Source organism: Actinomadura sp. RB99, assembly GCF_014706005.1.
GTDB lineage: Bacteria > Actinomycetota > Actinomycetes > Streptosporangiales > Streptosporangiaceae > Spirillospora.
The window spans coordinates 57,273-113,292 of record NZ_JABMCA010000003.1; the positions used below are offsets into that span (position 1 = coordinate 57,273).

Sequence of the window (56,020 nt, forward strand, 5' to 3'; positions counted from 1 at the left end):
GGGCGTCGGAGGAGCCGTACGCGCCGCCCGTGCAGGACGCGTGCCCCCACCCCGGCCAGCGGGACGCGGCCGACGCGATGCGCACCCTGCTCGCCTTCGACCGGCCCGCCCCCATGCGCATCCAGGACCCGTACGGCTACCGGGCGTTCCCGCAGGTCCACGGCCCGGCGCTGGAGGCCGCCGGGTACGCCGAGCAGGTCGTCACCCGGGAGATCAACGCCGCGGCGGAGAACCCGCTGGTGGACGTCGCCGGCCGGACGGTCTGGCACAACGGCAACTTCCACACCGCCTACGTGGGGCTCGCGCTCGACACGGCCCGCGCCGCGCTGTTCCAGACGATGGCCCTGGCCGCCGCGCGGCTCGGCACGCTCGCCGAGCCGTCGTTCACCGGCCTCTACCCGTTCCAGGGCGCCACCGAGGCGTCCTCGGGGATCATGATCCTGGAGTACGTCGCGCACTCCTGCCTCGCCGACGTGCGCCGGCTCGCCACCCCCGCCGCGCTCGGCAGCGCCGTGCTGTCGCGCGGCGTCGAGGAGCACGCGGGCTTCTCCACCCAGTCGGCCCGCGCGACCACCGACGCCGTCGCCGCCTACCGGCTCGGCCTCGGCTGCGAGCTGGTCGCGGCCGTCCGGGCGCTGCGGATGCAGGGGCGCGCCCCGTCCGGCGGGCCGCTGCGGTCGGCGTTCGACCTGGCCGAGGCCGTCCTCGACCCGCGCGTGGAGGACCGCCCGCTCGACACCGACATCGCCGTGGCCGCCGACCTCCTCCCCCGCCTCGCCCGCCTGCACCCTTGATTTCCACAACCCCGGCTGTGTTCCCACAATCCCGGCCCAAGGGGCTCGCCTGGCGGCTCGCCCCTTGGCCGTGCTTGGGCGAGCGCGAACTCGCTTCGCGAGCTTCCCGGTGGGGCTCGCCTCCGGCGTCGCCCCACCGGTCAGATAACGCGCTCGCGCGATGGTTCGGGCGTCGGGGCGGGGCTCAGGGGTGGGGGCCGCCGGTGGAGGTGCGGACGCGGAGCGACGGCTCGCGCACCACGCGGCGCTTGCGGGGCTTGCCGTCGATGACGTCGACGATCAGCCGGACGGCCGCGTGCACGATGCCGTCGATGTCCCAGTCGACGGACGTCAGCGGCGGCGTGAGCAGCGCCGACATCGGATGGTCGTCGTAGCCGCACACCGCGATGTCGCCGGGGACGGCGAGGCCCAGCTCGCGGGTCGCGGCGTACACCCCGTAGGCGATGGAGTCGGCGAAGCAGAACACCGCCGTCGGCCGGTCGGAGCCGCCGAGCACGCGCAGCGCGACCTCTGTGGCCTCGGCGAGCGACTGCGGTGCCACCACCACGTCGACGCGCAGCCCGAGCCGCTCGGCCTCGGCGTTGACGTGCACGTCCGCGGGACGGTCGGGGGTGCTCGCGCGGGTCGGGGTGAACACGGTGACGCGCTCGTGGCCGAGGTCGCGCAGGTGCTCCAGGGCGAGCGTGACGCCGCGCCGGTTGTCGAACACGACCTCGCCCTGCGACCGCCCGCCGTGCAGGGCGTCGCCGATCGACACCACCGGGACCGTCTCCGACAGCTCCGCCCAGAACGGCGCGGCCGGGTCGAGCGGCTGCACGATCAGCCCGTCCACCCGCTGGTCGCGCAGCCGGCGGGCGAGCGCCAGCTCACGCTCGGGGTCGCCGCCGGCGTCGACGATCAGCGCGTAGCGGTCGCGGGCGAGCAGCGCCCGGCCGATGCCGGTGGCGAGGGACTGCTGCCAGTAGTCCTCCAGCGACCCGCACAGCAGCCCCACCTGGTCGGTGCGGCCGCTGGCCAGCGCGCGGGCGATGGGGTGCGCCTCGTACCCGAGCTCCTCGGCCGCCGCCCGGACCCGCTCCTGCGTCTCCTCCGAGGTCTGGATGCCGCGCAGCGCGTACGAGACGGCGGCGGGCGACAGCCCCGTCGCCTGGGCCACTTCACGGATGGTCGCGCGTTTGCGCCTCTCCGACATCCCTCCAACCCTAGACGCCCCCGCTGACAGAACGGGGGACCCCACTTGACGGGACGGTTGCTGAACCGTTTCACTGAAACGGTTAACTGATGCGGTTCAGAATCCGTCTCCCCTGTTCGCACCGCGTCGTCCGTCCCGCATGGAAAGGAGCGCACCGTGTCCCACGATGTCCTGCCCCGCACCCCCGGCTTCGCGGACCTGCCCGCCCGCGCCCTCGGCAAGCGCGAGCTGCGCGCCCTGGTGGACGACCTCGCCGAGCGGCCGGAGCTGTGGCGGCGGCACGTCGAGTTCCCGGGCGGCGGCCGCCGGCACTACGCCTCGCTCTACCGGGACGAGCACGTGGACGTGTGGCTGCTGTGCTGGACGCCGGACGATGACACGGGCTGGCACGACCACGACGTATCCTCGGGCGCGGTGCGCGTCGTCAGCGGCGCCATCGAGGAGAGCAACCCGCGGATCGGCGGCGCGCACGCCAGCACGGTCGTCGCCGAGGGCGCCTCGTTCTGCTTCGGCCCGGACCACATCCACCGGCTCACCGGGGTGGCCGACGCCAGCGTCTCCATCCACGCATACTCGCCGCCGCTGTGGCGGATGGGTCAGTACTCCATCGACGAGTCCGGCCTGATGCGCCGCCTGCCGGTCGGCTACGCCGACGAACTACGCCCCCAGGACGCCCCCGCCTGACACCGAGCAGCCACCCGAGGTATCACGCGAGCGCGCTATCTGACCGGTGGGGCGAAGCCGAAGGCGAGCCCCACCGGGAAGCTCGCGAAGCGAGTTCGCGCTCGCCCAAGCACGGTCAAGGGGCGAGCCGCCAGGCGAGCGCCCTGGGCCTGGCTTGCATAAGTACTGCCTCCGGCGGATCCGACCGGGGGAGACGGATCCGCCGGAGGAGGGTGGCCGTCCGATGCCCGCTCACATCGGGCGGCCACCCACACTTCCCTCAGCGCACCCCGGTCCGAAAACGTCACACCTCCGGCGCGGCGGTTTTCGGAGGGGCCGCGAACCGCCGGTGAATCAACCGGTCCGTGAGCGCGCAGACCGCGACGGCCACGGCGAAGCAGAGCGCGGCGGCGCGGAGCACACCGGCCTCGTAATAGGTGTCGGTCACCAGCAGGACGGCCGCGGCGCCGGCCGCTCCCCCGGTGAGCAGCGCGGCGGCGATCTGGGCGGCCCAGAGGATCGTCCGGCGCGGTCCGGCGCCGGCGAGTCCTTCCCGGAGGGCGTGCACGGCGCCCGCGGCGCAGATGAGGAGGCCCGCGATGCCCGCGATGAGCGGCGTCCCGAAGTTCACGCCGTAGCGGACGGCCAGTGCCGGGATGAAGAAGAGGGCGAGCGCCCAGCGCAGCCCGGTGCCGATGGAGGCCGACGCGAGCCCCGGTTCACCGCCTTGGGGTGTGCGGGCGGCCCACCAACGGGCGGCCACGAGGATCACCGCCGTGACGATCGCGCCTGGTAGGCGTCCACCGAGATGCCCGAGGTTGTAGAGGAGCGCCGTGTCGTAGACGGTCAGGACCAGTTGGCCCAGTGCCCATACCGAGACGGCGAACAGGAGCATCTGGGGGAACGACGAGACCGTGGGCGCGTCGGTGTCCTGCCGGGCGAGCCACCGGATGAGCAAGGGCGTCACCAGGCCCGTGCACGCGCGGATGATGATGTCGTCCACGGTGTAAGGCGTGTGCAGGACCCACTCCACGACGCAGAAGGCGAACGTGTAGGAGAGGGACGCGGCCCACACCATCCATGACGTGGCGACGCGCCTGTAGAGCCCGCGATCCAACCATCGCAGCACCGTCACGTAGGAGAGCAGCCCGAACGGCAGCTCAAGGAATCCCGGTACGCGCAGCAGGCATGGCGCCAGGAGCTCTGGTGCAGGGAAGTGCGCGGCGAACGAGCGCATGGACGGCCCGTCCGCCAGTGCGAACCAGCCCTCCGGCACGTACCGCGCTATGAACGACGTGTCCCCGCCGTGGACGCGCAGGATGTACACGGTGAAGAGCACCTGGTTGACGTAGACGAGGGCCACGACCAGAGCGAGGAACACTTCCGGACGGGCCCAGACGCGTCCGCCTCCCCCGCCGCCATTACCGCTCCGCACAAGGCGCGGTACGAGGGCAAGGCTCACCGCCGTCGAAACCACCGCTGCGGCGTCCACCCCTATGGCCATGACCGACAAACATAGGCCGCCGGGGGCGGGGCGGTCAGCGGGCGGCGAGTTCCGGCGCCGCTTCGGGGGCGCGCGGGGCGGGCACGTCGCCGACGGCGTCTCCTGCGGACACACCGCCGGCGGGGGCGTCCCCGGCAGGACGGGGCTTCGCGGACCGCATCGGCTCAAGCGACGCCAGCAGCCGTGCCCGCATCCACTTCGCGCCGGGCTTCTCCACCAGGCGATGCACCGCGTAGGTGAGCGCCAGGGACGCCGCGATGACGGCGGCGAGCGCGGCCCAGCGGTTCAGCCCCGGGTACAGCGCGTCCAGCAGCGGCAGCGCGAGCTGCGAATGGACGAGGTAGAGCGGGTATGTCAGCGCCCCGAGGACGGTCAGGCCGCGCCACCGCACCCAACTCAGCCGGCCCGTCGCGACGAGGATCATCACCAGGAAGATGCCGGTGACGGCGGCCGCGACGGGCAGGTGGGCGGAGCCCTTGAACGCGCCGTCCGCCCGCCAGCCGCCCCAGTGCAGTGCCAGCAGGTAGGACACGGCGACGTATCCCCACAGCAGCAGCGTCGGCCCGAACCGGTGGATCATGTACAGCGCCATGCCGGCGATGAAGTACGGGCTCCAGGTCGGCACCAGCATGATCTGGAGGAACTTGTTGCCGGCCTCGTCGGCGAAGACGCCGCCGAACATCCACGCCGCCATGAAGACCAGGCACGACCGGTAGGTGATGCCGATCCCGGCGAGCACGGCCGCCAGCACGTAGAAGTGCATCTCGACCCAGAGCGTCCAGTAGACGGCGTCGACGTTCTCGACGCCGAGCCCGCCCTGGAGCATCGTCAGGTTCGGCACGACGAGCCCGGGGACGCCGTGCCCCTCCCGGAAGACGGCGTACACGACCGCGCCGAGCAGCACGCTCGCCCAGTACGCGGGCATCAGCCGCACCAGCCGGGAGACGCCGAACTCGCCCGGAGAGCGCCCCCACGCGCTCATCAGGATCACGAAGCCGCTGATGACGAAGAACAGGTCGACGCCGAGGTAGCCGTACCGGGTGACCGCGCCCAGCGCGGGGAACACCTCGCGGGCGTGCTCCGGCCACGGCCCCGCGCCGCCGAACCCGGTGAAGTGGTACAGCACGACGGCGATGGCCGCCAGGAAGCGGAGCAGGTCGAGTTCGCGGAGCCGCGGGCGTCGGGGGGTCACCGCGGAACCCTCTCGGGGACGGGTTGCGCGGCGCGGGACGCGGCGTGAGAACCCGGTGAACGGCGGGTGTAGCCGGGGATGGCCCGCGCCGGGCTCCAGGGGGCTCCAGGGCCGTCCGGGACGGGCCCCGGGTTTCGCGCGACGGGCGCGTGGGGCGGGAGGGGGTCAGTAAGATACCGGTGCATTCGCACCCGACTTTTGGTGGTCCTCCATGACATCTCGCCGCGCCCGACGCGGCGCGGCGACCCTCCTGCTGTGCCTGGGCCTGCTCGGCCTGCCCCTGCTGGCCGGGTGCGGCGGCACCGGAGGGCCCGGCCCCCGGACGGCCCGGGCGGACGGCCCGGCCCAGAAGAAGGCGGCCCCGCGGTCGTCGGTGGTGTTCTTCCTCGGCGACAGCTACACGGTCGGGGACCGCGGCGTACTGCCGGAGACGACGTACGCGTCGGCGACCGGGCGGCTGATGGGCTGGCAGGTCATCGTGGCGGGCCGCGCCGGCACCGGCTTCGTGAAGACGGTCGCCGGGCAGTCGTTCCTGCAGCTGTTCGAGAGCCAGCTCGGCTGGCGGCCCGCGCCCGACCTGCTGATCGTCTCGGGCGGGCACAACGACTGGCGGGTCCAGCCGCCGCGCGTCGCGGCGGCCGCGCGGACGCTGCTCGAACGGGCCAGGCAGCGCTGGCCCGGCACGCACGTCGTGCTGATGGGGCCGCTGTGGGGCAACGACACGCCGCCGCCCAACGAGCTGGCCGTCCGCAACGCGCTCCGGACCCTCGCGACGCAGATGGCGGTCCCGTTCGTCGACCCGCTGGCGGAGCGGTGGATCACCGGGAACCGGCTGACCCACCGGGGCAACGCGCCCCAGTACATCAAGCGGGACGGCACCCACCCGGACGAGGCGGGCCACCGCTACGTGGCGACCCGCCTCACCGCCGACATCAAGCGCCTGGGCCTCGCCCACCCGCTCCGCCGCCCCGCCTGACCCGCACCGCCGGGTCGCGGCGTGCCGTCGTCACGGGCACTCCATGACGACGGCGCGCCGCGGCGCGCGCGAGGGGTCAGTGACGCGCGGGGCGGGCGAGGCTGAGGGAGAAGTCGCCCGCCTCGTCGGTCCAGAACTCGGCGAGCTCCATCCCGGCGGACTCCAGTTCGGACGCAAGGCGCTCGCGGCGGAACTTCGCCGAGATCTCGGTGCGCATCTCCTCGCCCGCCGCGAAGCGGACGTCCAGGTCGAGGCCGCCGACGCGGACGTCCTGGTCGCGGGTGGAGCGCAGCCGCATCTCGATCCACTCCTCGGCGCCGTCCCAGACGGCGACGTGCTCGAACGCGTCCGGGTCGAAGTCGGCGTCCAGCTCGCGGTCGATGACGGAGAGCACGTTCTTGTTGAACTCGGCGGTGACGCCGGCGGCGTCGTCGTAGGCGCGGACGAGGCGTCCGGGGTCCTTGACGAGGTCGGCGCCGAGCAGCAGGAAGTCGCCGTCGTCCATGGTGGCGCGCAGCCCGCCGAGGAACCCGACGCGGTCGGCGGGCGGCATGTTGCCGATCGTCCCGCCGAGGAAGGCGATCAGCCGGCGCTCCCCGGCGGGCAGCAGGTGCAGGTGCTGCTCGTAGTCGGCGACGACGGTCCGGACGGTGAGGCCCGGATGGTCGGCGGCGATCCCGGCGGCGGCCTCCTCCAGGAAGTCGCCGCTGACGTCCACCGGGACGTAGGCGCGCAGCGTCCGGTCGAGGGCGCCGAGCAGCAGCCGGGTCTTCTCCCCCGACCCGGCGCCCAGCTCCAGCAGGGTGCGGGCGCCGGTGATCGCGGCGATCTCGGGGGCGCGGGCGGTGAGGATCTCGCGCTCGCGGCGGGTCGGGTAGTACTCCTCCAGCTTGGTGATCTCCTCGAAGAGCGCGCTGCCGCGCTCGTCGTAGAACCACTTGGGCGGCAGGGTCTTCGGCGTGCCGGTGAGCCCCTCCCGGACGTCCTGTCGGAGCGTCTTGGCGAGGTCGTCGGCGGTCAGGAACCGGTCCACGTGGTCCTCCTAGCAGCGGGTCTGTCTACAGCGGGTCGATGCGGACGCCGGAGCCGGGTCCGGCGGTGACGAGCGAGCGGTCCGGGACGGGCCGCCAGCCGGGCCGGTCGTCCAGCGGTTCGGAGGCGATCCGGATCGCGTCCGCGTCCTCGCGGACGAACAGCGAGTCGCCCCAGGTGGTGGCGGCCAGGGCCGTCCCGTCGGAGGCGAGCAGGTTGTAGCGGCCGCCGGTGAGGCCGGTGACGGTCCCGACGACGGCGGCGAGGCCCTCGCCGAGGGACGCGCCGCCGCGCCAGTTCCGGACGGCGAGCGCGAACAGCGGCGCCGAGTCGAGCGGGGCGCGGGCGTCCGGGACGCCGGCGAGGTCGCCCGCGAGCTCGCGGAGCTTGGCCTCGACGCCGGCGAACCCCTCGACCTTGCCGTTGTGGCTGAACAGCCAGGGCCCCTCGCGGAACGGCTGGGCGCACGACTCGTCCACGGGGAACCCGACGGTCGCCGAGCGGATCGCCGCGACGGCGCAGGACGCGCGGACGGCGCCCGCGATCTCGCGGAACGACTGGTCGGTCCAGAGCGGCTGGGACCGCCGGAACCGGACGGCGGCGCCGTCCTGGTACCAGCCGGCGCCGTACCCGTCGGCGTTCAGCAGGTTCCCCTGCGTCATGCGCGGCGCGTACGCCTGGTGCTCAAGGGAGTGCTCCCCCTCGTAGATGAGCGAGTGCAGCGTCCGCTCGGGGCCGAGGTAACCGAGGTGGCGGCACATTCAGCGCCCCTCCCCGGCCTGCGCCTCATGGTGGAACGACCCCCCACGCTCCCCGGCGACCGCAGAGCGCGCGCAGCGGAAGCCGGAGAAGATCTGCCGCCGGATCGGGTAGTCCCAGTTGCGGAACGAGCCGCGCACGGCGAGCGGGTGCGTCGCCCACGAGCCGCCGCGCAGGACCTTGTAGTCGGGGCCGAAGAACACCTCGGAGTACTCCTTGTAGGGGAACGAGCGGAACCCCGGGTAGCCGTGGAAATCCGACGACGTCCACTCCCACACGTCGCCGAGGAGCTGCCGGACCCCGTACGCCGACGCACCGGACGCGTAGGAGCCGGCCTCGGACGGGCGCAGCAGCCGCTGCCCGAGGTTGGCGCGGCCCTCCTCGTAGACCTCGCCCCAGGGGTACTTCCGTGACCGCTGTACGGCCGGGTCCCAGCGCGCGGCCTTCTCCCACTCGGCCTCCGTTGGGAGGCGCTTGCCGGCCCACCGCGCGTAGGCGTCCGCCTCGTACCAGCACACGTGCTGGACGGGTTCGCGCGGCGGGACGGGCTCGGTGCGCCCGAACCGGCGCCGCAGCCACTGCCCTCCTTCCCTCGTCCAGAACGCGGGGGCGCGCTTGCCGCTGCCGTTGCGCCACTCCCAGCCGGCCGGGGTCCACCAGCGCGGGTCGTCGTAGCCGCCCGCCTCGATGAAGGCGAGGTAGGCGGCGTTGGTGACCGGCTCCACGTCGATGTAGTACGCGGGCAGGTCGACCATGTGGCCCGGCCGCTCGTTGTCGTACGCCCACGGGTCGTCCGAGGTGCCCATCTCGAACGGGCCGGCCGGGATGAGGACCTCGTCTCCCCCGGCCGCGGCGGCGGGCGTCTGCAGGGGCTCCGCGAGCGGGTCGAGCAGGGCGGGGGCGCCCTTGCGGAGCTGGTGCGTCGCCAGCATGGTCTCGTCGTGCATGTGCTCGTGCTGGACGACCATCCCGTACACGAACCCGCCGGACGTCAGCGGGTTCGCCGTGTCGAACCGCACGGACCCCAGCGCGTCCAGCACCTTGGCGCGCACCGTGCCGATGTAGGCGCGCGCCTCGTCCGGCGGCAGCAGCGGCAGCGAGGGCCGCTCGGCGCGCGGGTGCTCGAACGCGTCGTAGAGGCCGTCGATCTCCGGGCGCATGGGCTCGGCGCCCGCGGCGGCCCGCAGCAGCCACAGCTCCTCGTAGTTGCCGACGTGCGCCAGGTCCCAGACCAGCGGCGACATCAGCGGCGACACCTGCGAGGTGAGGTCGTCCTCGGCGAGGACGTCGGTGGTCAGGCCGAAGCTGCGGGCGCGCACCCCGCCGAGCTCCTCGGCGATCAGTTCCTTCAGCGCGTCCTCGTCGTGCTCGGCGGTGGAGCCCGGGGAGCTCAGCGGGGCCATGTCGGGTCCTCCTCGGACGTCGTGGTGGGAGCGTCGTGGTGGTCGTGGGCGCCGTCGCCGGAGGCCGCGGAGGCGGGGGCGAAGGCGGGGTCGTCGTCGGCGGGGGTGCGGCCGCGCTCGACGTAGCGGTGCGCGTACTCCTCCACCAGCGGGACGAGCCCGGCGGCGCCCATCCTCGGCAGCGCGTCGAGCGCCGCCGTGAAGCAGGTGCGCGCGGCGGCGGCCAGCGACGCGTCGGCGAGCCCCAGGCGGGCCGCCTCCGCCCACAGCCCCGCCACCGGCTCGGCGGCCTCCTCGGCGGCGCGGGACGCGGCCGGGTCGTCCAGCAGGGCGGCCGCGACGGCGACGGGCACCGGCCAGTACCGGGCGGGCAGCGCGTCGATCATCCGCAGTTCCAGCCAGCCGCGCGGCCGGACCGGCGGGAACAGCGTGGACAGGTGGTAGTCGAGGTCCTGCTGCCCCGGCTCGCCCTTGTCCAGCCATTCCTTGAACGACATGCCGGGGTCGGACACCCACTCCCCGGACGCCGTCTTGACCAGCATGACCCGCGCGTCCAGCGCGTACCGCGTCCACGCCTCGGCGGGGTCGCCGTCCGCGCCGTCGCGCAGCACCGGCAGGGTGCGGCAGGGGTCCAGCTCGGTCCAGATGGCCTGCCGGGACGAGCGCAGCCCGGTGCGGCGGCCCGCCTTCAGCGGCGAGTTGGCGAACGCGGCGATCAGCAGGGGGCCGAGCGCGTGCGTGAGCCGCCAGCGGCGGGCGGCGTCCGCGCGGTCGGCGCCGATGTCCAGGCAGACCTGGACGGACGCGGTCGAGCACATCATCGCGAGCCCCGCGTCGGCGAACCCGCCCGCGCTGAAGTAGTCGCGCATGCACCCGTAGCGGGGGTGCTCGGCCTGGAAGCGGGGCAGCCGGACGGGGTCGACGCCGTGGCCGACGAGGTCCAGCCCCGCCGGCGCGAGCGCGTCCCGCACGTGCGCGATGTCCCCGGCGAGCGCGGAATGCAGTTCGGAAACGCCGCGGAACGGCGCGGAGCTCAGTTCCAGCTGCCCGCCGGGCTCGTAGGTGACCGCGCTTCCGCCGGGCGGCGGACCGGCCTCGTCGACGAGCATCCGCACCCGCCGCGCGGGCACGTGGGCCGCCCGGTCGGCGGCGTCGACGACGAACCACTCCGTCTCCGCGCCGACCGTCCCGGGCGGGCCGGTCTTGAAGCAGACGCCGTATATGTGCTGGTAGACGCCGTCCTCGGTGAGCCGTGGCACGCGACCTCCGGAAAAAGTTCGATAACGAGTTCGAATCCTTCCCTGCTGAACCGGATCAGGAATCAGCGAATTTTCGGGAACTTCCTTAAATCTGGGTGAACATGACCGTCTGTCGTTAAAACGATTACTTTCCGTGGCTATTCGACATGATGTTCACTCCCCGGCTTCTCACCGGTTGACCCGAGGCGCTAGAGTCCCGCTACCGACCGGTTTGCACACATTTGTGTAGCCCGGTACCAGCAGCGGAGACGACCGGGAGGTCACATGCGCGGCGACCTGGGCTCGCTCTACGACGCGCACGCCGCCCGCCTGTACGCGTACTGCTGGTCGCTCGTCGGCGACCAGCTCGCGGCGGCGGCGGTCGGCGACACCTTCGCCGCGGCGGTGCACCAGCCGCCGCGGGGCGACAGCGTGCTCTGGCTCTACTCCCTGTCCCGCACCGCGTGCGCCGAGCGCGGCGCCTTCGGCACGGCGCCCGGCGGGCTGCCGTTCGCCGACCCCGACCCGCTGCTGCGCGCCGCGGGCTCCCTGCGCGCCGACCACCGCGAGGTCCTGCTGCTGTGGGCCGGCGAGTGGCTGGAGATCCGCGACATCGCCCGCGTCCTCGGCCTCGCGCCCGACACCGCCGGCCAGCTGCTGAACGCGGCCCGGTCCCGGCTGGAGCGCGCCGTCCTCGACACGCTGATGCGGGGCACGGCCGGGCCGCGGCTCGAGCTGATCTCCGCGTTCGAGAAGGGGAGGCTGCCGCAGCTGCTCGCCAAGCGCGCGCCGGCGCAGGCGCCCGGCTGGCTGCGCGACCAGGTCCTCGCCGCGTGCGAGGCGGAGGCCGACCGGCCGCTGCCGAGCGTCGCCGCCCCGAGCCCGCTCGTCGTCATCGGCGACGCCGACCGCAGGCCGCGGCAGAAGCGCGGCGTGTGGTCCAAGGGCCTCGGCGCGGCCGCGGGCGTCGCCGCGTCCGCGGCCGCCGTCATCGGCCTGCTGGTCTCCTGGCCCACCGCCAAGGGCGGCGGCGCCGCCTCGCTCGTCCCGACGGCCGGCAGCGGGCGCACCGATCCCGCGTCGGCGAAGACGACCAAGGTCACCGACAGCCCGCCGCCCGGCCTCACCGGATCCGAGCGCTCGACCGGCGGCGCCGGCCCGTCCGGGAACCCGGTGACCAGCGCGTTCGACGGGCAGCCGCAGCCCGCCGGCACGCCCGGCCAGGGCGCCGCGCCCGGCACCCCGGGCGCGCCGTCGACCACGGGCGCTCCCGCCAAGACGCCCGTGGGCTCCTCGCCCTCGGACAGCGACAATCCCGGGAGCGGCACCCCGAGCAAGCCCGGCGGCACGTCGCCTACGACGCCGCCCGACTCGGGCACGCCGACCACTCCGCCGGACACCGGCGGCTCCGACCCCGCGACCCCGCCGGACGGCGGCTCGACCGACCCGACGACGCCGCCGGACACCCCGTCCGACCCGCCCGCGAGCGGCACGCCGGGCCCCAGCCCCACGTCCAACCCCACGCCCGAGCCCGGCCAAGGCTGACCCGGACCGCTCGGGGCCGCTGAGGCCCCGGCATCGGGCTTCGGACGGGCGCGTCAGGCTTCGGAGGGAGCGGGGCCTGGCTTGAGGGAGTCCTGGACCTCCTGCACGGCGTGCGCGGCCCTGGCCTCGGCCGCCTCGATGGCGTCGGCCACGGGCGTCGCGCCGGTCGCCCGGCCCCGTTCGCGGAGCAGCAGCACGCCGCCGACCAGCGCGCCGCTGATCATGGCGACGAGGTGCCCGACGGCGGCGACCTCCAGCGAGAACAGGCCCTCGAACAGGAAGGGCAGGAGCGAGACCCAGGCGGCGAAGGCGAGCAGCCGGCGGATCCGGCCGTGCCCGTACAGGATCGCGGCGACGAGCGCCGCGCACAGCACGTAGGACGGGCCGACGTCGGAGATCGTCCGGATGGAGTCCGACAGCAGGCCGGCCTCCAGCCGCACGAACGCGATGCCCTGGCTGATCAGCGTGCCGGTGACGTGCGAGACCGCGACCAGCACGATCGCGCGCGCGTTGCCGAACCGCCGCACGACGGGGAACAGCCCGAGCACCGCGACGACCAGCAGCGCGGCCTGCGACCCCTCGGCGACGAACGCCGAGGCGACCATCGTGCCGACCGGGTCGACCGCGAGGTTCGCCAGGTTGGTGCTGGCCCACGCCACGACGGCGCGCTGGGCCGCCGGCGGCAGCAGGACGACCTGCACCAGCCAGATCGCCGCGAACAGGCCCACGAACGTCAGCGGCATCGGGTACCGCTTGATGAAACCGCCCATCATCCCGGCAAGCCTAGGTGCTCCAGATGTGTCGGGGCCCCGATACCCCCGATACTCACAGGAAAACGACGGCTTCTCCAAGGTGCCTCCCTGCCCACGGGTACGGACGCGCCTGCCCACGGGTACGGACGCGCCGGACTCCGGGTTCGATGCCGGGTCCGGCGGTGGGGTTCGCCGTCGAGACCTCACGGCGGCGTCGGCGGGGGTCGGCGGCGGGGGTCGGTGCGGCGGCGCGGTGCGCCGTCCCTGGGCGGCGGGTGGGACGGCGCACCGCGGGTCATGGGCGGGCGTCAGACGGCGGCGGCGCCGTCCACGGGGCTGGTGCCGCGGCGGACGAGCAGCGCCGCGAGCACCGCGACGACGGCGACCGCGCCGGCGACCGTCAGCGAGGTCTGGAAGCCGTCCATGAACGCCAGGTGGCTGCCGGTGGTGATGGCCTTCGCCGCGGGCTCCGGCGTGCCGGGCGGGACGGGCGCGACGCCCTGGGCGACCAGCCCGCCGGTACCCGACAGCTTCTGCGCGGCGGCGCCGGGAACGCCGGACTCGGTGAGCCGCCCGACGAGCACGTCCCCGACCTTCGTGGACAGCAGCACGCCGAGCACGGAGGTGCCGAGGACGCCGCCGAGCTGCGACGCGGTCTGCTGGAGGCCGCCGGCGACGCCGGCGAGGTGCGCCGGGGCGTTGCCGACGATGGCCTCGGTGCCGGCGACGATGACCATCCCGAACGCCAGGCCGACCAGCACGAACCACGGCCACAGCTGCACGTACGGGGCGTCCGCGCCGACGCGGGACAGGCCGAACAGCGCGGTCGCGGTGAACGCCATGCCGAGGGCGAGGGGCAGCCGCGGCCCGAACCGGCTGGTGAGCGCGCCCGCGATCGGCGAGGCGACGATGAAGATCCCGGTCATCGGCAGCATCCGCACGCCCGCCTCGACCGGGCTCATCCCGTGCACCTGCTGCAGGTAGAGGGTGATGAAGAAGATCGTCCCGAACATCCCGAAGAAGCCGAGGACGATCAGTCCGGTCGCCGCCGAGAGCGACACCGAGCGGAACAGCGACAGCGGCAGCAGCGGGCGCTCGACGCGCAGCTCGTTCCACACGAACGCGGCGAACAGCACGGCGGACGCGGCGAACGACACCAGCGGAGTGGCGTGCCCGAACCCGTGCTCGCCTGCCTTGATGAGGCCCCAGACCAGCGCGAACAGCGCACCGGTGAGCAGCGCGACGCCGGGCAGGTCGAACGAGCCGGCGGCCTCCTCGTCCCTGGACTCGCGGATTACCCAGAGGCCGACGAGCAGCGCGACCAGGCCGAGCGGCGCGTTGAGGAAGAACACCGACTCCCAGTTGACGTTCTCGACCAGCAGGCCGGCGACGATCGGGCCGCCCGCGATGGAGATGCCGACGGTGGAGCCCCAGATGCCGATGGCGGCGTTGAGCCGCTCGGCGGGGAAGGTGTTGCGCAGGATGGCGAGGCTGGCGGGCTGCAGGAGCGCCCCCGCGAAGCCCTGCACGACCCGCCAGAAGATCACCATGCCGAGCCCGCCGGACAGCCCGATGGCGAGCGAGGCGACCGCGAACCCGATGACGCCGGCGAGGAACGTCCGCTTGCGGCCGAACCGGTCGGCGATCTTGCCGGCCGGGATCAGCGTGACGGCGAGGGCCAGCAGGTAGGCGTTGGTCACCCACTGGAGGCCGGACAGGGACGCGCCGAGGTCCTTGGCGATCGCCGGGTTGGCGATGGAGACGACGGTGGCGTCCAGGCCGACCATCATCACGCCGAGGGCGACGGCGACGAGGGTGAGCCAGGGATGCCCGTGGCCGCGGCGGGCGGGTCGCCCGCGCGCCTGGTCGCGCGGCCGGGACGGGCGGGACGCGCCGGGGTCGAGCACCTCGGCGCCTCGGAACTGGGACATGGGCGGAGCCTCCGTAGCGACGTTGAGGATCCTAAACTGTCATGAGCTGACACTTGTCGTCAAATGACTCGCGTCATTAAAGGACATGATTCAGATCACGACAATCTTCGTTCACCGTCACTTGGCGTCGGGTCCGCGCGTCGTTACACTTCGCACATGACCGCGACCGCCCCCGAGACCCGCCAGGGCAGCACGCCCGCGGGCCCCGGTTCCCAGCCCCCGGGCCGGCGCGAACGCAAGAAGCAGCGCACCCGTGAGGCGCTCGTCGACGCCGCGTTCACCCTCTTCGCCGAGAAGGGGTTCGACGCGACCACCGTCGAGGAGATCGCCGACGCCGTGGACGTCTCGTCCCGCACGTTCTTCCGCTACTTCGCCTCGAAAGAGGACGTCGCGCTCACCTTCCAGGAGGAGCAGACCCGCGCCGTGATGGCGGCGCTGGCCGAGCGCCCCCCGGACGAGCCGATCATGACCGCGCTCCGCCGCACCGTGGTGGAGATCGCCCGCGCCTGCGAGCGCGGCGAGCTGGGCTTCGACCCCGACCGCTTCCAGTGCCTGCTCGGCATGATGAGCGACAGCCCGACCCTGATGGCGGGCAGTCTGGAGCACGCGCAGAAGAAGCAGCAGCTGCTCACCGAGATCATCGCCGAGCGGATGGGCACCGATCCCGCCACCGACCTGCGCCCGCACGTGATCGCGGCCTCCGCCACCTGCGGGTTCCAGGCCGCCTCCGACGTCGCCCGCCGGCACGAGGGCGCCTTCGGCTCGCTGTCGGAGACCGTCGACCAGGCGTTCGCCATCCTCGAGCAGGGCCTCAACTCCTAGGCGCGGGGCCTCCGCTCCCAGCCCGCGCCCGCTCCGCCCGCGTCCCGCCCCGGTGTGGTCCCGGGGCGGGCGGGGTACCGCCTCTCCGAGGACGGCCGGCGACGGCCTGAGGACGGCCCGGCGACGGCCCGGAGAGGACGCGACCATGGCGCTGAAGCATCCCCGGCACGACGGCCGCGGCGCGCGGGACCTGCAGGTCAACCCGATCTTCAGCCGGGAGCCCGTGGAGGTGCCCCGGTACGCGCTGCCGCGCGGCGAGATGGAGCCCGGCACCGCCTACCAGATCGTCCACGACGAGCTGATGCTGGACGGCAACGCCCGGCTGAACCTCGCCACGTTCGTCTCCACATGGGCCGAGCCGGAGGCCCTGCGGCTGATGGCCGAGTGCGCCGAGAAGAACATGATCGACAAGGACGAGTACCCGCGGACCGCGGAGCTCGAGATGCGCTGCGTGCACATGCTCGCCCGGCTCTGGAACGCTCCCGACCCGCGGCACGCCGTCGGCTGCTCCACGACCGGGTCCAGCGAGGCGGCGATGCTCGGCGGCCTCGCCCTGAAGCGCCGCTGGCAGCGCAAGGGCCTGCCGGGCCGGCCCAACATCGTGATGGGCGTCAACGTCCAGATCTGCTGGGAGAAGTTCGCCGACTACTTCGAGGTCGAGCCCCGCTACGTGCCGATGGAGGGCGACCGCTACCACCTCGGCGCCCCGGAGGCCGTCGCGCTGTGCGACGAGAACACCATCGGCGTCGTCGCCGTCCTCGGCTCCACCTTCGACGGCAGCTACGAGCCCGTCGCCGACATCTGCGCCGCGCTCGACGACCTCCAGGAGCGCACCGGCCTCGACGTCCCCGTCCACGTGGACGGCGCGTCCGGAGGGATGATCGCCCCGTTCCTCGACCCGGACCTGCCGTGGGACTTCCGGCTCCCCCGCGTCGCATCGATCAACACGTCCGGGCACAAGTACGGCCTGGTCATGCCGGGCGTCGGCTGGGCGCTGTGGCGCGACGGCGGCGCCCTGCCGGACGACCTCGTCTTCCACGTCAACTACCTGGGCGGCGACATGCCGACCTTCGCGCTGAACTTCTCCCGCCCCGGCGCCCAGGTCGTCGCGCAGTACTACAACTTCCTGCGGCTCGGGTTCGAGGGCTACCGCCGCGTCCAGCAGACCTGCCGCGACGTCGCGACGAGGCTCGCCGCCGAGATCGCCAAGATCGGCCCGTTCGAGCTGATCACCGACGGCTCCGCCATCCCGGTGTTCGCGTTCCGCGCCCGCGACGGCGCGGGCTTCAACGTCTTCGACGTCTCCGCGGCGCTGCGCGAGCACGGCTGGCTCGTCCCCGCCTACACGTTCCCGAAGAACCGCGAGGACCTCGCCGTGCTGCGCGTCGTCGTCCGCAACGGCTTCAGCCACGACCTCGCCGACCTGCTGCTGGACGACCTGCGCCGCGTCCTGCCCCGGCTGTCGGCCCAGCCGTCCCCGGTCCGCACCGCGGACGACGCCGGCGGCTTCGCCCACGGCGCCGAGACCAAGCACCCCACCACCCCGGGCCGCCACTGACCCTCACCAGGCGACGAGCAGCTCCTTCGGCCGCCGCACGAACCGGTCGGCGTGCCACGGCACCTCGCCGGCCGGCACCGCGAGGCGCAGCCCGGGAAGGCGCGTGACGAGCGCGGACAGCGCGACCTGGAGCTCCATCCGGGCGAGCGACGCGCCCAGGCACCCGTGCAGGCCGTGCCCGAAGGCGCCCGCCGCCGAAGCCGCAGGCCGCGCGCCCGGCACCGGCTGCCCATGGGGTTGGATGATCCGATGACCGACGCGGCCACTTCCGGCTCCCCCGATCAGGCGATCACCGACGAGCGGCTCGGCGTTTTCACGAGCGACGCGCAGCCCCTTTCCGACGGCAGCGTCCTCCACCACTCGTTCTGCGGGAGCATGCGCGATCCGGACGGACGCGAAATCGTGCTGATGCTCGACACGACCGATCCGCAGGAGGCGCGGAGCCTGCTGCCCCGCCTGTACGGAATGGCCGAGAACCTGGCCGTCCTGGAACGGCGTGCCATCGAGGCGATCGCCCGCGCCTTCACCAAGGGCACGCCGACCGCGGACGACCTCGCCGACGCCCGCGACGACCTCTCCCTGAACACGATCGCCGTCGAGGACGGAGGCGAGATCGTGCTGCACTTCACCGACTCCTGCGGCAGGCACTTCCTGGACGGCTACTGGCCCGCCGTCCGCCTCGACCGCGACGACACGGTGCTCGACGTGACCGTGGAAGCCTGAAGGCGGGGCGGGCGGCGCGTTCTGCGGTGGGCGGAACGTGTGGTTCGCGGCGGCGCGGCCGGGTTATTTTGGGCGCATGGCCGAGATCACCCGACCGCTGATGCCCGCCGACGAGACGCCGGACGGGCCGGCCGCGACGCGCGGGCCGGCCGAGCCGCTGTGGCGCGACGCGCTCGGCCGGTGCCTGCGGAGCCTGCGCCTCGAGCGCGGCGAGATCCTCACGGAGACCGCGCGCCGCGCCGGAGTGTCCCCGCAGTACCTCTCCGAGATGGAGCGCGGCGTCAAGGAGCCGTCGAGCGAGATGATCGCCGCGGTCGCCGGCGCCCTGGACGTGACGCTCGCCGACCTCACGCTGGCGGTCGCGACGAGCCTGCTGACCGCGCCGCCCGCGAGCGCGCCGACCGGGCCGACCTGCCAGGCCGCCTACGCCCTGGCCGCCTGACCCGGACGGCGCAGCCTCGGACGGCACGGCCCCGGGACCGTGTGGCCCCGGGGCCGCACGGCCCTACAGGGGGTTCGGCTGGCGCTCCTCGATCACGTGGTCGATGAGGCCGTACTCCCGCGCCGCCTGAGCGGTGAACACGCGGTCCCGGTCGGTGTCGGCGCGCAGCGTCGCGGTCTTCTGCCCGGTGTGCCGGGAGAGGATCTGCTCGATGTCCGCGCGGACGCGGACGACCTCGTCCGCCTGGAGGATGAGGTCCGGGATCGCGCCGCGCCCCTGCCCCATCGGCTGGTGCAGGACGACGCGGGTGTGCGGCAGCGCGGCGCGCTTGCCGGGAGCGCCCGCCGCGAGGAGCACCGCGCCGACCGCGACGGCCTGCCCCACGCACGTCGTCGCGACCTGCGCGCGGATGTAGCGGAGCGTGTCGTACACCGCGAGCATCGCGCTCGGGTCGCCTCCTTCGCAGTTGATGTAGAGCTGGATGTCGGCTTCCGGGTCGTCCGCCTCCAGGTGAAGGAGCTGCGCCACGAGCGCGTTCGCGACCCCGGCGTCGATGGCGGTGCCGAGGTAGATGATCCGCTCGGTGAGCAGGTGCGAGTAGACGTCCATGATCCGTTCACCGCGCGAGTCCCGCGCGATGACGTTCGGGATCGTGTAGGTGCTCATCGGCCCGCCTTCCCGGACGGGGCGCCGAGCCCGACGGGACGGCGCCGGGGCGGCACGAGCTCGTCGTAGTCGCCGACGATCGCGTCGATGAACCCGTACTCCAGCGCCTCCTGCGCCGTGTACCAGCGGTCGTGCAGCGAGTCCTCGAAGACCCGCTCGATGGGCTGGCCGGTGTCCTCGGCGATGAGCCCGAGCACGGTGTCGCGGGTGTGGCGCAGGTCGTTGGCCTGCAGCTCGATGTCGACGGCGGCGCCGCCGATGCCGGCGGACCCCTGGTGCATCAGCACCCGGGCGTGCGGCAGCGCGCGGCGCTTTCCGGGCGTCCCGGCCGACAGCAGGAACTGCCCGGCGCTGTAGGCGATGCCGAGCACCACCGTGGCGACGTCGCACGGGATGAGCCGCATGACGTCGCGGATCGCGAGCATCGACGGCACCGAGCCGCCGGGGGAATGGATCCACAGCGCGATGTCGGCCGAAGGGTCCTCCCCCGCCAGGGTGATCAGTTGCGTCGCCAGCAGCGTGCCGTTGTCGTCGTCGAGCCCGCCGTCCAGCACGAGGACGCGCTGCGCGTACAGCTCGCGCCGCACGCGTTCGTTGAACAAAGGGGCTGTGTGTTCCTCGCTCATGCCTTCACCCTGCGGCAACGCGGGCACCGGTCACAGCCCGCGCTGCCCACGGCGGATCTGCTCACAGCAGCGCGCCCCCGGCGTCGGGCTACCAGGGGACGGGGCCGTCGTCGTCGCGGAAGGTGCCGGTGGGGCCGCCGTCGGGGAGCGTCGCGAGGTGGATCGCGATGGCCGCGCCCTGCTCCGGGGTGCGGACGCCGCGGAACCCGTTGAGGTCGGTCGCGCAGAAGCCCGGGCAGCCGGCGTTGATGAGGATGTTCGTGTCGGCCAGCTCCTTGGCGTACTGGATGGTGACGGCGTTGAGGAACGTCTTCGACGTCGCGTAGGCGGCGGAGATCGGGCCCGTCTGGGCGCCGGGGGCGGTCTGCCGGGCGAGGGACCCGACGGTGCTGGACATGTTCACGATCCGGGGGGACGGCGAGCGGCGCAGCAGCGGCAGCATCGCGTTGGTGACACGGATGACGCCGAGCACGTTGGTCTCCACGACCGTCCGCACGGTCGCGGGGTCCACCTTCGTGGGCTCCTGCGGCATCCCGCCGGTGATCGCGGCGTTGTTGACGAGCACGTCGAGGCCGCCGTCGCGCTCCCCGAGCAGTTCGGCGGCGGCGGTGACGCTCGCGTCGTCGGTCACGTCGATCGGCACGCCGAACGCGTCGACGCCCGCGGCGCGCAGCTTCGCGACGGCGGCCTCCCCGCGCTCCGCGTCCCGGGAGCCGACGCCGACGCTCCAGCCGAGCGCGCCCAGGCCGGCCGCGATCTCGTACCCGATCCCCTTGTTCGCGCCGGTGACCAGCGCGGTCTTCGTTTCGCTCATGCCACGATCCTGACCGCTGGACGGGCGCGGCTTCCAACACCGTCTGGGTGGGGTGCGATACCCCCGCGGTATCGCACCGAGGTCAGGGCGCGGCCGGGGCCGTCCCGGCGGGTACCGTGGCGGCATGGAGACGCGGGAGCTGCGGTACTTCGTCGCCGTCGCGGAGGAGCTTCACTTCGGGCGGGCCGCCGAGCGGCTCGGGATCGCGCAGCCGCCGCTGTCGCGGGCGATCCAGCGGCTCGAACGGCGGCTCGGGGCGACGCTGCTGGACCGCACCAACCGCACCATCGCGCTGACCGGGGCCGGGGCGGTGCTGCTGCGCGAGGGCCGGGCGGCCCTCGACGCGATCGAGGCCGCCGACCGCCGCACCCGCCGCGCCGCCGCCGCGGCCGGGCCGCCCCCGCTGGTCCTCGTCACCAAGGCCGGGGCGTCCGGCGAGCTGCTGGCGAAGCTGCTCGACGCGTACGCCGCCGAACCCGGCGCCGCCGAGGTGGACGTCGTCCTGTGCAGGCCCGGCGAGCAGGAGCAGATGCTGCGCGACGGGCGCGCCGACGTGGCGCTGCTGCACACGCCGTTCGACTCGACGACCGGGCTCGACACCGAGGAACTGCTCACCGAGGGGCAGGTCGCGATCCTGCCGGCCGGGCACCCCCTCACGACCCGGCCCCACCTGCGGATCGCGGACGTCGCCGCGCTGCCCGGCCTGCCGCTGCCGCGCTGGCCGCGCCCGGACGGCACCTACCCGGACGGCCCGGGCCTGCGGGTCCGCGACCACGCGCAGCTGCTGCAGCTCATCGCGCTCGGCCGGGCGTCGGCGGTGCTGCCGGAGTCGTGCCGGGCCCAGCTGGGCGAGCGCCTCGCCGCCGTCCCGGTGCTGGACGCACCCCAGGTGACGACGCTGATCGCGTGGCCGCCGCACAGCCGGTCCCTGGCCCTCGCCGGCCTGGTGGACGTCGCGACCCGCCTCTAGCGCCCGCTCACTCCGCCGCCGCGAGGAGGGACCCGCCGGATACCAGTGCCGCGGCGGCGTCGGCGAAGTACTGCTCGTCGGCGTCGGGGGCGAGGCCGAGGACGACGCCCTGGCCGAGGCCGATGAGCAGGGCGCCGAGCGCGACGGCGAGCCGCTTCGCCTGCTCCGCCGTGACGGTGCCGCCGTCGTGCGCCCGGCCCGTGAAGAGCGCGACGAGCTGATCCTCGTGCATGCGGAAGAGCGGCGCGAGCTGCGAACCCGGGTCGGGGGCGCGCAGGGCCATGTCGAGCAGGCCGATCTGGAGGGACAGGCCGGACCGCGCGCCCGGCCCGTCGCAGGTGCGCCGGTAGTGCCGGGCGAAGGCGTCGACGGCCGCCGGCAGGGGCAGGCCGGCGGGCACGGCGCGCTCGATCTCCGCGTAGTGCGGGCGCAGGTAGCCGGTGACCAGCTCGGTGAGCAGGCCGTCCTTGCTGCCGAACAGCGAGTAGATGGCGCCGGTGGTGAGGCCGGCCCGCTCGGCGATGTCCTCGAGCCTGGCCTGGTAGCCGTCCCGGGAGACGGTCCGGAGCGCGGCGTCGAGCAGGGCCCGCCGGTTGCGCTCCTTGGTCTCCTCCCTCGTCAGTCGCATAATCCGATTATCCCAGTAATCGGATTACACGTTCGCCGGGGTCCCCGGTTCGCGGCGGTGCGCCGCGGCGCCGGGCCGCGGGCGGTCAGAGCGCGGCGAGGCCCTTCTGGAGGTCGTCCATGTTCATCACCGGGACGATCTCGACGTCCGCGCCCAGCTCCGTGAAGAGCGGCTCGACGGCGGCCGGGATCTGCGAGCTGTCCTGCATGTCGAACACGAGCGTGCACGACCGCTTGCCTTCGCTGGGGGAGAAGTAGGCCGCCTCGGGCTTGAGCCGCTCCATCAGCGCCTGCATGGCCCTCGGCATGGTGCCGTTCTTGATGGCCTCATTGCCGAGCCGGGTGTCCAGACGCGCGTGCAGCATCACTCTCATGGCACTCATCCCCCGCATGCCGCGGACCGGCGCGGCTGCCCGCGCGCTGTGGGAGCCCGGCGGCGTCGGGGTGAGTGTGTCCCTCCGGTTCTGCGGCAAACGCGCAGGTCGGACGCTAGTTCAGGGCGCTGAGGACCAGGCCGCTGGTGGGCACGCCGGTCCCGGCGGTGACCAGGACGTTGCGGACGTCCGGGACCTGGTTCACCGCGGCTCCGCGCACCTGGCGGACGGCCTCGGCGATGCCGTTCATGCCGTGGATGTACGCCTCACCCAGCTGACCCCCGTTGGGGTTGACCGGAAGCCTGCCGCCGAGCTCAATGCCACCGTCCTTGATGTAGTCCTTCGCCTGGCCGCGGCCGCAGAAGCCGAGCTCCTCCAGCTGAACCAGGACGAACGGGGTGAAATGATCATAGAGGATAGCGGTCTGGACGTCATCGGGGGTCAGTCCCGACTGGGCCCAGAGCGCGTCGCCGACGGTGCCCATCGCGGGCAGCGCCGACAGGTCGCCGGTGTAGTAGCCGAACATCATCATCTGGTCCGGGCCCGTCCCCTGGGCCGCCGCGGCGATGACGGCGGGCGGGTGCCGGAGGTCGCGGGCCCGGTCCAGGGACGTGACGAGCACCGCGACGCCGCCGTCGGACTCCTGGCAGCAGTCCAGCAGGTGCAGGGGGTCGACGATCCAGCGGGACGCCTGGTGGTCCTCCAGCGTGATCGGGCGCCCGTGGAACCACGCGGCCGGGTTGGTGGCCGCGTGGCGGCGCATCGCGACCGCGACGCGGCCGAAGTCCTCGCTGGTCGCGCCGTAGTCGTGCATGTAGCGGCGGGCCTGCATCGCGACCCACGCGGCTGGGGTCGCGAACCCGAACGGCAGGTGCCAGGAGAACTCCAGGCCGGTCGCGTCGACGCGGCCCGACGGGGCGGCCTGGCCGAAGCGGTGGCCGGAGCGCTCGTTGAACGCGCGGTAGCACAGCACCGCCTTCGCCTGGCCGGTCGCGACGGCCATCGCGGCGTGCGCGACGGTGCCGCAGGCCGCGCCGCCGCCGTAGTCGACGCGGGAGAAGAACCGCAGCGCGGGGATGCCCAGCTCGCGCTGGACGGCGATCTCGGAGTTGGCGTCGGCGGTGTAGGTGACCAGGCCGTCGACGTCGGCGGGGGTCAGCCCGGCGTCCTCGATCGCGGCGAGGCACGCCTCGGCGGCGAGCCGCAGCTCCGAGCGGCCCGACTCCTTGGAGAACTCGGTCGCGCCGATCCCGGCGATCGCCGCCTTCCCTGACAGGCTCATGGGGCCTCCTCAGTCCCGGCGGAGCCGGCTCGGGGGGTGCGGGGGGTCGTCCCCCCTCGAACGGCACGGAAGCGGACGGTGGCGGTGAGGTGGTCGCCGATGCTCACCGCGCCGCGGACGCGGAGGGTGCGGTCGTCGGCGCGGTCGCCGGTGAGGGTGAGGGTGTCGCCGGCGTAGGCGGGGGCGCCGAGGCGCACCTCGATGCTCTCCAGCGTCGCGTCCCGGACGGTCTCCAGCGCGTACCGCTGGACGAGCCCGATGCTGGTCAGGATGTTGACGAAGATGTCCTGCGAGCCCTGGGCGCGCGCCTGCGCGGGGTCGTGGTGGACGGGCATGAAGTCGCGCGTCGCGATGGCCGTGGAGATGATGAACGTCGGGGTCAGCTCGATCTCCAGGCCGCCGGACGCGGGCTCCGCCTCCACCGGCCCGGCGGCCGCCGCCGTCGACGGAGGGGACGGCGGGGACGGCGGCGCGTCCACCGGGGTCCACTGCGGGAGGACGAGCTCGTCGTCCATCCGCTCGAACACCAGCCGGACGGGCATGCCGATCCGCACCTCGTCCGGTGGGCAGCCGTTGACGTTCCCGACGATCCGGACGCCCTCCTCCAGCTGCACGACCGCCACGGCGTACGGCGGCGTCCGGCCGGGGACGGGCGGGTGGTGGTGCACGACGTAGCTGTGCACCTCGCCGCGCCCGCTCGCCACGATGTAGTCGCGGTTAGGGGAATGGCACTGCGGGCACATCGGGCCGGGCGGGTGGCGGAGCGTTCCACAGTCGGCGCAGCGCTGGATGCGCAGCTCGCCGGCGTTCACCCCGTCCCAGAAGAACGCGGTGTCCTTGCCGATCGAGGGTCGCAGCGGGTATCTCCCGCCCGCGCCGGCGGCGGGCGGCCGCGGGCCCGGCCTGAACTTCAGCACCCGGAACAGCATCTCGGCGACGCGCTCGTCGTTCTCGTCGTACCAGGACTGGTACCAGGTGACGAAGTAGCCCTCGCCCATCGCGGTCCGCTTCGGGCCGGTGACGCCGCCGAACCGCATCCGCGTCCGCAGCCGCTCGCCGACCTTCACGTAGCGGTCGTAGGTCTGGTCGCAGTTGGTCGCGACGATGCCGGTGTAGCCCGCGGCGTCCAGCGTCGCCAGCACCTCGTCCGCGGCGCCCCGCTGGTCCGGCCGGCGGACCAGGCCGGGCATCGACCACACCTGGATCATCGCGGGCGGCGCGACGTCGTCCCAGGTCCCGGTGTCGCCGAGGGCCTGGGTCCAGTTGCGGATCATCGCGGCGTTCACCGGGTCGGGGCAGGGCAGCGGGGGGCGCTCGCCGGCGGCGGCCAGCCGGCCGGCGAGCGCCATGAGTTCGTCGTGCACGGGTCTCCTCGCTTCGTGGGCGACCGGGTCAGCGCGGCGCGCGGGGCAGCCCAAGCCCGATCATCGCGATCAGCTCGCGCTGGATCTCGTTGACGCCGCCGCCGAAGGTGAGCACGAGGGCGCCCTTGGCCATCCGGTCGGTCACCCGCATGAACTCGGCGGTGGCAGGGTCGCCCGGGTCGCCGTACCGGGCGAGGACGTCCCCGACGATCCGGCCGACCTCCTGCACCCGCTCCGAGGCGTAGATCTTCGTCGCGGACGCGTCGGCCGCGCCGAGCCAGCCGAGGTCCTGGTTCGCCGCGACCTGCCAGTTGAGGAGCTCGTTGACGCGCAGGTAGGCGTGCACGTGGGCGAGCGCGCGGCGGACGGCGGGCTGCTCGATGAGCGGCCGCCCGTCGCGTCCGGGGGTGGCGCGGGCCCAGCGCTCGAACCGGTTGCGGGTGTGCCCGATGTTGCCCGCCGGGCCGAGCGTGACCCGCTCGTGGTTGAGCTGGTTGACGATCAGGTCCCAGCCGTTGTTCTCCCCGCCGATCAGCATGTCCGCCGGGACGCGGATGTCCTGGAAGTAGGTGGAGTTGGTGTGGTGGGCGCCGTCCATCGTGATGATCGGCGTCCAGGAGAAGCCGGGGTCCTTGCAGTCCACGATGAGCATCGAGATGCCCTTGTGCTTCTTCGCGGACGGGTCGGTGCGGGCCGCGAGCCAGACGTAGTCGGCGGTCTGCGCGCCCGACGTGAAGATCTTCTGGCCGTTCACCAGGTAGTGGTCGCCGTCCCTGACGGCGGTGGTGCGCAGCGCGGCGAGGTCGGTGCCGGCGCCCGGCTCGCTGTAGCCGATCGCGAAGTGGCACTCGCCGGCGAGGATGCGCGGGATGAAGAACTCCTTGTGCGCGTCGGTGCCGTACTGGAGGATCGTCGGCGCGACGGAGTTCAGCGTGATGAGCGGGTAGGTGACCTCGGCGCGGGCGATCTCGTTGGCGAAGATCGTCTGCTCGACGGGGCCGAAGCCGCGGCCGCCGTACTCCTTCGGCAGCGCGACGCCGAGCATCCCGTCGCGCCCGAGGCGCTTGCAGTGCTCCAGGTAGGCGGGGCCGAACGGGTCCGCGCCGATCGCGGCGCGCTGCTCCGCGGTCAGGCAGTTCTCGAAGTACTCGCGCAGCTCGGCGCGGAGCTTCTTCTGTTCGCCGGTCAGGTCGATGAACATTCAGGCCTCCTGAGCGATGAGCGCGCCGAGCGAGTCGAGACGGTCTTCCGCGCCGCCGAGCAGATGCCCGACCTGCTTGCCCCAGGCGAAGTAGCGGTGCAGCGGATAGGTGATGTCGAGGCCGATGCCGCCGTGCAGGTGCTGGCACGTGTAGAGCGCCTTCACGACGGGATCGCACGCGTTGTAGGCCGCGATGGCGAGCAGCTCCTCGGCGTCGGCGGCGCCCTCGGCGAGCCGCCACACCCCGGCCCAGACGGCGACGTCCAGCGCCCGCTTGGCGATGTAGACGTCGCTGACCTGCATGGTGACGGCCTGGAACTGCGCGAGCGCCCGCTCGAACTGCTCGCGGGTCTTGGTGTACTCCTTGGTGAGCTCCAGCGCGCCCTCGATGACGCCGGACGACAGCGCGACCGCGCCCGCGACGGCGGAGAGCCGGAGGGTGTCCCAGGCGGCGCCGTCGGCGATCCCGCCGAGGAGGGCGTCCGCGCCGACGCGGACGCCGTCGAGCGCGACCCGCGACAGCGGCTCGGTCGTCGCGGAGTGCTGCGGCGTGATCGTCGCGGCGGACGGCTCGACGAGGAAGACGCCGATGCCGGCGCCCTCGACCCGCGCCGGGACGAGGATCCGCGCCGCCTCCCGGGCGTAGGGGACGAACGTCTTCACGCCGTCCAGGACGTGGCCGTCGCCGTCCGCGCGGGCGGTCGCGGCGACCTCGCCGGCCGGTCCGACCTCGCGGTAGGCGCCGGTCAGCACGGTCTCGCCGGCGGACAGCGGCGCGAGCAGCGCGCGCTGCTCCGCGGTGCCGTGCTTCGCGATGGGGACGGCCGCCAGCGCCAGCGACGCGTACGCCGGGATCGGCGCGGTCCGCGCGCCCGCCTCGCGCAGGATCACCGCGAGCTCCACCGGCCCGAGACCCGCGCCGCCGGCGTCCTCGGGCAGCACGGCGCCGAGCAGCCCGGCCTGCGCGAACGCCTTCCAGGTGGCGGCGTCATAGGGGGCGCCGCTCTTCTCGAACGCCTCCAGCCGCTCCTGCGCGGCCTCCCGCGCGAGCAGGTCCGCCGCGAGCCCCTTCAGCTCCTGCTGGGTCTCGTCGAGGTTGAAGTCCACTCATCCGCTCCCTTCCTGGCGCGGCCGGCCGGACGGACGCCCACGGCGAAAAAGTAGAACAGATTCTAGTATGTGTCCAGCGCCGTGATCACCATCGCGGAAACGGGGATTCGCCTAGCAAGTAAGGGTTCGGTGACCATCCGAGGGGCACTCGATCGGCGACCCGCCGCAGGCGATCAGATAACAGGTTCTCGCGCGGGCTGTACGCTGGAGGCCGAGCGGCGGCGCAACGGGCGCCCGCGCGAGGAGGATGACCGTGACCGCAGAGCCGACAGTGACCGGGGACGAGCCTTCGGGCGGCGCCGCGGCGGACCGGCGGGCGGGCCAGGCCGCGGGGCAGGGCGTGCGCTCGCGCAGCCAGCACCAGCGGCGCAAGCGTATCGTCCAGGCCGCCGCCGCGCTGGCCTCGCGCGGCGGCATCGAGGCGATGCAGATGCGCACCGTCGCCGAGCGCGCCGGCGTCGCGCTCGGCACCCTCTACCGCTACTTCCCGTCCAAGATGGACCTGGTCGTCGCGGTCGTCAGCGAGGAGATCGACCTCCTGGAGGGCAGCATCGAGCGCCGCCCGCCGCGCGGCGGCTCCGCCGCCGAGCGCACCGTCGAGGTGCTGATGCGCGCCACCCGGGGGCTGATGCGCGAGCCCGAGCTGGCCGAGGCGCTGATCCGCTCGCTGCTGCTTTCGGACGTCAAGACCGACTTCAGCGAGCGGATGACCAACCTGATGCTGCGCGCCGCGGTCGGCCCGGCGGGCGACATCCCGGCCGACGACCGGCGCCGCGTCGTCGCCCGCGCGCTGTCGTCCGTCTGGACGATGGAGATGATCGAGATGCTGCGCGGCCAGGCGACCGCCGAGGTGATCCAGGCCCGCCTGGAGATCTCCGCCGACCGCCTCCTCACCGACTGAGACCGCGGCCCGCCCCGCCGGGCCGCCGGGGAGCCCTCACGCCGGGCCGCCTCCCGTCCGGACGCCTGCCCTTTCCCCGTGTGCGGCCGGTCACCGCGCACTACGCTTGGACGCGACCGGAGCGGACGAAGAAGGTGTGCCAGTGACCGAGCAGGAACCCATCCTCAGCGACGGGGTCATCATCGAGTTCATCGATGGCAAGGACGTTCCCGTCAAGCACAAGGACTTCGGTGACCGCGCCGTCGTGATGCGCGACGCGAAGAACGCCGACGGCCCCATCCTGTACTTCACCGAGGCCGAGTGGGACGCCTTCATCGCCGGCGTCAAGGACGGCGAGTTCGACGACCTCCTCGAAGAGGAGCCCGCCGACGGCTGACGCCCCGCCCGCGCCCGCCGGAGCCCCGGAGGCCCGGCGGGCGCGGGAAGCGGCCGTCACTCCCCCGACCGGCTCGGCGCTCCCGCCGGCAGCGGGTACGCCACCCCGGTCAGGCGCTCCGACTCCCGCCACAGCCGCGCCTGCGCGTCCCGGTCGTGCGACCGCGGGCTGGACTCGACCCGGACCGGGTTCCCGGTGAACTGGGCGCGTCCGGGCGGGCCGTAGTAGTCGCCGCCGCCCGCGCCGGGATCGGTCGCGGCCCGCAGCGGTGACAGCGCCCCCCTGTACGCGCTCTGCAGCAACCACGAGGTGAGCGGGCGCCCCCACGGGCTCATCGCGGCCCGCACCACGGGATTCATGTCGCGCCCGAACTCGGTGCGGGCGTTGCCGGGATGCGCGGCCACGGCGATCGTCGCCGCCCCGGCCGCCGCGAGCCGGCGCTGCAGTTCGTAGGTGAAGAGCAGGTTCGCCAGCTTGGACTGGAAGTAGGCGGTCTGGAAGCGGTAGCGGCGCTCGCCGTGCAGGTCGTCGAAGTCGATCGCGCCGCGGCGGTGCCCGATGCTGCTGACCGTCACCACCCGCGAGCCGGGGACGTCCAGCATCAGGTCCAGGAGCAGGCCGGTCAGCGCGAACGGGCCGAGGTGGTTGGTGGCGAGCGTCGCCTCGAAGCCGTCCTCGGTCAGGGCGTACCGGGGCCGGACGCCGCCCGCGTTGTTGACGAGCAGGTCGAGCCGGCCGTGGTCGTCGTGGAACCGGGCGGCCGCCGCCCGCACCGACGCCTGGGACTCCAGGTCCACGTCCAGGACGCCGAGCCGCGCGTCCGGCGCGGCGGCGCGGATCCGGGCCGCCGCCCGCGCCGCCCGGTCCGGGTTCCGGCAGGCCAGCACCACGGTGGCGCCGCGGCGCGCGAGCTCGGCGGCCGTCTCGAAGCCGATGCCGGTGCTGGCGCCGGTGACGACGGCGGTCCGCCCGTCCTGGCGGGGGATCTCGTCCGCGGTCCAGGGCGGGCGGCCCCTGCCGCGCCCGCCTTCGCGCCGTCTCGGCGCCGTGCGATCGTCCCTCATCGGGCTCGCCTCCGATACGTTCGGCCTGCCGGAACCGCCCATAAGCGGGATAGCCATCCCGCTTAGTTCCGGGAAGATACGGGACGGCCGTCCCGGTTGTCCAGAGGGGAAGCGAGGTGGGAGACCGTGGCAGAGCCGCTCGGCCGGCCGCTGCGCGCCGACGCCCGGCGCAACCGGGCCCGGGTGCTGCGGGTCGCGGCGGAGGTCTTCGCCGCCGAGGGGCTGTCGGTGCCGCTGCACGAGATCGCCCAGCGCGCGGGCGTCGGCACCGGGACCGTCAGCCGGCACTTCCCCACGAAGGAGGACCTGTTCGCGGCCGTCCTCCTCGACCGGATGCGCGAGATCCTCGACCGGATCGACGCGCTGCCCGCGGCGCGCGACCCGGGCGCGGTGTTCTTCGCGCTCTTCGACGCGCTCGTGCGCGAGGGCGCGGCGCACTGCGGCCTGTCGGAGGCGCTGACCGGCGCCGGATACGACCTCGACAAGGCCGCCGCCGACGCCGGGTACGACGTCCAGGGCCGGCTGCGCGACCTGCTCGAACGCGCGCAGGAGGCCGGCGCCGTCCGCGCCGGCCTCACCTACCCGGACGTCAAGGCCCTGATGGCGGGCTGCCTCGCGCGCGGCACCGACCCGGACGGCCTCGACCGCGTCGTCGCCGTCGTGCGCGACGGGATGCGCCCCCAGGCGTGACAGCGTGACAGGCGTGACCGGGCGTGCCGGGCCGTCCGGCGGCTACCGCAGGAGGCGGCGATGCCTCTCGGCCAGCCGCCGCTCGCCCTCGGCGCTGAGGTGGCCCCAGAGGCGGAGGCGGGCCAGGCCGCCGTCGGGGTGGATGTCCACGCGGACGTGCGAGACCTCGGGCGTCTCCAGGCGGAAGCGGTGCCGGGCGTCGGGCCGCAGGCGGGTCCGCGGGAGCAGCACCGTGCCGTCGGGTGCGGTGAGGGAGACCTCGGCCGGCGCGTTGAACTTCAGGTGCGTCGTGTCGATCTCGGCCACCCGGATCGTGCCGGGGGCGGCCAGCCGGACGAGGGCCCACTCGTTGCCGGGCGCGCGGCGGCGCGCGGTCTCCCAGCCCTCGGCCTGGTTGCGGGGCAGGCCGGGGAAGAGCATGTTGTCCGGCGACGAGTAGAACATGTCGGAGCAGTCGAGGACGCGGGCGCCGTTCTCCAGCGCGGCCAGGTCGACGGTCATCCCGGTCAGGAACGCGGGGTCGGGGACGACGTCGCCGTGCACGCGGATCCGCGCGATCCCGCCGTCCGGGAACATGTTCAGCCGGACGTGGGTGGAGAGGCGCTCGGCGTCCACCGGGAAGGCGTGCGCGGTGTCGCCTTCCAGCGGGCTCTTCGGGACGATCTCCACCCAGCGGGTCCCGGCGGACGGGTCGGCGGGGTGCCCGTCCACCGCGCACGCCTCGACGGACGCGTGCGGCGGGTAGTTGCCCTTGAACCAGGCGGTGTCGATGACGACGCCGCGGATCACGCCGGGCAGGCCGAGCCGGATCAGCGCCCAGTCGTGGCCGGGCTCGCGGCGGCGGCGGGTCTCCCACCCGTCGTACTCCTGGCCCTTCGGGCCGAACGTGCCGGGCCGGAACGCCGGCGGCCACGGGTTGACCAGGTTCTCCTTCTCCTCGAAGGACTCGTCGCTGGCGGCGGTGACCGAGCCGCCCAGGGTGCGGACGGCCAGGTCGGGAAGGGACGTGAAGTCGCTCAAGGCGCCTCCTTGCGGGCGAGCACGCGGCCGGCCGGCGCGCCGCCGGCGACGGCGCCGCGCAGCCAGGTCGTGCGGACGGTCCCGGTGAGGGTGCGGCCCTCGTACGGGGTGACGGGATGGCGGTGGTGCAGCCGGGCGGGGTCGACGGTGAAGGCGGCGTCGGGGTCGAACGCGACGAGGTCGGCGTCGTTGCCGACGGCGATGCGCCCCTTGCCGGGGACGGCGGCGAGGTCGGCGGGCGCTTCGGCCATCCAGCGGACGACGGTCGCGAGGTCGTGCCCGCGCGCGCGGGCGGCCGTCCACACGGCGGGGAGGCCGAGCTGTAGCGAGGAGATCCCGCCCCACGCGGTGGCGAAGTCGCCTTGTTTCAGCTCCGGCGTGGACGGCGAATGGTCGCTGACCACGCAGGAGATGACGCCGGACGCGAGGCCACGCCACAGCGCGTCGCGGTTGGCCGGGTCGCGGATCGGCGGGCAGCACTTGTAGGCGGGCGCCTCCGCCTCGCCGTCGGACAGGACGAGGTAGTGCGGGCAGGTCTCGGCGGTGACGGGCAGGCCGTCCGCCTGGGCCTCGGCGAGGGGGTCGAGGCAGTCGGCGGCGGACAGGTGCAGGATGTGGGCGCGGACGCCGGTCTCCCGGGCGAGCCGGATCACCCGCTCGACGGCGCGGCGCTCGGCGGCGGGCGGGCGGGACGCGAGGAACGCCGGGTACCCGCCGTCCGCCGGTGCGGTGAGGGCGGACGGGTCCTCGGCGTGCACGATGACGAGCCCGCCGAACGAGGCGATCTCGCGGAACGCGTCCCGCATCTCGTCCGGGGACAGCGGCGGGAACTCGGGGACGCCGGAGTCGGACGCGAAGCACTTGAACCCGAAGACCCCGTCGTCGTGCAGCGCGCGCAGCGACGGGACGTTCCCCGGGATCGCGCCGCCCCAGAACCCGACGTCGACGTGCAGCTTCCCGGCCGCTGCGGCGCGCTTGGCCGCGAGCGCGGCGACGGAGACGGTCGGGGGCAGCGAGTTCAGCGGCATGTCGATGAGCGTGGTGACGCCGCCCGCGGCGGCGGCGCGGGTCGCGGTCGCGAACCCCTCCCATTCGGTGCGGCCCGGTTCGTTGACGTGGACGTGGGTGTCGACGAGCCCCGGAAGCAGCGCCGCCTCGCCGAGGTCGGTCTCGGACGCGGCGGGCAGCGGCGCGTCGCGGGCGGCGATCGCGGCGATGCGGCCGCCCGCGACGGCGACGGCGGCGGGGCGCTCGCCGTCCGGCAGGACGGCCCGGCCGGTGCGGATCACCAGGTCGTAGGTCACGCGGCTCCTCTCGAGGCGGGTCCGCCGGCGGCGGACGCGGCGCCGGACGGGCTCGGACGGTTACGGGACGGTCATGGGACGGGCTCGTACTCGCGGACGTCGTCGATCCGCACGCCGTTGGCGGTGTCGGCCTCCCGCTCGATCATGATCTCGACCAGCACCGGCCGCGACGTGCGGGCGGCCTCCTCGCGCGCCCACTCCAGCGCGGGCCGGATCTCATCGGGCTCCCGCACCCGGCGGCCCGCGCAGCCGTACGCCTCCATGATCTTGACGTTGTCGGTGCCGTGCTCGTCGTAGCGCAGGTCGACCTGGTAGTTCATGTCATAGCCGCCGTGGTCCTCCGCCATGCGGATCAGGCCGAGGTACTCGTTGTTCAGCATGACGATCACGAACGGGACCTCGTACTGCGCGGCCACCGCCAGCTCCTCCACGAGGAACTGGAACGAGTAGTCGCCGACGATCCCGACGACCTCCGCGTCCGGTTCGGTGCGGGCGAGGGCCGTCTTGACGCCGATCGCGGCGGGGATCTCCCAGCCGAGCGGGCCGGCCTGCCCGCACACCTGGTAGTGCCGGGGCTTCGGCGCCTTCTGGTGCTGCCCGCCCCAGATCTGGTACAGCCCGATCGCGGTGACGAAGTAGGTGTCGGGGCCGTAGAACTCGTTGATCTCCTTGTAGACGCGGGGCGCCTTGATCGGGACGTCGTCGAAGTCGTCGCGCCGGGTCAGCGTCGCCTTCAGCTCGCGGACGCGCGCCGCCCACTCCCCGGCCGGGCGGCCCGCGCCGCGCTCGCGCGCCAGGCCGAGCAGTGCGCGGAGGAACAGCCGGGTGTCGGACACGATCCCGAGGTCCGGGCCGAACACCTTCCCGATCTGGGTGGGCTCGATGTCGACGTGGATGAACGTCCGCCCCGCGCGGTAGACGTCGAGCCGCCCGGTGTGCCGGTCGCCGAACCGGGCGCCCAGCGCCAGCACGAGGTCCGATTCGAGGAACGAGGCGTTGCCGTACCGCTGCGAGGTCTGCACGCCGGTCATCCCCGCGTACAGCGGGTGGTCCTCGTCCATGGCGCCCTTGCCCATCAGCGTGGCCTGAACGGGCACCTGCAGCAGTTCGGCCAGCTCGACCAGCTCGGCGTGCGCGTCGGCGAGGATCACGCCGCCGCCCGCGAGGATCAGCGGGCGCTCGGCGGCCAGCAGCAGGTCGAGGGCCTTCTCGACGCGCGGGAGGTGCGGTTCGACCGCCGCGACCGGCAGCGGCGCGTCGATCGCGGCGTCCCACTCGATCATCTCCTTCTGCACGTCGACCGGCAGGTCGATCAGGACGGGCCCGGGGCGGCCGCTGCGCGCGGTGCGGAACGCCTCCCGGAAGATCCACGGCGCCTGCGCGGCCTCCTTCACCTGCACCGCCCACTTGGTGACGGGCTCGGCGATCGACACGATGTCGACGGCCTGGAACGCCTCCTGGTGCAGCCGGTCCGACGCGGCCTGCCCGGTGACGCACAGGATCGGGACGGAGTCGGCGTGCGCGGTGTACAGGCCGGTGATCATGTTGGTGCCGGCGGGCCCGGAGGTGCCGATCGCGACGCCGACGCCGCCGGTCGTGCGGGACCAGCCGTCGGCCATGTGCGCCGCGCCCTCCTCGTGCCGGACGATCAGGTGCGCGATCCCGCCGTCCTCCTCCATCGCCTTGTAGAGCGGCAGGATCGCGGCGCCGGGGCAGCCGTAGACGACGTCCACGCCCTCGGACTTCAGGACCTCGACCACCGCCCGCATGACGGGCATCTTCGGCATGTCCGTGTCTCCCTTCGGGGTCAGGCGGCGGCGGGGCCGGAAGCGGGGCGGGCCGGGCGGCCGGACAGGTCCTCGACGACCTTCAGCAGCGCGGAGTGGTCCAGTGAGCCGTACCCCTTCGCGCGGGCGGCCGCGACGAGCTGGGCGACCATGCCCGTCATCGGCAGCGCCACGCCGGCGGAGCGGGCGGCGGCGGTCGCGATGCCCATGTCCTTGTGGTGCAGGTCGATGCGGAAGCCGGGGGCGAACTCGCGGGCCAGCATCGACGCGCGCTTGAGGTCGAGGACCCGGCTGGCGGCGAGTCCGCCGGCGATCACCTCGAGGCCGGCGCGGGCGTCCACGCCGGCCGCCTCCATCAGCACGATCGCCTCCGCGACCAGCGCGTACGTGCCGCCGACGACGAGTTGGTTGGCGGCCTTGACGTACTGCCCGGCGCCGCTGCCGCCGACCCGCTCGACCGTCGCGCCGACCGCCTCGAACACCGGCGCGGCGGCGGCGACGTCCGCCTCGTCCCCGCCAACCATGATCGACAGGACGGCGTCCTCCGCGCCCCGCTCGCCGCCGCTGACCGGCGCGTCCAGCACCCGCAGCCCGCGCTCGCGGCCCGCCGCGGCGACCCTGGCGGACGTCTCCGGGCGGACCGTGGAGAAGTCGACGCACAGCGCGCCGGGCGCGGCGTTCTCCAGGACGCCGTCCGGGCCGAAGTACACGGCCTCGACGTGCTCGTCCTGCGGCAGCATCGTGGCGACGACCTCGGCGCCGGCGACCGCGCCGGGCACCCCGGACGCCGCCGACCCGCCCGCGGCGACCAGCGCGTCCACACCCTTCGGGACGACGTCGTAGCCGGTCACGTCGTGGCCCGCGCGGACCAGGTGGACCGCCATCGGGCAGCCCATGACACCGAGGCCGATGAATCCGATCGTGCTCATGTGCGGTGTTTCTCCATCCATGCGAAGTCGGGCCGCGGATCCACGTACTCCAGTGCGATCCGGCCCGTGTAGCCGATCTCGTCGAGGAGGGCGAACAGCGCGCCGAAGTCGATCCCGCCGGTGCCGGGGCGGCCGCGGCCGGGGGCGTCGGCGATCTGCACGTGGCCGATGTCGGCGGCGTACCGGCGGGCGGCCTCCGCCACGTCCTCGCCGTTGCTGACCAGGTGGAACGTGTCGAGCAGGAACCTGACGTTCGCGGCCCCGGCCGCGCGGGCGCGCTCGACGACGGCGATCGCGTCGGCGGCGGTCTCCAGCGGGTAGGCGCCGTTCAGGCCGCGCGCGAGCGGCTCGATGAGCAGCGTCCCGCCGAACGCGCCGACCTCGCGGGCGGCATGGGCGAGGTTCTGCGTGGCGACCCTGTCCTGCTCGGACGCGGCGACGCCGTCGAGGCGCTGCCCGTAGAGCGCGTTGAACATCCGGACGCCCGTCCGCTCGGCGATGCGGGCGGTGACGTCCACGCTCGCGCGGAACTCGGCGGCGCGCGCCGGGTCCGACAGCACGCCCCGCTCCCCCGCCGGCATGTCGCCCGCATACAGGTTCAGGGCGATGAGCCGGACGCCCGCGTCCTCGACGGCCTGGCAGAACGCGTCCTCCTCGGACGCGGTCGGCACGGGCACGCCCGGCCACGGCCACCAGAACTCGACGGCGTCGAACCCGGCGTCCTTCGCGGCGGCGGGCCGCTCCGGCAGCGGCAGGTCGGTGAACAGGATCGAGCAGTTGACGGCCCACTCACGGCTCATCACGCGGCCTCCTTCGAACTCTGGCGGCTCTTCCGGCTGCCATGTTCCCCGTCTCTCCTCTCGCGGGCTCAACCGATCCCGAGGGCTTCCTCGATCGGGTGGAGCGCGAAGTAGGCGACGAAGACCAGCGACAGCGGATACAGCAGCCAGTGGATCTCCGAGAACCTCCCGCGCGCCACCTTCACCAGGGTGTGGACGAGCACGCCGGCGGCGACGCCCACCGTGATCGAGTAGGTGAACGGCATCAGCACGATCGTCAGGAACGCCGGGACCGCGATCTCCAGGTCGGCCCAGTCGATCTTGCGGGCGTGCGCCATCATCAGCGCGCCGACCACGACCAGCGCGGGCGCGGCGGCGCCGACCGGGACGACCCCGGCGAGCGGCGTCAGGAAGATCAGCGCGGTGAGCAGCAGGCCGGTGACGACGCTCGCGAGTCCGGTGCGGGCGCCCTCGGCGACGCCCGCCGCCGACTCCACGACCGCCGTGTTCGCCGACCCGTTCACGCCGCCGCCGACGATCGCGCCGAACCCGTCCACGGTGAGGATGCGGCCGAGGCCGGGCAGCCTGCCGTTCTCGTCGGTCATCCCGGCCTCCTCGCAGACGCCGAGGATCGTCCCCATCGCGTCGAAGAACCCGGACAGCACCAGCGTGAAGAGCACGACGGTCGCGGTGACGGCGCCGGCCCGGCCGAACCCGCCGAACAGGTCGACCTTGAACAGCAGCCCGAAGTCGGGCGTCGCGACGACCGAGTGGGGCAGCTTCGGCTCGACCGCGCCCCAGGACTTCGGGTCCACCTTCGCGACCTTGTCGACGACGACGGCGAACACGGTCGCGGCGACGATGCCGATGAGGATCGCGCCCGGCACCCCGCGGACGAACAGCACGAGCGTCAGCACCAGGCCGGCGCAGAACACCAGCACCGGCCAGCCGACGAGCTGCCCGAACACGCCGAGCTGGACGGGCGTGGACGCGGTGTCGTGGTGGCCGACGAACCCGGCGTCCACCAGCCCGATCAGCGCGATGAACGCGCCGATCCCGACGCCGATCGCCTGCTTGATCGCCAGCGGGATCGCGTCCATGATCAGCTGCCGGATCCCGGTGAGCGCGAACAGCACGATCACCGCGCCCTCCAGCACGACGAGGCCCATCGCCTGCGGCCAGGTCATGTGCGGCGCGGCCTGGAACACCACGATCGGGGTGACGCCGAGCCCGGCCGCCATCGCCAGCGGCGCGTTGCCGACCAGGCCCATCAGCAGCGTGGACAGCCCGGCCGACAGCGCGACCATGGTGGTGAGCTGCGCCGGGTCCAGGGTGGCGCCGGTGACGTCCTTCGCGTCACCGATGATCAGCGGGATGAGGATGACCAGGTAGGCCATCGCGACGAAGGTGGTGAGCCCGCCGCGCGCCTCGCGGGCGACGGTCGTGCCCCGCCCGCGCAGGTCGAAGAGGCGGTCGAGCGCGGAACGGGCGGGGGCGGGCGGCTTCTCCGGAAGCCTCTCTCGGGTCTCGGTCACGGTGCATCCCCTCTTTCCGGGGTCCGGGGCCGCCCCCGGGCGAGCACGGGGGCGTGATCGACCACCGGACCGGCCCGCCGGGCCGCCCGTTCGCCGATCTGGTGCGGTTGTGGGGCGGGCCGCCCGCGCCGTCCCCCCGAGAACGGAGCGCGGGCCGCCCCTGCCGACCGGTCGCTAGCCGGAGGTCTCCTGGACGCCGGAGGGCGCGGGCTCCCCGTAGGAGGTCGGCAGGGACACGTGCTCTGGGCGGATCGGCACGCGGGTGAGCTCCCGGCCCGTGGCGTCGCGGACGGCCGCGACGATCGCGGGCGTGGAGGACAGCGTGGGCGGCTCCCCGGCGCCGCGGAGCCCGTAGGGGGCGTCCGGGTCGGGGTATTCGAGGATGTCGAGCCGCATCGGCGGCATGTCGAGGATGGTCGGAATGAGGTAGTCGGTGAAGGACGGGTTCCGGACGACGCCGCCGGACACGACGATCTCCTCCATCACGGCGAGGCCGAGGCCCTGCGCGGAGCCGCCGTGGATCTGGCCCTCCAGCGACAGCCGGTTGAGGATCCTGCCGACGTCCTGGACGGCGGCCATCTCGACCACCTTGACCAAGCCGAGGTCCACGTCCACGTCGACGACGGCGCGGTGCACGCACAGCGCGAGCTGGGTGTGGGTGGTGCCCTGCCCGGTGACCGGGTCCATGGCGGTGGTGGGCCGGTGGTGGTACTCGCGGGTCTCCTCGATGGCGTCGCCGCCGAGGACGTCCTCGATGCCGCCGAGCACCCCGGCCGCCCGCGAGACGATCTTCCCGCCGGCGATGGAGAGGTCGCCGTGCCCGTAGCGGCGGGCGGCGCGCGCGAGCAGCTCGGCGCGGACGGCCTCGCACGCGGTCTTGACGGCGCCGCCGGACATGTACGACTGGCGGGACGCGCTGGACGAGCCGGCGTCGCCGGCCCGGTCGTCCGCCGGGGCGATGGTGACCTTCTGGACGCCGAGCTCCGTCCGCGCGATCTGCGCCTGGACGGTGACGAGCCCCTGGCCGACCTCGGCGGCGGCGGTGTGCACGAGCGCGGTCGGCTCGCCGCCGATGACCTCCAGCCGGACGCGGGCGGTGGACAGGTCGTCGAAGCCCTCGGAGAAGCAGATGTTCTTGATGCCGACGCCGTAGCCGACGCCGCGCACCACGCCCTCGCCGTGCGTGGTCTGGGACGCGCCGCCCGGCAGGTTCCGGAGGTCGGACGGGTCGCACGCGGGCGGCATCGGCATGGCCTCCAGCCGCGTCAGCATCTCCGCGAGCGGCGCCGGCGACTCGATGACCTGCCCCGTCGCGAGCCGCGACCCCTGCGAGACGGCGTTGCGGCGGCGGATCTCCAGCGGGCCCAGCCCGCAGGCCGCGCCGAGCCGGTCCATCATCGACTCGTAGGCGAAGCACGCCTGCACCGCGCCGAACCCGCGCATCGCGCCGCACGGCGGGTTGTTGGTGTAGACCCCGTACGCGTCGATCCTGATGTTCGGGATCTCGTACGGGCCGACGCCGAGCGACGCGGCGTTCCCCGTGACGTTCCGCGTGGACGAGGTGTACGCGCCGCCGTCCAGGATGATCTCGACGTCGGCGTAGACGAGCTTCCCGTCCGCCGTGGCGCCGTACTCGTACCGCATGAACGCGGGATGCCGGTGGACGTGCCCGAAGAACGACTCGTACCGGTTGTACGACATCTTCACCGGCCTGCCGGTGTGCAGCGCGAGCATCGCCGCGTGGATCTGCACCGAGAGGTCCTCGCGGCCGCCGAACGCGCCGCCGACCCCGGCGAGGGTCATGTGCACCTGCGACTCGTCCAGGCCGAGGCACGGCGCGATCTGCGCCAGGTCGTTGTGGATCCACTGCGTGGACACGTACAGGTCGACGCCGCCGTCCTCGGCCGGGACCGCCAGGCCCGCCTCCGGTCCGAGGAACGCCTGGTCCTGGATGCCGACCTCGAACTCCTCCGCCACCACGACCTCGGCCTGAGCGCGCGCGGCGTCGACGTCCCCGACCCGGACCGGCTGGTACCGGGTGATGCCGCCGAGCGGCTGCACCTTCAGCCCCTCCGGGTCGGCGATCACCGCGCGCGGGTCGGTGATCGGCTCCAGCACCTCGTAGTCGACAGCGATGCGCTCCATGGCGCGCCGCGCGGTCTCGGGATGGTCGGCGGCGACGACCGCCACCGGCTCGCCCTGGTGCCGGACCTCACCGATCGCGAGGACGGGCTGGTCCTCCGTGTGGTCCTCCCCGTACACCTTCTTGCCGGGGACGTCCTCGTGGGTGAGGACGGCGTGCACGCCCGGCACCGCCAGCGCGGGGCCGATGTCGATCGCGCGGATGCGGGCGCGCGGGTGCGGGCTGCGCAGCGTCGCGCCCCACAGCATCCCGTCCATCCACAGGTCGGACGCGTACGCGAACTCGCCGGCGACCTTGAGGGCGCCGTCGGGGCGCAGCGGGCTGTCGCCGACGCCGCCGTCCCCTGGGGCGGCGACGTGGCCGGGTGTCCTGACCGGAGACGCCATCTAGAGGACCTCCTCCGCGAGCCGCATGAGGCGCCGGTGCGCGTCGGCGCCGCGCCGCCCGACCACGTCCTGCGGGACGGAGACGAGCGTGTCGCCGGCGACGACGGTCCGGCCGCCGACGAGCAGCCGCTCCAGCGGCGGGGTGCCGCCGAACGCGAACGCGACCACCGGATCGTCGACGGCGGCGTGGAACCCGTCGACCCGCCACAGCGCGACGTCGGCGAGCTTGCCGGGTTCGAGGGTGCCGATCTCGTCCTCGCGGCCGAGGCAGCGGGCGCCGCCGAGGGTCGCCATCTCCAGCGCCTGCCGGGCGGTCAGCGCGTCCGGGCCGTAGCGGGCGCGCTGCATGTAGACCGCCTGCCGGATCTCCCCGGCGAGCGGGACGAGCTCCGCCGACGCCGACCCGTCCACGCCCAGCCCGACCGGCGCGCCCGCCTCCAGCAGGTGCGCGACGCGGGCGATGCCGGCGCCGAGCCGGGCGTTGGAGCTCGGGCAGTGCGCGGTGCCGGTGCCGGTCTCGGCGAGCCGCTTGATGTCGGTGTCGTGCAGGTGGACGCAGTGCGCGAGCCACACGTCCGGGCCGAGCCAGCCGATCGAGTCGAGGTACTCGGTCGGGGTCATGCCGAAGTGCTCGGTGGTGTGCTCCTCCTCGTCGAGGGTCTCGGCGAGGTGGGTGTGCAGCCGGACGCCCTTCTCGCGCGCCAGTTCGGCGGACCGGACGAGCAGGTCGCGGGTGACGGAGAACGGCGAGCACGGCGCGACCGAGATCCGCAGCATCGAGCCGAACGAGGCGTCGTGGTGGCGGTCGATGGCCGCCGCGGTCTCGGTGAGGATCGTGTCGAGGTCCTCGACGACCTCGTCCGGCGGGAGGCCGCCCTGCGACGCGCCCCGGTCCATCGAGCCGCGGCACGGCTGGAACCGGACGCCGAGCTCCGCGGCCGCCTCGATCTCGGCGGCGAACAGGTCGCCGCGCCCGCGCGGGAACAGGTAGTGGTGGTCGGACGCGGTCGTGCAGCCGGACTTGGCGAGCCAGCCGAGCCCGGCGCTCGCGGCCCCCGCGACGACCTCGGCGTCCATCTTCGACCACGGCTTGTAGAGCGTGGTGAGCCATTCGAACAGCGTGCTGTCGGTGGCGAGGCCCTGGCTTGCCCACTGGTACAGGTGGTGGTGCGCGTTGACGAGGCCGGGGGTGGCGAGGCAGCCGGTCCCGTCGATCCGGTCCGCGCCCGCGACGTCCGGGGCGGGGCCGGCGCCGACGGCGGTGATCCGGTCGCCCTCGATCACGAGGTGCCCGCCGGGGTGCTCGTCCCCGGACACGGTCACGACGTGCGCGTTCTCGATGATGGTCGTCACGTGAGTGCAGCCTTTCGCCGGGCCGCCAGCCGCACCGCGTCGAGGATCTTCTCGTAGCCGGTGCAGCGGCACAGGTTGCCGGCCAGCGCCTCGCGGATCTCGGCGTCGGACGGCGCGGGGTTGCGTGCGATCAGGTCATGGGACTGGACGATCAGGCCGGGCGTGCAGAACCCGCACTGGACGGCGCCCGCCTCCAGGAACGCCTGCTGGACGGGGTCGAGGCGCTCGTCACCCGGCCGCCCCTCCGCCAGGCCCTCGACGGTGCGGACCTCGCGCCCCTCGACCTGGCCCGCCGCGACGAGGCACGCGCACGCCGGGACGCCGTCCAGGTAGACCGTGCAGGAGCCGCATTCGCCCTGCTCGCAGGCGTTCTTCGAACCGGGGAGCCCCATCCGCTCCCGCAGCATGTAGAGCAGGCTCTCGCCCTCCCACACATCGTCGACGGTCTCCTGCGAGCCGTTGACGGTGACGTTGACGCGCATCAGGACGCCTCCCTTCGCTTCGCGCGGTGCTCGTTCCAGGCCCAGGTCAGCGTGCGGCGCGCCATCACCGCCAGGGCGTGCCTGCGGTAGCCGGCGGTGCCGCGCACGTCGTCGATCGGCGCGGCGGCCTCGCGGACCAGCTCGCCGAACCGCCGCGCCGCCGCGTCGGGCAGCGGGCCGCGGCCGTCCCAGTCGAGCTCGCCGGAGATGAACTCCTCGGCGGCGGTGGCGCGGCGCGGCGTGGGGGCGGCGGAGCCGACGCCGGTGCCGACGCGGCGCTCGCCTGGATGCAGCGCGACCGCGAACGAGCACACCGCGATCACCATCGCGTTCCGCGTGCCGATCTTGGAAAAGTACTGCGGGCCGGGCGCGGGCGCGGTCCAGACCGCGCGGATCAGCTCGTCCGGCTCCAGCGCGTTCCGCTTCACGCCCAGGTAGAACCCGGTCGCCGGGATCATCCGGACGCCGCGCTCCGCCGACTCCACCTCGATCACCGCGTCCCCCGCCAGCAGCGGCGGATGGCTGTCGCCCGCAGGCGACGCGGCGCCGAGGTTGCCGCCGATCGAGCCGCGGTTGCGGATCTGCGGGGAGCCGACCGTCCGGGACGCCTGGGCCAGGCCCGGCAACCGGTCCCCCAGCTCGCGGATCACCCGCGCGTACGGGACGCCGGCGCCGATCCGGAGGCGGCCGTCCGCCTCGTCCCACTCGGCCAGCTCCCGGACCCGGTTCAGGTCCAGCAGCGCCGCCGGCCGGCGCACGTCGAAGTTGATCTCCACCATGACGTCGGTGCCGCCCTGGATCGGCAGCGCCCCCGGCGTCTCGCGCTTCGCGGCCAGGGCGTCCGCCCAGGTCGCCGGGCGCAGGAACTCCATGCCGTCTCCTCACTGCCACGCGGACGGGGCGTCCGGGGCGTCGTCGGTGAGCACGGTGCCCTCGATCAGCCCGTACGGGCGGTCCGCCGCGAAGTAGACCTCGTTGTCGTTGTCCATCCCGAAGGGCTCCAGGTCGACCAGGAAGTGGTGCTTGTTCGGCATCGACATCCGCACCTCGCACAGCTCCGGCCGCTCCTCCAGCACCCGGCGGCCCATCGTGTAGAGCGTCTGCTGCAGCGACAGGCTGTGCGTCGTCGCGAACGCGTCCAGCAGGGCGGCGCGGGCGGCCGCGTACGACCCGCCCCAGTCCGAGCCGGTGCCGCGATGCCGCCACTGCGCCGTCACCGCCGTCGCGAGGATGCGGTCATCGGTCGGTTCGAGGGTCGTGAACTCGTCCTGGACGAACCCGTGGAACTCGCTGCCGGTCGAGTTCAGGACGGTCAGGTCCGTCAGGCCGGACACCACCGACTCGGCGCCGTCCGAGCCGTCGCTGTGCACCAGCGCCGTCCGGACCTCCGTCCCGCCCCGGACGAACGAGTGCGGGCCGGTGATCCGGTCCCACGCGTACTCTTCGATCCGCACGCGGGCGTGGTGCACGGTCGGCTGCGAGTCCACGAAATGCCGCGCCAGCAGTAGCCCGAACTCCTCCGGTTCCCCGATCCCGTACTTCTTCGCGAACGCGAACACGGTGTTCTTCTGCGTGTCCGTCGTCAGGACGGCGGAGTTGTCGCCGGTCAGGTGCACGTCGTCCATGTCGCCGGACAGGAACACCCCGACGTTCAGGTCCCGGATGCTGTGCGTCCCGCCGTCCCGGGTGACGCGGACGACGCGGACCTCCGCCTTCCCGTAGCGGTTCGGGCCGAGAACGATGGCCATCGGGCTAGCTCCCTCGGTAGGTCGAGTAGGCGAACGGGCTCAGCAGCAGCGGGACGTGGTAGTGCCGGCCGGCATCGTCGATCGTGAACGCGACGGTGACCTCCGGGTAGAAGTCGGACAACCCGGACGTGTCGAACGTCAGCCGGTGCACGCCCGCGCCCGGCTCGGCGCCCCACTCCTTGATCCGGCCGTCGGCGTCGGTGCGGGCCGCGGCGACCGGCGTCCACGTCCCGTCCGGCTCCCGCCGGTCGAGCCTGACCGCGACCCCCGCCGCCGGCAGGCCCTTCGCCGCGTCCAGCACGTGCGTCGACAGGCTCATCGCTCCTCCTCCGGTCCGCCGGCGAGCCTGGCCAGCCGCAGATCGACGATCTTCGCCAGCTCCCCCCGGACGGCCGCCCGCTCGGCCTCGTCGTCATTGCCCAGGCGCTCGCGCAGCGCGGCGAGCATCTCGGCGGCGCTCAGGCCGGTGGCGCAGATGAGGAAGACGTGCCCGAACCGCTCCTCGTAGGCCCGGTTGCCCTCCACCAGCGCCGCCCGCAGCTCCGCCGCCGCCGCGTCCATCCCGGACTGCTCGCCCCGCGACCACGCCGCCTCCCGCCCCTCGCCGCGCGCCCGGTCACCGATCCGGGGATGCGCGGCGAGCGCCTCCTCGACATCGGCCCAGTCCAGGCCCGCGAGCGCCGCCGCCGAGGCGGCCCGGAGCTCCGCGAGGTCCGCGTACGGCCGTCCGGCCGCGACCTCGGCCGCCCAGCGGCGGGACGCGCAGCACGCCAGCAGCCCGCCCTCCGTGACGTCGAGCCGTTCCCCCACCGGCGCCTCCCTTCACCGTCGTTCGCGTGTGCGTCGTTCCGTCCGAGTCATTGCCGCCAGTAGATACGGCAACCGGAGACGGGGTGAAGGGACAGGACATCCGAACTGTGACCCCGCTCATGCCGGTGTTTTCGTGCGTTGCTCCAATCGCGGCCGCGGACCGTTGACACCCGGCCCGCCGAACGGTGGGTTAACTGGTCCTATGAAGCTGCGCGCGCTGCTCGACATGCCGGAGCTGCGGCTGGAGGTCGTCACCGGCGGCGACCTGCTGGACCGGGTGATCACCTGGGTGGTCACCACCGACCTGCTGGAACCCGGGCGGTACCTCGGCGGCAAGGAGCTGGTGCTGACCGGCCTGGTCTGGCGGTCCGGACCAGCCGACTCCGAGGTGTTCGTGCGCGCGCTCGCCGAGGCCGGGGTGTCCGCGCTGGCGGCCTGGGACCTCGCCACGGGCACCATCCCCGACGATCTCGTCGACGCGTGCCGCCGGCACCGCATCCCGCTGTTCAAGGTCCCGGAGGACGTGGCGTTCGCGACGGTCACCGAGGAGGTCGTGCGGCACCTGTCCGGCGCGCGCGCCGCCGACCTCACCGCCGTCCTGGACCGGCACCGCCGGCTCGTCGCCGGGATGAGCGAGGGCGCCGGCCTCGGCGCCGTCCTCGACCTCGTCGGCCGCGACCTCGGGATGCGCTGCTGGGTGCTGACCGCAACCGGACGCGTCGTCGCCGGACCGCCCGGCGCCCCCGACGGCGCCGCGCTGGCCCGCGCCTTCCTCACCGCACCGCGGCTCCCGCACCACCTGGCCGCCGCCGGCGTGACGCTCTTCCCGGTGGCGGAGGACACCACCTCCCGCGTCGCGGACTGGTTCGTCGCCTGCGCGGGCGACCACGCCGACTGGCCCGCCGAGCGCCGCGCCCTCACCACCGAGCTCGCCGCGATCGCCGCGCTCGAACGGGCCCGGCTGGACGACCGGCTCAGCGCCGAGGGGCGGCTCGCGCAGGAGCTCGTCCGGCTGGTGGTGTCCGCCGCGGCGGCCGACGAGATCCTCCCGCGGCTGGAGCTGGCCGGGCTCGACCCGCACGCCTCCTACGTCGCGGTCGCCGCCGCCGGGCGCGGGACGCTGCGGCCCGGCGAGCTGCGGTCCGTCCTCGGCGAGGTCATGCCCGTCCCGCGTCCCGTCGTGGGACTGCTGGACGAGGAGGCCATCGCGCTCGTCCCGGTGCCCGACGCCCCTTGGTCCGCGGCCGGAGGGCCGGTGCCGGACGTCGCCGCGTCGGTCCGGAGCGCGCTGGCCGCGCTCGCGCCGGGCCTGGCGGGCGCCGGGATCGCGGTCGGCGTCAGCGACGTCGTCGGGGCCCGCGAGCTGCGGGGAGCCGTGGACGAGGCCCGCTACGCGCGGCGGCTCGCCTCCGGCCGCACCGACCCGGTGTGCGTCGTCCGGCACGACGAACTCGCCACGCACGTCCTGCTGCTGGCGACCGTTCCGGAGGACGTCCGGCAGATGTTCAAGGTGCGGCTGCTCGACCCGCTGCGCAGATACGACGAGGTGCACAAGGCCGATCTGATCCGCACCCTGGAGACGTTCCTGCAGAACTCCGGGTCATGGACGCGGTGCGCCGAACAACTGCATCTGCACGTCAATTCCGTCCGGTACCGGATCCAGCGCATCCAGGACCTGACCGGCCGCGACCTCGCCCGGCTGGAGGACCGCGTCGACTTCTTCCTCGCGCTCCGGCTCTCCTAACCGCCGCCGATCCACGTGCGGTACGCGATCTGGAGGGCGGCGCGGCGATCGGCGTGGGCGAGGACGTCCACGCTGTCGACCCACTGCTCGACGGACCCGACGTACGGCGGCAGCGCGGCGACCTCGGGATCGGTGATACCGGCGACCAGCTCGGCGGCGACCGCGTCATCCACCGTCCGGTACGGGCGGTCCCAGAACTGGACGACGGCCTTGCCTGGGGCCGGGAGGCCGCGCTCGCGCTGGACGTCCAGCAGGATCTCGGCGGCCTCCGCCAATGCCGCCTCCCTTTCCCGCCATTCCGGCGCGGCCACCGCGATATCGAGCGGCTCCGCCAGACGTCGCGCGACGGGCAGTTCCTTGAACGCCGTACCGCGCCATTTCCCGTACGGAGCCCACTCGCCCGACAGCGCGAAAGCCAGCCGGATCAGATCCTCCGCGACCCGCGCGGCGAGGATCCGCGACCCCGACTCGTCCCCGCGCTCGGCCGCCCGCCCGATGATCGGCATCCACTGGGACGCGCGCCGCCACCACGCCGCCAGGACGTACCGCTCGACGTCCGGCGGACAGCGGCGGAGCGCCTCGCGGATCCCGGCGAGCGACGCCGTCCCGTCCGCAAACACCGGCCCCGCCGTCACCTCCAGGACGCACTGCCCCACCAGGCACAGCCAGTCGAGCACCGACAGCCCGCCGGTCGGGTCGACGCCCAGCCGGAACCGGCAGAACGCGGCGACGGTCGAGACCTCCACCTTGTGCGTCGCCGCCTGGTCCCAGGTGACCGGGAACCGCACGGGGCGGCCGCCGTACCGGTCCGGCAGTTCCCGCTCCAGCATCGCCGTCACGTCCGGGACCGCGCCCGCCGCCGCGTCGTCCAGCAGCAGCGTCAGGCGGCAGCCCCAGTCGTGGTCGCGGCTCGTGACGTCGTCGAACCCCAGCACGTCCGAACCGGACCCGAGCCGCGCCGCCGCGTACGGGACGCCGGGGAAGTGCGCGTCCAGCAGCGGCCGCACGAGATCGTCGAAGTACGCGCGGGCCAGGTCCGCGCCCTGCAGATGACCGTCCACCCGCCCACCCCAGCAGACCGGACGGTGACCGGGCCAACCATTTCAGCGCAGCGCGGACCGGCCGGTCGGCGCCAGCCGCAGCACCTGCGGCTCCGGCACGCCGCCGGGAAGCTCCACCTCGCGGGAGGCGATGACGACGACGTGGCCGTCACCCGTCCGGACGGGCAGCGCCGGGAAGTCGTTCTCCGCCTCCAGCGTCGCCAGAGCCAGCGCGTCCGGGCCGTACAGCGGGACGACCTCGTCCAGCATCGACCGCTCGACCTCCGCGAGCCGGTCACCGAACGACCACAGGAACGCGAAGACCGGCCCGCCCGGCTCCTGGGCACCGACCGGCGGCCGCGGGCCCGGCTCGGGAACCGGACGCAGCGGCCGCAGGAGCCGCGCGTCCGACGAGTCCAGCATCGTCGCGTTCGCCTGGTCCCGATGCGCCTTCCACACCGGGCCGAAGTAGAACGCGCGCAGCGCCTCGCCCCGTCCCTCCAGCTCCTCGAACGCCCGGAGCCAGACGAACCTGTCCGGATCGTCCAGGTCCCGGAACTGGCCGAGCACGGTCATGCCGGCCGCCTCCTGCGGCTCGACCAGCTCCCGGTCGAACAGCTCGATCAGCTCGTCCCGCCGCCCCGGGCGCAACCTGTACTGCCGCAACTCGATCACGTTCACGGGCCCAAGCGTCACCGCGGCACCCGGCCGCGCACGACCCGCATCCCGGCCATTTCCCGCCGGATTCGGGCCACTCCGCCGGCCTGGTCAGGACGTGTGGCGGACCAGCGCCGGGACGAGCGCGTCCCACGTCCGCCGGGGAAGCTCGTTGCCCATGCCCGGCAGGACGAGAAGCTCCGCTCCGGGGATCTCGGCGGCGAGGGCGCGGCCGTTGCCGAGCGGGAAGAACGGATCGTCCTCCCCGTGCACCACCAGCGCCGGCACGGCGATGGAGCCGAGCCGCTCCCGCCAGCGCGGCGTGCAGTCCATCGCGGCGAACGCCGTCCCCATCAGGTCTCCCCGAAGGGCCTCCCCCGGATCGCGGGACGTGACGTCGGCGCGGTCGTGGATCCGCTCGATCCCCGTCCGCGCCTCCGCCTCGTCGAACCCCGCCCCCGCGAGATGGCGCGCGTTCCCGACCATGAACTCGACGACCTGCCCGCGGTCGCTCCAGTCGACCGCGGGCGGATTCATGAAATGCGCCATGAGCTCGGGCGCGTGCTCGGGCAGATCCGGATCGTTCGGCCCCGGCGCGGTCGGCCGGGTCGCGATCAGCGTGAGGCCCGCGACGCGGTCCGGGTGGTCGAGGGCGAGGAGCTGGGCGATCCAGCCGCCGGTCCCGAAGCCGACGACATGCGCCGCCGCGAGCCCGTGCGCGTCCAACACCCCGGCCGCGTCCGCGACCAGATCACGCAACGTGTAATCGAGCCCCGACGAACCCACCGAAGCCGTCTCGGCCTGTGTGGCTTCAGGCTGGGAGCCGTCACCCGGGTTGGCGGCGGGCTGGCCGGTGGATGGGGCGGCGGTGGGTGAGGTGGTGGATGGTGTGGTGGTGGCGGGCTGGGCGGTGGGTGTGGATCGTCCGGTGCCGCGCAGGTCGTAGCGGACGACGAACCGCCGAACCGCCGCCAAGCGCTCACACAGCTCGTCCGGCCAGGTGAGCATCGTGTTTCCGATGAGCAGAAGGGGCGCCTCGGCCGGGTCCCCGAACGTCTCCACGCACAGGGCCGTGCCGTTGACCTTGATGAAGGACTCCATGGAGAGTCAGACCGCCGCCACACCCCCAACTCATCGCGGGCTCGCGAGCGGGTCGAGATCCGGTAGGGCCGTGTGGGCGCTGTGCGGGCGCTGTTCGGGGGCTGTGTGGGGGCTGTGTGGGCGCTGTGCGGGGGCTGTGTGGGCGTCGCTTCGTCTGGTCTGGCTTCGCATGCTTTGGCTCACCCGTGCGCCATACCGAAATGTTCGATCCAGTCAGGATGATCTACTGGTATCGAGCTGCGGGCCTTCGATGTCTACTTGATCTGGACGTTCGGATGGCCTTCTTGGAGGCGTTGAAACGGCTTCCTTGTGGGCAGCGTTCGAGATTTCCGCGCAAGGGACATGGGTAGACGCGTTTACCCGAGAAAGGGTGTTCGGGTGGTGGGGTGGCGCTTGCGTACGGGGCCGCCCCTCCAAAGTCAAGGGCGCCTTCGGCGTCGCTTCGCGATGGACTTCGTCCACCCTTGACTTTGGAGCCTCTGCGGCCCCTAGGCAGGTGATGGGGGCAGGCTCCGCCTGCCCCGCCCCCGGGTCGCGCCACCCCACCACCCCCCTCCGTCAGGGACGAATCTCCCTTGCGTGAGGCGCGAAGATCGGCAACAGGCCACGAGGTCCAGCAGCCTTTCCCGCCCAAAAAATACCGGGAAGAATGTGGCCGGAACGGCCTTGAACGGCCTCGAATGTCGGTCACACAGGGTACTATTTACGTATGCAATCAGTGACGGTCGGGCTCGAGGTCGCGTCCACCATGGAACTGGTGAACGCACTCTCAACCATCGCCACTGAACTCGCATCGCGAGAAGCCCCGGAATCAGCGGCCGCGTGCCTGGAACTCACCGAAACACTTGTGGCCGCGTCCGATATGCAGGAAAGCGCACTCGCCGGATTCATCGGCCGAGTCGACGCCGCCGGAGAGCAGGCCCGGTGGGGATATCCCTCCACCCAGGCATGGCTGCGGTCGCGGTTGGGCATGCGCGACAGCCGAGCCAAGGAGCGCCTCACCCTCGCCCGGCAGCGCCACCGCCTACCGGAAGTCTGCGCACAGCTCGCAGCCGGGGAGCTGTCCTACGGATACGCCGCCACCGTCGCCGACTCGGTCGCCCGCCTGGACGACCACGACTGCGCCGAGGCGGAGGCGACGCTGCTGGGCTTTGTCGAGCAGGGCTTCTCGGCCGGAAAGGTAGCCGCGTTCGGCCGCCGCATCCGCGACCTCATCGCCGAACGCGACGACACCGAAGACGCCCCCGACGAGGACACCAAGCGCGGCTACGACAATTCCTGGCTCACCACCACCCGATCCCTGGACGGCGGCCGGTACGTCAAAGGGTGGCTGAACCCCGAGGACGCCGCGATCTGGGACGGCACGCTCGCTCCGCTGGCCAAGCCGGCCGGACCCGACGACCGCCGAGACCTCTCCGAACGGACGGCGGCAGCACTGTCGAGCGTCCTCTCAGGCGGGCACAAGGCGTCCAAGATCACCGTCATCTGCGACCTGGAGACGCTCACCGGCGGCAACGCACCCGCCCGCCTCACCGACGGGTCACCGATCCCCGCCGCCCAGGCGCGCCGCATCGCACTGGCCGCCGGAGTCTCACCCCTCCTCCTCGGACGCGGAAACACACCGCTCTACCTCGGCCACCGGGAACGCTTCGCCAGTGCGGCCCAGCGGCAGGTGCTGGAAACGCTCTACCCCTCGTGCGCGGTACGAGGCTGCGAGGTCCCCGGAACGCTGTGCGAGGTCGACCACGTCCACGGATGGGCGCTCGGGCGATCGCCCACCGACATCGACCAACTCGCCCTCACCTGCGGATGGCACAACCGCTTCAAGCACAGCCGCCCCGACCAGATCCAGATCACCAAAGATCAGGACGGGCGATACATCTACCGGCTACTCCCACCAGCCGACGCCCGAGCATCCGCAACCGGGGCCGGACCACCGGGCAACATCGGCCCACCCGACAGCCCCGCCCTCGACTGGGCCGCATAACCGCAGCGCCGCTCTCCTGCACCGGTGCACCCGTACCAATCAAATCGGGAGGATCGGGCGGATAGCCATGCCCTCGCAACCACATCACGACGCCTGTGGTCCGCCAGCGGCAGCGCACCTCTCATGGCTCAAGCCACGCAGAACTCGTTTCCTTCTGGGTCCAGCAGGACGACGGCGTAGTGATCCAGGTCAGGCCCACCCAGTGTCCGCAGCACCGTGGCGCCTGCGCTGGTCAGACGTGCCGCCTTGGCATTGACCCGCTGAACCCGAACGGACAATGGGACGGCTCGACCGCCGCTCACCTTCAGGTCAAGGTGCAGCCGGTTCTTGACGACCTTTGGTTCGGGGACGCGTTGGAACCACACACGGGGGCCTTGTCCCGCTGGATCCACGATCGACTCCGGCACCTCACCGGCCCCAGCGGGCAACTCTTCCTCGGGGACTCCTAATGCCGTCCAATACTCTCGCCAACTGCTGTGATCGTCGGGTGGCGGCTCGGGCAGGTATCCGAGAGCCTCGCACCAGAAGGCCACCAATCTCTTCGGCTCGGCGCAGTCGATGACCAGTTGCATGGTGACGTCCATGCCTCACAAGCTCCCAGAGAGGTCGGACAGAGCGATGCCATCGCTAAAGCCGCTCGACCTCCCTTACGGAAGGGGGTGGTGGGGTGGCGCGACCCAGGGGCGGGGCAGGCGGAGCCTGCCCCTAACGCTGCCTCAGGGGCCGCAGAGGCTCCAAAGTCAAGGGTGGACGAAGTCCATCGCGAAGCGACGCCGAAGGCGCCCTTGACTTTGGAGGGGCGGCCCCGTACGCAAGCGCAACCCCACCACCCGAACACCCCTCACGCCGATCTCCCGAACACCCATCTTGAAGACCCAGGACGCACTTCTCCCAGCTCTCCATGCCCTGTCCGCTCAACCAGATCCCGACCCACCGCTCCCTCTGCCCAACCAGCCCGGCTCAACCAGGAACCTCGCTCAACCACCCCCGTCCACCACCGCCGCTCCCGACCCGCCTCCCGGAACCCTCACCCCGCCACACGTCCGAACATCCATCCCGGCGCCCACGGCCGAACACCACCTCAGCCCTCACCGCCGAACACCACCCCAACCCACCCCGGCAACATCACTTCCGGCCCACCGCCGTAACACCACTCCCGCCCGCCGACTCCCCAGGCCATGCCCGCAAGCACTAGGCCGTGCTTCAACGCCCCGGCCCAGTTCGCTCGCCTGGCGGCTCGCTACGTGACCGGGCCTGGGCGAACGCGGCATCGCTTCGTGATCTGCCCGGCTCCGCTCGCCTCCGGCTTCGCTCCACCGGCCAGGTCACGCGTTCGCACGTGCGGCCGTGGCCACTTCAAGGCAGGTCCTAGTCCCACCGCACTCCTATCCCGCCGCCCTCCGCGTCCCCCGCACTCCGCGTCCCCCGCACTCCACGCCCCCCGCACACCACGCCCCCCGCGCTCCTCGGTCCTCACACTCCACGCCCCCCGCGCTCCTCGTTCCCCAAACTCCGCGTCCCCCGCGCTCCACGTCCCGCCCCTAGGAGCAAGCAGTCCACCCGCAAAACCCCAACCGGCCCGCTCCGCGAACGTCCAGGCTGGACGCACCTCGCGCAGCCGCAATTTCGTCACCTCCGCCGCCCCACACCGCGCCGTAGAAGCCACTGCCCTTCGGCCAGGCGCCTCCAGCGAGCCGACAAAGACGGACCAGCGACGACAGGCCCGCGCGCAGGTTGCGGCCCCCGAATGGCGGCAGCACTCGGGGGCTCGATAGGTGGACGGCTACTGCGTGCGGCCCGCGACGATGGCGGCGAGGGCGGCGGTGATGTGGGCCTCGGCGGCGGGCTTGGTGACGCCGGCCTCGGAGAGGACGCCGGTGCCGTGCTCGTGTTCGAGGAGCGCGAGCAGGATGTGCTCGGTGCCGATGTAGTTGTGGCCGAGCCGGAGGGCCTCGCGGAAGGTCAGTTCGAGGACCTTCGTGGCGTCCTGGTCGAAGGGGATGAGGGCGGGCAGCTCGGCGGACTCCGGGGGCAGCGCGGCGGTGGCGGTCTGCCGGACGGTGTCGAGCAGCACGTCCTGCGCGGTGATGGCCTTGGCCGCGAGCGACTCGGGGTCGGCGAGCAGCCCGAGGACCAGGTGGGCGAGGCCGATCTCCGGGCTGCCGGCGGCGCGGGCCTCGTTCTGCGAGGTGACGACGACGTTGCGGGCGCGGAGCGTGTAGCGGGAGAACCCCTGGGACGGGTCGAGGTCGCCCGTCAGGCCCTTGGGGACGAAGCGCTTCTGCGCGGCCTGCTTGCTGACGCCCATGCTCCTGCCGATGTCGGTCCAGGACGCGCCGGAGCGGCGGGCCTGGTCGACGAAGTGGCCGATGAGGTGGTCGGCGACCTCGCCGAGGTGCTCGGCGGCGACGACGGCGCTGGTGAGCTGTTCGAGGGCGTCGGGGTGGACCTTCTTGATGGCGGCGATGAGGTCGTCCAGCCGGATCTGGACGTCGGTCTGCGCGGATTCGCTCATGCGTCAACCATAGGTTGACGATCCAGGATCGTCAACCGGCAGTTGACGGTTACCAGGCGGCGGCTCCGGCGAAGGCGGTGGCGTGCGGGGCGTAGCCGAGGACGTCGCGGGCGGCGGTGATGTCGAGGGTCCGCTCGACGGCGAGGTGGCTGATCGCGTAGCGGGTGAGGCGCGGCGGCTCGGGGCGGCGGGCCAGCAGGAAGGCGCCCTCGGCGACGGTGGCGAGGGGCCGGGCGAGGCGCGCCGGGATGTAGACGGGGCGGGCGGCGACGCCGCGCTCGGCGAGGATGGCGCGGAACGCGTCGTCGATGACGATCGGGGCGGCGTCGGCGACGTTGAAGACGCCGGAGGAGACGGGACCGGTCGCGGCGAGCAGGCACGCCTGGACGAGGTTGGCGATCGAGGTCAGGCTGATCCGCTGGCGGCCCGTCCCGACCGCGGGCAGGAACGGGCCGCGGACGGCGGACAGGACGCGCGGCAGCAGCGTGGTGTCGCCCGGCCCGTAGACGGCGTGCGGGCGCAGGACGATCGCCTCGCGTCCGAGCACGAGCCGTTCGGCGGCGGCCTTGGAGGCGCCGTAGGCGTTGAGGTAGCGGCCGACGGGCGCCTGGTCCTCGGTGGCCATGACGCTGGGCCGGTGGGGGTCGTACACGCTGGCGGTGCTGACGTGCACGAACCGCGCGCCGGGGAAGGACGCGAGCGCGTTGCGCGTGCCGGTGAGGTTGGCGGCGAACAGGTCGGCGGGCCGTCCCCAGTCGGTGACGCTGCCCGCGCAGTGGACGACGGCGTCGACGGCGGGCGCGTCCGGGATCGGCCCGCGGGTGAGGTCCCAGGAGCGGTAGGGGGCGCCGGCGAGGTGGCCGGGCGGGACGGACGGCCGCCGGCCGAACCCGATGGCGGTGATGTCGCGGCAGGTCAGGGCGCGGCAGACCGCGCCGCCGACGAAGCCGGACGCGCCGGTGACCGCGATCCTCATCCGGGCGTCCCCCGGTGCCGTGCCGCGAGGTCGCGGAGGCGGTCGCGGTCGAGCTTGCGGGTGCGGCCGGAGCGGGGCAGCGCGTCGAGGACGATGACGCGGTCGGGCAGCGCGTCGTGGTCGATGACGGCGGGGAGCTCGCGGCGGAGATGCGCGGGGTCGGCGGTGCCGGTCACAGCGAGGACGACCTCCTCGTCCCCGGTGCCGGGGTCGGGGACGCCGACGATGGCGGCCTCGTCGACGCCGGGCAGCGCGGCGATCGCGGGCTCGTAGAGGCCCGGGTAGAGGTTGAATTTGCCCCGGATGAGCATGTCCTTCTTCCGGCCGGTCAGGATGATCCGCCCGTTGTCGAGGCGGGCCAGGTCGCCTGTGGCGAGTTCCTTGAACGGTTCGGCGCCGAGATAGCCGCGGCAGAGGTTCGGACCGGAAAGGAGCAGTTCCCCGTCATCGGCGAGCCGTGCTCCCACGCCGGGAAGAGGAGCGCCCAGAAGGTCGCCTTCGGCGCCGGACGCGGTGTGCGCAAGTTTCTCTTCGGCCGACGCGATCGCGACCGGCAGGATCTCGGTCATCGCGTAGACGGAGAGCACTTCGGCGGACGTCGCGCTCGTCGCGCGTTCCAGGATTCCAGCGGGCGCGGGTGCGGCGCCGAGCAGGACGTACCGGAGCGACGGCGGCAGTTCCGGCGCCGCGTCCAGGATCTCGGCGAGATGGACGGGAACGCAGAACGTGTGGGTGGCGCCGCGCTCGCGCATGAGGCGCACGAAATCGGCGGGCGAGCAGAAAAGCGGCGGCATCGACCAGCGGGCGCCGGATATCAGCGTCGGCAGTCCGAGCATCAGCTGGTCGGTGTGGACGACGTCGCCGGTTCCGAGGGGCATGCGGTCGCGGAAAAGGCCGAGGGCCGCGGCAAGGGACGCCTGGGAATGGACGACGGCGCGCGGGGACGCGGTCGTCCCGGAGGTGAAGATGACGGCGGCGGGGGCATCGGGGTCGGTGTCCCGTTCGGGTTCCGGGGCGTCGCCGCGCAGCAGGTCGGCGAGCGGCAGGGAGCCTCGCGGCACTCCCGGGAGGCGGCGCCCGACATGGACGTGCCGCATCGGGTCCTCGCCGGGGATCCGCAGTTCGGCGAGGTT

Annotated in this window: 54 protein-coding genes (2 of these 54 only partly in view); 14 read left to right on the top strand and 40 right to left on the bottom strand. The window is 73.4% G+C overall.

Annotated features, from left to right (window positions below):
* Nucleotides 1-794, top strand: the 3' portion of a protein-coding gene (locus tag amrb99_RS03855) for an aromatic amino acid lyase (RefSeq protein WP_190852307.1). 670 nt of this gene lie to the left of the window's left edge; 794 of the gene's 1,464 nt are visible here — the last part of the coding sequence; its start codon lies beyond the left edge, outside the window; its stop codon occupies nucleotides 792-794.
* A gap of 184 nt (nucleotides 795-978) precedes the next feature.
* Here amrb99_RS03855 and amrb99_RS03860 read toward each other — a convergent pair whose 3' ends face one another.
* Nucleotides 979-1,950 carry a LacI family DNA-binding transcriptional regulator gene (locus amrb99_RS03860; protein ID WP_347256518.1) on the bottom strand — a complete coding sequence of 324 codons (972 nt, stop codon included), beginning with the start codon at nucleotides 1,948-1,950 and terminating at the stop codon, nucleotides 979-981.
* 192 nt (nucleotides 1,951-2,142) lie between these two features.
* Between amrb99_RS03860 and amrb99_RS03865 the strand changes: the two genes are divergently transcribed.
* Nucleotides 2,143-2,670, top strand: a complete 528-nt coding sequence (locus tag amrb99_RS03865; RefSeq protein WP_190852312.1) for a cysteine dioxygenase family protein — start codon at nucleotides 2,143-2,145, stop codon at nucleotides 2,668-2,670.
* 283 nt (nucleotides 2,671-2,953) lie between these two features.
* Here amrb99_RS03865 and amrb99_RS03870 read toward each other — a convergent pair whose 3' ends face one another.
* Both amrb99_RS03870 and amrb99_RS03875 read right to left on the bottom strand, forming a co-directional pair.
* Nucleotides 2,954-4,030, bottom strand: a complete 1,077-nt coding sequence (locus tag amrb99_RS03870; RefSeq protein ID WP_190852314.1) for a hypothetical protein — start codon at nucleotides 4,028-4,030, stop codon at nucleotides 2,954-2,956.
* A 157-nt stretch (nucleotides 4,031-4,187) separates the two neighbouring features.
* Nucleotides 4,188-5,345, bottom strand: coding sequence for an acyltransferase (locus amrb99_RS03875; protein WP_190852316.1), 1,158 nt, complete (start codon nucleotides 5,343-5,345; stop codon nucleotides 4,188-4,190).
* 211 nt (nucleotides 5,346-5,556) lie between these two features.
* Here amrb99_RS03875 and amrb99_RS03880 point away from each other — a divergent pair, with 211 nt between their 5' ends.
* Nucleotides 5,557-6,321 (top strand): SGNH/GDSL hydrolase family protein, encoded by a 765-nt coding sequence (locus amrb99_RS03880; RefSeq protein ID WP_190852318.1) that lies wholly within the window; start codon nucleotides 5,557-5,559, stop codon nucleotides 6,319-6,321.
* 76 nt (nucleotides 6,322-6,397) lie between these two features.
* Here the strand turns inward: amrb99_RS03880 and egtD are convergent, their stop codons facing one another.
* The 4 genes from egtD to egtA are packed head-to-tail and all read right to left on the bottom strand — an operon-like array spanning nucleotide 6,398 to nucleotide 10,774.
* Complete coding sequence (gene egtD / locus amrb99_RS03885) at nucleotides 6,398-7,354, bottom strand: L-histidine N(alpha)-methyltransferase (protein ID WP_190852321.1); 957 nt, start codon at nucleotides 7,352-7,354, stop codon at nucleotides 6,398-6,400.
* 25 nt (nucleotides 7,355-7,379) lie between these two features.
* Entirely contained in the window at nucleotides 7,380-8,114 is a 735-nt protein-coding gene (gene egtC / locus amrb99_RS03890) for an ergothioneine biosynthesis protein EgtC (RefSeq protein ID WP_190852323.1), read from the bottom strand.
* Nucleotides 8,115-9,515 (bottom strand): ergothioneine biosynthesis protein EgtB, encoded by a 1,401-nt coding sequence (gene egtB, locus amrb99_RS03895; protein ID WP_190852325.1) that lies wholly within the window; start codon nucleotides 9,513-9,515, stop codon nucleotides 8,115-8,117. It lies immediately after the preceding gene.
* Complete coding sequence (egtA, locus tag amrb99_RS03900; protein ID WP_190852327.1) at nucleotides 9,503-10,774, bottom strand: ergothioneine biosynthesis glutamate--cysteine ligase EgtA; 1,272 nt, start codon at nucleotides 10,772-10,774, stop codon at nucleotides 9,503-9,505. Before egtA ends, egtB begins: the two co-directional genes overlap by 13 nt.
* A gap of 264 nt (nucleotides 10,775-11,038) precedes the next feature.
* Between egtA and amrb99_RS03905 the strand changes: the two genes are divergently transcribed.
* Nucleotides 11,039-12,298, top strand: coding sequence for an RNA polymerase sigma factor (locus amrb99_RS03905; protein ID WP_190852329.1), 1,260 nt, complete (start codon nucleotides 11,039-11,041; stop codon nucleotides 12,296-12,298).
* A gap of 53 nt (nucleotides 12,299-12,351) precedes the next feature.
* Here the strand turns inward: amrb99_RS03905 and amrb99_RS03910 are convergent, their stop codons facing one another.
* Nucleotides 12,352-13,071: a rhomboid-like protein gene (locus amrb99_RS03910; RefSeq protein WP_190852331.1), complete on the bottom strand. Its 720-nt coding sequence runs from the start codon at nucleotides 13,069-13,071 to the stop codon at nucleotides 12,352-12,354.
* A gap of 287 nt (nucleotides 13,072-13,358) precedes the next feature.
* A complete protein-coding gene (locus tag amrb99_RS03915; RefSeq protein ID WP_190852333.1) occupies nucleotides 13,359-14,981 on the bottom strand; it encodes an MFS transporter in 1,623 nt (540 codons plus the stop codon).
* A 156-nt stretch (nucleotides 14,982-15,137) separates the two neighbouring features.
* Here amrb99_RS03915 and amrb99_RS03920 point away from each other — a divergent pair, with 156 nt between their 5' ends.
* Together amrb99_RS03920 and amrb99_RS03925 are read left to right on the top strand one after the other, a co-directional pair.
* Entirely contained in the window at nucleotides 15,138-15,803 is a 666-nt protein-coding gene (locus amrb99_RS03920) for a TetR family transcriptional regulator (RefSeq protein WP_190852335.1), read from the top strand.
* 145 nt (nucleotides 15,804-15,948) lie between these two features.
* Nucleotides 15,949-17,361: a glutamate decarboxylase gene (locus tag amrb99_RS03925; RefSeq protein ID WP_190852337.1), complete on the top strand. Its 1,413-nt coding sequence runs from the start codon at nucleotides 15,949-15,951 to the stop codon at nucleotides 17,359-17,361.
* A 3-nt stretch (nucleotides 17,362-17,364) separates the two neighbouring features.
* On the opposite strand, the gene amrb99_RS03930 is transcribed toward amrb99_RS03925, so the two are convergent.
* Nucleotides 17,365-17,583 (bottom strand): cytochrome P450, encoded by a 219-nt coding sequence (locus amrb99_RS03930; protein WP_206699781.1) that lies wholly within the window; start codon nucleotides 17,581-17,583, stop codon nucleotides 17,365-17,367.
* A 27-nt stretch (nucleotides 17,584-17,610) separates the two neighbouring features.
* Here amrb99_RS03930 and amrb99_RS03935 point away from each other — a divergent pair, with 27 nt between their 5' ends.
* Both amrb99_RS03935 and amrb99_RS03940 read left to right on the top strand, forming a co-directional pair.
* Nucleotides 17,611-18,084, top strand: a complete 474-nt coding sequence (locus amrb99_RS03935) for a hypothetical protein (protein WP_190852339.1) — start codon at nucleotides 17,611-17,613, stop codon at nucleotides 18,082-18,084.
* Nucleotides 18,085-18,160: 76 nt separating this feature from the next.
* Nucleotides 18,161-18,526, top strand: coding sequence for a helix-turn-helix transcriptional regulator (locus amrb99_RS03940; protein ID WP_190852341.1), 366 nt, complete (start codon nucleotides 18,161-18,163; stop codon nucleotides 18,524-18,526).
* A gap of 63 nt (nucleotides 18,527-18,589) precedes the next feature.
* Here amrb99_RS03940 and amrb99_RS03945 read toward each other — a convergent pair whose 3' ends face one another.
* The 3 genes from amrb99_RS03945 to amrb99_RS03955 all read right to left on the bottom strand — a co-directional run bounded on the left by amrb99_RS03945 (nucleotide 18,590) and on the right by amrb99_RS03955 (nucleotide 20,632).
* A complete protein-coding gene (locus amrb99_RS03945) occupies nucleotides 18,590-19,192 on the bottom strand; it encodes an ATP-dependent Clp protease proteolytic subunit (protein ID WP_190852344.1) in 603 nt (200 codons plus the stop codon).
* Nucleotides 19,189-19,818, bottom strand: a complete 630-nt coding sequence (locus tag amrb99_RS03950) for an ATP-dependent Clp protease proteolytic subunit (protein WP_190852346.1) — start codon at nucleotides 19,816-19,818, stop codon at nucleotides 19,189-19,191. The genes amrb99_RS03945 and amrb99_RS03950 overlap by 4 nt, the downstream gene beginning before the upstream one ends.
* Nucleotides 19,819-19,906: 88 nt before the next feature.
* Nucleotides 19,907-20,632, bottom strand: coding sequence for an SDR family oxidoreductase (locus tag amrb99_RS03955; protein ID WP_190852348.1), 726 nt, complete (start codon nucleotides 20,630-20,632; stop codon nucleotides 19,907-19,909).
* Nucleotides 20,633-20,756: 124 nt separating this feature from the next.
* Here amrb99_RS03955 and amrb99_RS03960 point away from each other — a divergent pair, with 124 nt between their 5' ends.
* A complete protein-coding gene (locus amrb99_RS03960) occupies nucleotides 20,757-21,602 on the top strand; it encodes a LysR family transcriptional regulator (protein WP_190852351.1) in 846 nt (281 codons plus the stop codon).
* 7 nt (nucleotides 21,603-21,609) lie between these two features.
* Here amrb99_RS03960 and amrb99_RS03965 read toward each other — a convergent pair whose 3' ends face one another.
* From amrb99_RS03965 to amrb99_RS03990, 6 genes are all read right to left on the bottom strand, one after another.
* A complete protein-coding gene (locus amrb99_RS03965) occupies nucleotides 21,610-22,230 on the bottom strand; it encodes a TetR/AcrR family transcriptional regulator (RefSeq protein WP_241755222.1) in 621 nt (206 codons plus the stop codon).
* Between the two features lie 85 nt (nucleotides 22,231-22,315).
* Nucleotides 22,316-22,594 (bottom strand): DUF3303 family protein, encoded by a 279-nt coding sequence (locus amrb99_RS03970; RefSeq protein WP_206699782.1) that lies wholly within the window; start codon nucleotides 22,592-22,594, stop codon nucleotides 22,316-22,318.
* A 124-nt stretch (nucleotides 22,595-22,718) separates the two neighbouring features.
* Entirely contained in the window at nucleotides 22,719-23,885 is a 1,167-nt protein-coding gene (locus tag amrb99_RS03975) for a lipid-transfer protein (protein ID WP_190852355.1), read from the bottom strand.
* Entirely contained in the window at nucleotides 23,882-25,249 is a 1,368-nt protein-coding gene (locus amrb99_RS03980) for an OB-fold domain-containing protein (protein ID WP_347256519.1), read from the bottom strand. The genes amrb99_RS03975 and amrb99_RS03980 overlap by 4 nt, the downstream gene beginning before the upstream one ends.
* Nucleotides 25,250-25,277: 28 nt before the next feature.
* Nucleotides 25,278-26,450: an acyl-CoA dehydrogenase family protein gene (locus tag amrb99_RS03985; RefSeq protein ID WP_190852360.1), complete on the bottom strand. Its 1,173-nt coding sequence runs from the start codon at nucleotides 26,448-26,450 to the stop codon at nucleotides 25,278-25,280.
* On the bottom strand, nucleotides 26,451-27,557 hold the full coding sequence (locus amrb99_RS03990) for an acyl-CoA dehydrogenase family protein (RefSeq protein ID WP_190852363.1): 1,107 nt from the start codon (nucleotides 27,555-27,557) through the stop codon (nucleotides 26,451-26,453).
* A 343-nt stretch (nucleotides 27,558-27,900) separates the two neighbouring features.
* Between amrb99_RS03990 and amrb99_RS03995 the strand changes: the two genes are divergently transcribed.
* Nucleotides 27,901-28,461, top strand: a complete 561-nt coding sequence (locus tag amrb99_RS03995; protein WP_347256541.1) for a TetR family transcriptional regulator — start codon at nucleotides 27,901-27,903, stop codon at nucleotides 28,459-28,461.
* 142 nt (nucleotides 28,462-28,603) lie between these two features.
* Complete coding sequence (locus tag amrb99_RS50585; protein ID WP_190852366.1) at nucleotides 28,604-28,837, top strand: DUF397 domain-containing protein; 234 nt, start codon at nucleotides 28,604-28,606, stop codon at nucleotides 28,835-28,837.
* A 56-nt stretch (nucleotides 28,838-28,893) separates the two neighbouring features.
* On the opposite strand, the gene amrb99_RS04005 is transcribed toward amrb99_RS50585, so the two are convergent.
* Nucleotides 28,894-29,901 carry an oxidoreductase gene (locus amrb99_RS04005; RefSeq protein ID WP_190852368.1) on the bottom strand — a complete coding sequence of 336 codons (1,008 nt, stop codon included), beginning with the start codon at nucleotides 29,899-29,901 and terminating at the stop codon, nucleotides 28,894-28,896.
* Nucleotides 29,902-30,027: 126 nt separating this feature from the next.
* Here amrb99_RS04005 and amrb99_RS04010 point away from each other — a divergent pair, with 126 nt between their 5' ends.
* Nucleotides 30,028-30,591 (top strand): TetR family transcriptional regulator, encoded by a 564-nt coding sequence (locus tag amrb99_RS04010; RefSeq protein WP_190852370.1) that lies wholly within the window; start codon nucleotides 30,028-30,030, stop codon nucleotides 30,589-30,591.
* 42 nt (nucleotides 30,592-30,633) lie between these two features.
* Here amrb99_RS04010 and alc read toward each other — a convergent pair whose 3' ends face one another.
* The 13 genes from alc to uraD form a co-directional block, all read right to left on the bottom strand.
* Nucleotides 30,634-31,611 (bottom strand): allantoicase, encoded by a 978-nt coding sequence (alc, locus tag amrb99_RS04015; RefSeq protein ID WP_190852372.1) that lies wholly within the window; start codon nucleotides 31,609-31,611, stop codon nucleotides 30,634-30,636.
* Nucleotides 31,608-32,915: an allantoinase AllB gene (gene allB, locus amrb99_RS04020; protein ID WP_190852376.1), complete on the bottom strand. Its 1,308-nt coding sequence runs from the start codon at nucleotides 32,913-32,915 to the stop codon at nucleotides 31,608-31,610. The genes alc and allB overlap by 4 nt, the downstream gene beginning before the upstream one ends.
* Before the next feature lie 71 nt (nucleotides 32,916-32,986).
* Nucleotides 32,987-34,702, bottom strand: coding sequence for a glyoxylate carboligase (gene gcl, locus amrb99_RS04025; RefSeq protein WP_190852378.1), 1,716 nt, complete (start codon nucleotides 34,700-34,702; stop codon nucleotides 32,987-32,989).
* A gap of 20 nt (nucleotides 34,703-34,722) precedes the next feature.
* Complete coding sequence (locus tag amrb99_RS04030) at nucleotides 34,723-35,631, bottom strand: NAD(P)-binding domain-containing protein (protein ID WP_190852380.1); 909 nt, start codon at nucleotides 35,629-35,631, stop codon at nucleotides 34,723-34,725.
* Entirely contained in the window at nucleotides 35,628-36,431 is an 804-nt protein-coding gene (locus tag amrb99_RS04035) for a TIM barrel protein (protein WP_190852383.1), read from the bottom strand. The genes amrb99_RS04030 and amrb99_RS04035 overlap by 4 nt, the downstream gene beginning before the upstream one ends.
* A gap of 68 nt (nucleotides 36,432-36,499) precedes the next feature.
* Nucleotides 36,500-37,945, bottom strand: a complete 1,446-nt coding sequence (locus tag amrb99_RS04040; protein ID WP_190852385.1) for an NCS2 family permease — start codon at nucleotides 37,943-37,945, stop codon at nucleotides 36,500-36,502.
* A 174-nt stretch (nucleotides 37,946-38,119) separates the two neighbouring features.
* The gene (gene pucD, locus amrb99_RS04045) at nucleotides 38,120-40,474 is read right to left on the bottom strand and encodes a xanthine dehydrogenase subunit D (protein WP_190852387.1); all 2,355 of its coding nucleotides are present in this window, start codon (nucleotides 40,472-40,474) and stop codon (nucleotides 38,120-38,122) included.
* Nucleotides 40,475-41,827 carry an 8-oxoguanine deaminase gene (locus amrb99_RS04050; protein WP_347256520.1) on the bottom strand — a complete coding sequence of 451 codons (1,353 nt, stop codon included), beginning with the start codon at nucleotides 41,825-41,827 and terminating at the stop codon, nucleotides 40,475-40,477.
* Nucleotides 41,824-42,309 (bottom strand): (2Fe-2S)-binding protein, encoded by a 486-nt coding sequence (locus amrb99_RS04055; protein ID WP_190852389.1) that lies wholly within the window; start codon nucleotides 42,307-42,309, stop codon nucleotides 41,824-41,826. The genes amrb99_RS04050 and amrb99_RS04055 overlap by 4 nt, the downstream gene beginning before the upstream one ends.
* Entirely contained in the window at nucleotides 42,309-43,181 is an 873-nt protein-coding gene (locus amrb99_RS04060; protein ID WP_190852391.1) for an FAD binding domain-containing protein, read from the bottom strand. The genes amrb99_RS04055 and amrb99_RS04060 overlap by 1 nt, the downstream gene beginning before the upstream one ends.
* A 9-nt stretch (nucleotides 43,182-43,190) precedes the next feature.
* Complete coding sequence (gene pucL, locus amrb99_RS04065; protein WP_190852394.1) at nucleotides 43,191-44,057, bottom strand: factor-independent urate hydroxylase; 867 nt, start codon at nucleotides 44,055-44,057, stop codon at nucleotides 43,191-43,193.
* Between the two features lie 4 nt (nucleotides 44,058-44,061).
* Nucleotides 44,062-44,376 carry a hydroxyisourate hydrolase gene (gene uraH / locus amrb99_RS04070; RefSeq protein ID WP_190852396.1) on the bottom strand — a complete coding sequence of 105 codons (315 nt, stop codon included), beginning with the start codon at nucleotides 44,374-44,376 and terminating at the stop codon, nucleotides 44,062-44,064.
* Complete coding sequence (gene uraD, locus amrb99_RS04075) at nucleotides 44,373-44,867, bottom strand: 2-oxo-4-hydroxy-4-carboxy-5-ureidoimidazoline decarboxylase (protein ID WP_190852398.1); 495 nt, start codon at nucleotides 44,865-44,867, stop codon at nucleotides 44,373-44,375. Before uraD ends, uraH begins: the two co-directional genes overlap by 4 nt.
* Nucleotides 44,868-45,069: 202 nt before the next feature.
* Between uraD and amrb99_RS04080 the strand changes: the two genes are divergently transcribed.
* Nucleotides 45,070-46,611 (top strand): PucR family transcriptional regulator, encoded by a 1,542-nt coding sequence (locus amrb99_RS04080; RefSeq protein ID WP_190852400.1) that lies wholly within the window; start codon nucleotides 45,070-45,072, stop codon nucleotides 46,609-46,611.
* Here the strand turns inward: amrb99_RS04080 and amrb99_RS04085 are convergent.
* The 3 genes from amrb99_RS04085 to amrb99_RS04095 form a co-directional block, all read right to left on the bottom strand.
* A complete protein-coding gene (locus amrb99_RS04085) occupies nucleotides 46,608-47,672 on the bottom strand; it encodes a DUF4037 domain-containing protein (RefSeq protein ID WP_206699783.1) in 1,065 nt (354 codons plus the stop codon). The two genes, amrb99_RS04080 and amrb99_RS04085, sit on opposite strands and share 4 nt — an antisense overlap.
* A gap of 42 nt (nucleotides 47,673-47,714) precedes the next feature.
* Nucleotides 47,715-48,332 (bottom strand): NIPSNAP family protein, encoded by a 618-nt coding sequence (locus amrb99_RS04090; protein ID WP_347256521.1) that lies wholly within the window; start codon nucleotides 48,330-48,332, stop codon nucleotides 47,715-47,717.
* 87 nt (nucleotides 48,333-48,419) lie between these two features.
* Complete coding sequence (locus amrb99_RS04095) at nucleotides 48,420-49,409, bottom strand: alpha/beta hydrolase (protein WP_190852402.1); 990 nt, start codon at nucleotides 49,407-49,409, stop codon at nucleotides 48,420-48,422.
* A 709-nt stretch (nucleotides 49,410-50,118) separates the two neighbouring features.
* Between amrb99_RS04095 and amrb99_RS04100 the strand changes: the two genes are divergently transcribed.
* Nucleotides 50,119-51,396: an HNH endonuclease signature motif containing protein gene (locus tag amrb99_RS04100; protein ID WP_190852404.1), complete on the top strand. Its 1,278-nt coding sequence runs from the start codon at nucleotides 50,119-50,121 to the stop codon at nucleotides 51,394-51,396.
* A 128-nt stretch (nucleotides 51,397-51,524) separates the two neighbouring features.
* On the opposite strand, the gene amrb99_RS04105 is transcribed toward amrb99_RS04100, so the two are convergent.
* The 4 genes from amrb99_RS04105 to amrb99_RS04120 all read right to left on the bottom strand — a co-directional run.
* On the bottom strand, nucleotides 51,525-51,980 hold the full coding sequence (locus amrb99_RS04105) for a VOC family protein (RefSeq protein ID WP_190852406.1): 456 nt from the start codon (nucleotides 51,978-51,980) through the stop codon (nucleotides 51,525-51,527).
* A 1,199-nt stretch (nucleotides 51,981-53,179) separates the two neighbouring features.
* Entirely contained in the window at nucleotides 53,180-53,911 is a 732-nt protein-coding gene (locus amrb99_RS04110) for a Clp protease N-terminal domain-containing protein (protein WP_190852409.1), read from the bottom strand.
* A 49-nt stretch (nucleotides 53,912-53,960) separates the two neighbouring features.
* A complete protein-coding gene (locus amrb99_RS04115) occupies nucleotides 53,961-54,887 on the bottom strand; it encodes an NAD(P)-dependent oxidoreductase (protein WP_190852412.1) in 927 nt (308 codons plus the stop codon).
* Nucleotides 54,884-56,020, bottom strand: the 3' portion of a protein-coding gene (locus tag amrb99_RS04120; protein ID WP_190852414.1) for a class I adenylate-forming enzyme family protein. Its footprint extends 390 nt past the window's final position; 1,137 of the gene's 1,527 nt are visible here — the last part of the coding sequence; its start codon lies off the right edge, out of view; the stop codon is at nucleotides 54,884-54,886. Before amrb99_RS04120 ends, amrb99_RS04115 begins: the two co-directional genes overlap by 4 nt.

Excerpts from the sequence above, each read along its gene's own strand:
- amrb99_RS03915 (WP_190852333.1), bottom strand. The coding sequence starts at position 14,981 with ATGTCCCAGTTCCGAGGCGCCGAGGTGCTCGACCCCGGCGCGTCCCGC.
- uraH (WP_190852396.1), bottom strand. The coding sequence starts at position 44,376 with ATGAGCCTGTCGACGCACGTGCTGGACGCGGCGAAGGGCCTGCCGGCG.
- amrb99_RS03920 (WP_190852335.1), top strand. The coding sequence starts at position 15,138 with ATGACCGCGACCGCCCCCGAGACCCGCCAGGGCAGCACGCCCGCGGGC.
- amrb99_RS03940 (WP_190852341.1), top strand. The coding sequence starts at position 18,161 with ATGGCCGAGATCACCCGACCGCTGATGCCCGCCGACGAGACGCCGGAC.
- egtC (WP_190852323.1), bottom strand. The coding sequence starts at position 8,114 with ATGTGCCGCCACCTCGGTTACCTCGGCCCCGAGCGGACGCTGCACTCG.
- egtB (WP_190852325.1), bottom strand. The coding sequence starts at position 9,515 with ATGGCCCCGCTGAGCTCCCCGGGCTCCACCGCCGAGCACGACGAGGAC.
- amrb99_RS04035 (WP_190852383.1), bottom strand. The coding sequence starts at position 36,431 with ATGAGCCGTGAGTGGGCCGTCAACTGCTCGATCCTGTTCACCGACCTG.
- amrb99_RS04005 (WP_190852368.1), bottom strand. The coding sequence starts at position 29,901 with ATGAGGGACGATCGCACGGCGCCGAGACGGCGCGAAGGCGGGCGCGGC.
- amrb99_RS04080 (WP_190852400.1), top strand. The coding sequence starts at position 45,070 with ATGAAGCTGCGCGCGCTGCTCGACATGCCGGAGCTGCGGCTGGAGGTC.
- amrb99_RS04055 (WP_190852389.1), bottom strand. The coding sequence starts at position 42,309 with ATGCGCGTCAACGTCACCGTCAACGGCTCGCAGGAGACCGTCGACGAT.
- amrb99_RS03975 (WP_190852355.1), bottom strand. The coding sequence starts at position 23,885 with ATGAGCCTGTCAGGGAAGGCGGCGATCGCCGGGATCGGCGCGACCGAG.
- amrb99_RS04060 (WP_190852391.1), bottom strand. The coding sequence starts at position 43,181 with ATGGAGTTCCTGCGCCCGGCGACCTGGGCGGACGCCCTGGCCGCGAAG.
- amrb99_RS03880 (WP_190852318.1), top strand. The coding sequence starts at position 5,557 with ATGACATCTCGCCGCGCCCGACGCGGCGCGGCGACCCTCCTGCTGTGC.
- amrb99_RS04095 (WP_190852402.1), bottom strand. The coding sequence starts at position 49,409 with ATGGAGTCCTTCATCAAGGTCAACGGCACGGCCCTGTGCGTGGAGACG.
- amrb99_RS03945 (WP_190852344.1), bottom strand. The coding sequence starts at position 19,192 with ATGAGCACCTACACGATCCCGAACGTCATCGCGCGGGACTCGCGCGGT.
- amrb99_RS03985 (WP_190852360.1), bottom strand. The coding sequence starts at position 26,450 with ATGTTCATCGACCTGACCGGCGAACAGAAGAAGCTCCGCGCCGAGCTG.
- amrb99_RS04030 (WP_190852380.1), bottom strand. The coding sequence starts at position 35,631 with ATGAGCACGATCGGATTCATCGGCCTCGGTGTCATGGGCTGCCCGATG.
- amrb99_RS04105 (WP_190852406.1), bottom strand. The coding sequence starts at position 51,980 with ATGGACGTCACCATGCAACTGGTCATCGACTGCGCCGAGCCGAAGAGA.
- amrb99_RS03905 (WP_190852329.1), top strand. The coding sequence starts at position 11,039 with ATGCGCGGCGACCTGGGCTCGCTCTACGACGCGCACGCCGCCCGCCTG.
- amrb99_RS03970 (WP_206699782.1), bottom strand. The coding sequence starts at position 22,594 with ATGCTGCACGCGCGTCTGGACACCCGGCTCGGCAATGAGGCCATCAAG.
- amrb99_RS03925 (WP_190852337.1), top strand. The coding sequence starts at position 15,949 with ATGGCGCTGAAGCATCCCCGGCACGACGGCCGCGGCGCGCGGGACCTG.
- pucL (WP_190852394.1), bottom strand. The coding sequence starts at position 44,057 with ATGGCCATCGTTCTCGGCCCGAACCGCTACGGGAAGGCGGAGGTCCGC.
- amrb99_RS04100 (WP_190852404.1), top strand. The coding sequence starts at position 50,119 with ATGCAATCAGTGACGGTCGGGCTCGAGGTCGCGTCCACCATGGAACTG.
- amrb99_RS03910 (WP_190852331.1), bottom strand. The coding sequence starts at position 13,071 with ATGATGGGCGGTTTCATCAAGCGGTACCCGATGCCGCTGACGTTCGTG.
- amrb99_RS04110 (WP_190852409.1), bottom strand. The coding sequence starts at position 53,911 with ATGAGCGAATCCGCGCAGACCGACGTCCAGATCCGGCTGGACGACCTC.
- amrb99_RS03965 (WP_241755222.1), bottom strand. The coding sequence starts at position 22,230 with ATGCGACTGACGAGGGAGGAGACCAAGGAGCGCAACCGGCGGGCCCTG.
- amrb99_RS03955 (WP_190852348.1), bottom strand. The coding sequence starts at position 20,632 with ATGAGCGAAACGAAGACCGCGCTGGTCACCGGCGCGAACAAGGGGATC.
- amrb99_RS04115 (WP_190852412.1), bottom strand. The coding sequence starts at position 54,887 with ATGAGGATCGCGGTCACCGGCGCGTCCGGCTTCGTCGGCGGCGCGGTC.
- amrb99_RS03960 (WP_190852351.1), top strand. The coding sequence starts at position 20,757 with ATGGAGACGCGGGAGCTGCGGTACTTCGTCGCCGTCGCGGAGGAGCTT.
- pucD (WP_190852387.1), bottom strand. The coding sequence starts at position 40,474 with ATGGCGTCTCCGGTCAGGACACCCGGCCACGTCGCCGCCCCAGGGGAC.
- amrb99_RS03935 (WP_190852339.1), top strand. The coding sequence starts at position 17,611 with ATGACCGACGCGGCCACTTCCGGCTCCCCCGATCAGGCGATCACCGAC.
- gcl (WP_190852378.1), bottom strand. The coding sequence starts at position 34,702 with ATGCCGAAGATGCCCGTCATGCGGGCGGTGGTCGAGGTCCTGAAGTCC.
- amrb99_RS03950 (WP_190852346.1), bottom strand. The coding sequence starts at position 19,818 with ATGAGCGAGGAACACACAGCCCCTTTGTTCAACGAACGCGTGCGGCGC.